45 protein-coding genes, 22 tRNA genes, 3 rRNA genes and 2 riboswitches (2 of these 72 only partly in view) are annotated in these 57,671 nt (G+C 45.0%); of the genes, 12 read left to right on the forward strand and 58 right to left on the reverse strand.

What is annotated here, in order from left to right; genetic code table 11:
* On the forward strand, positions 1 to 594 hold the 3' portion of the coding sequence (locus NSU16_RS14985; protein ID WP_168748592.1) for a cytochrome d ubiquinol oxidase subunit II. The gene continues 450 nt to the left of window position 1, outside the view; only the last 594 of its 1,044 coding nucleotides appear in the window; the start codon falls outside the window, past its left edge; the stop codon is at positions 592 to 594.
* A gap of 53 nt (positions 595 to 647) precedes the next feature.
* Positions 648 to 806 carry a DUF1540 domain-containing protein gene (locus NSU16_RS14990; RefSeq protein WP_010331596.1) on the forward strand — a complete coding sequence of 53 codons (159 nt, stop codon included), beginning with the start codon at positions 648 to 650 and terminating at the stop codon, positions 804 to 806.
* 21 nt (positions 807 to 827) lie between these two features.
* Here NSU16_RS14990 and NSU16_RS14995 read toward each other — a convergent pair whose 3' ends face one another.
* The 10 genes from NSU16_RS14995 to NSU16_RS15040 all read right to left on the reverse strand — a co-directional run bounded on the left by NSU16_RS14995 (position 828) and on the right by NSU16_RS15040 (position 12,473).
* On the reverse strand, positions 828 to 1,715 hold the full coding sequence (locus tag NSU16_RS14995; RefSeq protein WP_339191373.1) for a metal ABC transporter permease: 888 nt from the start codon (positions 1,713 to 1,715) through the stop codon (positions 828 to 830).
* A complete protein-coding gene (locus tag NSU16_RS15000; protein ID WP_339191375.1) occupies positions 1,705 to 3,012 on the reverse strand; it encodes a metal ABC transporter permease in 1,308 nt (435 codons plus the stop codon). Before NSU16_RS15000 ends, NSU16_RS14995 begins: the two co-directional genes overlap by 11 nt.
* A 5-nt stretch (positions 3,013 to 3,017) precedes the next feature.
* Positions 3,018 to 3,770: a metal ABC transporter ATP-binding protein gene (locus NSU16_RS15005; RefSeq protein ID WP_010331599.1), complete on the reverse strand. Its 753-nt coding sequence runs from the start codon at positions 3,768 to 3,770 to the stop codon at positions 3,018 to 3,020.
* A gap of 18 nt (positions 3,771 to 3,788) precedes the next feature.
* Complete coding sequence (locus NSU16_RS15010; RefSeq protein ID WP_010331600.1) at positions 3,789 to 4,712, reverse strand: zinc ABC transporter substrate-binding protein; 924 nt, start codon at positions 4,710 to 4,712, stop codon at positions 3,789 to 3,791.
* Positions 4,713 to 4,988: 276 nt separating this feature from the next.
* Positions 4,989 to 6,104 carry an o-succinylbenzoate synthase gene (menC, locus tag NSU16_RS15015; RefSeq protein WP_339191376.1) on the reverse strand — a complete coding sequence of 372 codons (1,116 nt, stop codon included), beginning with the start codon at positions 6,102 to 6,104 and terminating at the stop codon, positions 4,989 to 4,991.
* Positions 6,101 to 7,561 carry an o-succinylbenzoate--CoA ligase gene (locus tag NSU16_RS15020; protein ID WP_268450036.1) on the reverse strand — a complete coding sequence of 487 codons (1,461 nt, stop codon included), beginning with the start codon at positions 7,559 to 7,561 and terminating at the stop codon, positions 6,101 to 6,103. The genes menC and NSU16_RS15020 overlap by 4 nt, the downstream gene beginning before the upstream one ends.
* Positions 7,562 to 7,654: 93 nt before the next feature.
* Positions 7,655 to 8,473: a 1,4-dihydroxy-2-naphthoyl-CoA synthase gene (gene menB, locus NSU16_RS15025; RefSeq protein WP_010331603.1), complete on the reverse strand. Its 819-nt coding sequence runs from the start codon at positions 8,471 to 8,473 to the stop codon at positions 7,655 to 7,657.
* A gap of 33 nt (positions 8,474 to 8,506) precedes the next feature.
* Complete coding sequence (menH, locus tag NSU16_RS15030) at positions 8,507 to 9,331, reverse strand: 2-succinyl-6-hydroxy-2,4-cyclohexadiene-1-carboxylate synthase (RefSeq protein WP_339191378.1); 825 nt, start codon at positions 9,329 to 9,331, stop codon at positions 8,507 to 8,509.
* Entirely contained in the window at positions 9,319 to 11,061 is a 1,743-nt protein-coding gene (gene menD, locus NSU16_RS15035; RefSeq protein ID WP_339191380.1) for a 2-succinyl-5-enolpyruvyl-6-hydroxy-3-cyclohexene-1-carboxylic-acid synthase, read from the reverse strand. Before menD ends, menH begins: the two co-directional genes overlap by 13 nt.
* Positions 11,058 to 12,473, reverse strand: coding sequence for an isochorismate synthase MenF (locus NSU16_RS15040; protein WP_339191381.1), 1,416 nt, complete (start codon positions 12,471 to 12,473; stop codon positions 11,058 to 11,060). The genes menD and NSU16_RS15040 overlap by 4 nt, the downstream gene beginning before the upstream one ends.
* A gap of 291 nt (positions 12,474 to 12,764) precedes the next feature.
* Between NSU16_RS15040 and NSU16_RS15045 the strand changes: the two genes are divergently transcribed.
* Positions 12,765 to 13,484, forward strand: a complete 720-nt coding sequence (locus NSU16_RS15045) for a yteA family sporulation protein (protein ID WP_010331607.1) — start codon at positions 12,765 to 12,767, stop codon at positions 13,482 to 13,484.
* A gap of 147 nt (positions 13,485 to 13,631) precedes the next feature.
* Positions 13,632 to 14,099 (forward strand): tryptophan-rich sensory protein, encoded by a 468-nt coding sequence (locus NSU16_RS15050; protein WP_339191382.1) that lies wholly within the window; start codon positions 13,632 to 13,634, stop codon positions 14,097 to 14,099.
* A gap of 30 nt (positions 14,100 to 14,129) precedes the next feature.
* Here the strand turns inward: NSU16_RS15050 and glgP are convergent, their stop codons facing one another.
* The 29 genes from glgP to NSU16_RS15195 all read right to left on the reverse strand — a co-directional run bounded on the left by glgP (position 14,130) and on the right by NSU16_RS15195 (position 29,080).
* Positions 14,130 to 16,526, reverse strand: coding sequence for a glycogen phosphorylase GlgP (gene glgP / locus NSU16_RS15055; RefSeq protein WP_339191384.1), 2,397 nt, complete (start codon positions 16,524 to 16,526; stop codon positions 14,130 to 14,132).
* A complete protein-coding gene (glgA, locus tag NSU16_RS15060; RefSeq protein ID WP_339191386.1) occupies positions 16,513 to 17,967 on the reverse strand; it encodes a glycogen synthase GlgA in 1,455 nt (484 codons plus the stop codon). The genes glgP and glgA overlap by 14 nt, the downstream gene beginning before the upstream one ends.
* Entirely contained in the window at positions 17,964 to 18,995 is a 1,032-nt protein-coding gene (gene glgD, locus NSU16_RS15065; RefSeq protein ID WP_010331611.1) for a glucose-1-phosphate adenylyltransferase subunit GlgD, read from the reverse strand. The genes glgA and glgD overlap by 4 nt, the downstream gene beginning before the upstream one ends.
* Positions 18,996 to 19,019: 24 nt before the next feature.
* Complete coding sequence (locus NSU16_RS15070) at positions 19,020 to 20,162, reverse strand: glucose-1-phosphate adenylyltransferase (protein ID WP_268449624.1); 1,143 nt, start codon at positions 20,160 to 20,162, stop codon at positions 19,020 to 19,022.
* Positions 20,162 to 22,042 carry a 1,4-alpha-glucan branching enzyme gene (gene glgB, locus NSU16_RS15075; protein WP_339191388.1) on the reverse strand — a complete coding sequence of 627 codons (1,881 nt, stop codon included), beginning with the start codon at positions 22,040 to 22,042 and terminating at the stop codon, positions 20,162 to 20,164. Before glgB ends, NSU16_RS15070 begins: the two co-directional genes overlap by 1 nt.
* A 239-nt stretch (positions 22,043 to 22,281) precedes the next feature.
* Positions 22,282 to 22,353 (reverse strand) — tRNA-Glu (locus tag NSU16_RS15080).
* A 4-nt stretch (positions 22,354 to 22,357) separates the two neighbouring features.
* Positions 22,358 to 22,448, reverse strand: a tRNA-Ser gene (locus NSU16_RS15085).
* A 3-nt stretch (positions 22,449 to 22,451) separates the two neighbouring features.
* Positions 22,452 to 22,526, reverse strand: a tRNA-Asn gene (locus tag NSU16_RS15090).
* Between the two features lie 17 nt (positions 22,527 to 22,543).
* Positions 22,544 to 22,620 (reverse strand) — tRNA-Ile (locus NSU16_RS15095).
* A 15-nt stretch (positions 22,621 to 22,635) separates the two neighbouring features.
* A tRNA-Gly gene (locus NSU16_RS15100) sits at positions 22,636 to 22,709 on the reverse strand.
* 9 nt (positions 22,710 to 22,718) lie between these two features.
* Positions 22,719 to 22,794: transfer RNA gene (locus NSU16_RS15105), tRNA-His, on the reverse strand.
* Positions 22,795 to 22,813: 19 nt separating this feature from the next.
* Positions 22,814 to 22,889 (reverse strand) — tRNA-Phe (locus NSU16_RS15110).
* Between the two features lie 12 nt (positions 22,890 to 22,901).
* Positions 22,902 to 22,978, reverse strand: a tRNA-Asp gene (locus NSU16_RS15115).
* A gap of 59 nt (positions 22,979 to 23,037) precedes the next feature.
* Positions 23,038 to 23,114 (reverse strand) — tRNA-Met (locus NSU16_RS15120).
* Positions 23,115 to 23,137: 23 nt separating this feature from the next.
* Positions 23,138 to 23,230, reverse strand: a tRNA-Ser gene (locus NSU16_RS15125).
* Between the two features lie 6 nt (positions 23,231 to 23,236).
* A tRNA-Ile gene (locus NSU16_RS15130) sits at positions 23,237 to 23,313 on the reverse strand.
* A 2-nt stretch (positions 23,314 to 23,315) separates the two neighbouring features.
* A tRNA-Met gene (locus NSU16_RS15135) sits at positions 23,316 to 23,392 on the reverse strand.
* A gap of 21 nt (positions 23,393 to 23,413) precedes the next feature.
* Positions 23,414 to 23,486 (reverse strand) — tRNA-Ala (locus tag NSU16_RS15140).
* 5 nt (positions 23,487 to 23,491) lie between these two features.
* Positions 23,492 to 23,568, reverse strand: a tRNA-Pro gene (locus NSU16_RS15145).
* Between the two features lie 15 nt (positions 23,569 to 23,583).
* A tRNA-Arg gene (locus NSU16_RS15150) sits at positions 23,584 to 23,660 on the reverse strand.
* 9 nt (positions 23,661 to 23,669) lie between these two features.
* Positions 23,670 to 23,755 (reverse strand) — tRNA-Leu (locus NSU16_RS15155).
* 14 nt (positions 23,756 to 23,769) lie between these two features.
* Positions 23,770 to 23,844, reverse strand: a tRNA-Gly gene (locus NSU16_RS15160).
* A 5-nt stretch (positions 23,845 to 23,849) separates the two neighbouring features.
* Positions 23,850 to 23,936, reverse strand: a tRNA-Leu gene (locus tag NSU16_RS15165).
* Positions 23,937 to 23,946: 10 nt separating this feature from the next.
* A tRNA-Lys gene (locus NSU16_RS15170) sits at positions 23,947 to 24,022 on the reverse strand.
* A gap of 37 nt (positions 24,023 to 24,059) precedes the next feature.
* Positions 24,060 to 24,135 (reverse strand) — tRNA-Thr (locus tag NSU16_RS15175).
* Between the two features lie 31 nt (positions 24,136 to 24,166).
* Positions 24,167 to 24,242 (reverse strand) — tRNA-Val (locus NSU16_RS15180).
* 22 nt (positions 24,243 to 24,264) lie between these two features.
* Positions 24,265 to 24,380: ribosomal RNA gene (gene rrf, locus NSU16_RS15185) — 5S ribosomal RNA — on the reverse strand.
* 53 nt (positions 24,381 to 24,433) lie between these two features.
* Positions 24,434 to 27,361: ribosomal RNA gene (locus NSU16_RS15190) — 23S ribosomal RNA — on the reverse strand.
* A 169-nt stretch (positions 27,362 to 27,530) separates the two neighbouring features.
* Positions 27,531 to 29,080: ribosomal RNA gene (locus NSU16_RS15195) — 16S ribosomal RNA — on the reverse strand.
* The 16S, 23S and 5S rRNA genes sit together here with 21 tRNA genes alongside, the layout of an rRNA operon.
* A gap of 410 nt (positions 29,081 to 29,490) precedes the next feature.
* Positions 29,491 to 29,592, forward strand: a riboswitch (TPP riboswitch).
* A gap of 99 nt (positions 29,593 to 29,691) precedes the next feature.
* Here NSU16_RS15195 and thiT point away from each other — a divergent pair.
* Positions 29,692 to 30,270 (forward strand): energy-coupled thiamine transporter ThiT, encoded by a 579-nt coding sequence (gene thiT / locus NSU16_RS15200; RefSeq protein WP_339191390.1) that lies wholly within the window; start codon positions 29,692 to 29,694, stop codon positions 30,268 to 30,270.
* A gap of 40 nt (positions 30,271 to 30,310) precedes the next feature.
* Here thiT and NSU16_RS15205 read toward each other — a convergent pair whose 3' ends face one another.
* From NSU16_RS15205 to NSU16_RS15215, 3 genes are read right to left on the reverse strand one after another with little or no spacing between them, the layout of a single operon-like run.
* Positions 30,311 to 30,835 (reverse strand): GNAT family N-acetyltransferase, encoded by a 525-nt coding sequence (locus NSU16_RS15205; RefSeq protein ID WP_339191392.1) that lies wholly within the window; start codon positions 30,833 to 30,835, stop codon positions 30,311 to 30,313.
* 26 nt (positions 30,836 to 30,861) lie between these two features.
* The gene (gene floT, locus NSU16_RS15210; RefSeq protein ID WP_010331616.1) at positions 30,862 to 32,391 is read right to left on the reverse strand and encodes a flotillin lipid rafts scaffold protein FloT; all 1,530 of its coding nucleotides are present in this window, start codon (positions 32,389 to 32,391) and stop codon (positions 30,862 to 30,864) included.
* An 18-nt stretch (positions 32,392 to 32,409) separates the two neighbouring features.
* Positions 32,410 to 32,934, reverse strand: coding sequence for a hypothetical protein (locus NSU16_RS15215; RefSeq protein ID WP_339192699.1), 525 nt, complete (start codon positions 32,932 to 32,934; stop codon positions 32,410 to 32,412).
* A gap of 167 nt (positions 32,935 to 33,101) precedes the next feature.
* On the opposite strand from NSU16_RS15215, the gene NSU16_RS15220 reads away from it, so the two are divergent.
* Positions 33,102 to 33,590: a DinB family protein gene (locus tag NSU16_RS15220; RefSeq protein ID WP_326227660.1), complete on the forward strand. Its 489-nt coding sequence runs from the start codon at positions 33,102 to 33,104 to the stop codon at positions 33,588 to 33,590.
* A gap of 5 nt (positions 33,591 to 33,595) precedes the next feature.
* Here NSU16_RS15220 and NSU16_RS15225 read toward each other — a convergent pair whose 3' ends face one another.
* The 3 genes from NSU16_RS15225 to betB form a co-directional block, all read right to left on the reverse strand.
* Complete coding sequence (locus NSU16_RS15225; RefSeq protein WP_010331619.1) at positions 33,596 to 34,174, reverse strand: MOSC domain-containing protein; 579 nt, start codon at positions 34,172 to 34,174, stop codon at positions 33,596 to 33,598.
* Positions 34,175 to 34,263: 89 nt separating this feature from the next.
* On the reverse strand, positions 34,264 to 35,472 hold the full coding sequence (gbsB, locus tag NSU16_RS15230; RefSeq protein WP_010331620.1) for a choline dehydrogenase: 1,209 nt from the start codon (positions 35,470 to 35,472) through the stop codon (positions 34,264 to 34,266).
* 16 nt (positions 35,473 to 35,488) lie between these two features.
* Positions 35,489 to 36,961 carry a betaine-aldehyde dehydrogenase gene (gene betB / locus NSU16_RS15235; protein ID WP_326227661.1) on the reverse strand — a complete coding sequence of 491 codons (1,473 nt, stop codon included), beginning with the start codon at positions 36,959 to 36,961 and terminating at the stop codon, positions 35,489 to 35,491.
* A gap of 200 nt (positions 36,962 to 37,161) precedes the next feature.
* Between betB and NSU16_RS15240 the strand changes: the two genes are divergently transcribed.
* From NSU16_RS15240 to NSU16_RS15255, 4 genes are all read left to right on the forward strand, one after another.
* On the forward strand, positions 37,162 to 37,704 hold the full coding sequence (locus NSU16_RS15240) for a GbsR/MarR family transcriptional regulator (protein ID WP_010331622.1): 543 nt from the start codon (positions 37,162 to 37,164) through the stop codon (positions 37,702 to 37,704).
* 208 nt (positions 37,705 to 37,912) lie between these two features.
* A complete protein-coding gene (gene bslA, locus NSU16_RS15245; protein ID WP_268447305.1) occupies positions 37,913 to 38,458 on the forward strand; it encodes a biofilm surface layer hydrophobin BslA in 546 nt (181 codons plus the stop codon).
* A gap of 156 nt (positions 38,459 to 38,614) precedes the next feature.
* Positions 38,615 to 38,764: riboswitch (cyclic di-AMP (ydaO/yuaA leader) on the forward strand.
* 71 nt (positions 38,765 to 38,835) lie between these two features.
* Entirely contained in the window at positions 38,836 to 39,504 is a 669-nt protein-coding gene (locus NSU16_RS15250; protein WP_326227665.1) for a TrkA family potassium uptake protein, read from the forward strand.
* A gap of 6 nt (positions 39,505 to 39,510) precedes the next feature.
* Entirely contained in the window at positions 39,511 to 40,848 is a 1,338-nt protein-coding gene (locus tag NSU16_RS15255; RefSeq protein WP_168748610.1) for a TrkH family potassium uptake protein, read from the forward strand.
* A 36-nt stretch (positions 40,849 to 40,884) separates the two neighbouring features.
* Here NSU16_RS15255 and NSU16_RS15260 read toward each other — a convergent pair whose 3' ends face one another.
* From NSU16_RS15260 to NSU16_RS15270, 3 genes are all read right to left on the reverse strand, one after another.
* Positions 40,885 to 41,148: a YiaA/YiaB family inner membrane protein gene (locus NSU16_RS15260; protein ID WP_010331626.1), complete on the reverse strand. Its 264-nt coding sequence runs from the start codon at positions 41,146 to 41,148 to the stop codon at positions 40,885 to 40,887.
* Between the two features lie 107 nt (positions 41,149 to 41,255).
* Entirely contained in the window at positions 41,256 to 42,104 is an 849-nt protein-coding gene (locus tag NSU16_RS15265) for a glucosaminidase domain-containing protein (protein WP_010331627.1), read from the reverse strand.
* Between the two features lie 149 nt (positions 42,105 to 42,253).
* On the reverse strand, positions 42,254 to 43,816 hold the full coding sequence (locus NSU16_RS15270; RefSeq protein ID WP_339177859.1) for an MFS transporter: 1,563 nt from the start codon (positions 43,814 to 43,816) through the stop codon (positions 42,254 to 42,256).
* 531 nt (positions 43,817 to 44,347) lie between these two features.
* Here NSU16_RS15270 and NSU16_RS15275 point away from each other — a divergent pair.
* Positions 44,348 to 44,833, forward strand: a complete 486-nt coding sequence (locus NSU16_RS15275; protein ID WP_339191395.1) for a cysteine dioxygenase family protein — start codon at positions 44,348 to 44,350, stop codon at positions 44,831 to 44,833.
* Between the two features lie 231 nt (positions 44,834 to 45,064).
* Here the strand turns inward: NSU16_RS15275 and NSU16_RS15280 are convergent.
* The 3 genes from NSU16_RS15280 to NSU16_RS15290 all read right to left on the reverse strand — a co-directional run bounded on the left by NSU16_RS15280 (position 45,065) and on the right by NSU16_RS15290 (position 47,333).
* Positions 45,065 to 45,137, reverse strand: a tRNA-Ala gene (locus tag NSU16_RS15280).
* Between the two features lie 107 nt (positions 45,138 to 45,244).
* Positions 45,245 to 46,075: an undecaprenyl-diphosphate phosphatase gene (locus NSU16_RS15285; protein ID WP_010331630.1), complete on the reverse strand. Its 831-nt coding sequence runs from the start codon at positions 46,073 to 46,075 to the stop codon at positions 45,245 to 45,247.
* A gap of 91 nt (positions 46,076 to 46,166) precedes the next feature.
* A complete protein-coding gene (locus tag NSU16_RS15290; RefSeq protein WP_010331631.1) occupies positions 46,167 to 47,333 on the reverse strand; it encodes an AI-2E family transporter in 1,167 nt (388 codons plus the stop codon).
* Positions 47,334 to 47,514: 181 nt separating this feature from the next.
* Here NSU16_RS15290 and NSU16_RS15295 point away from each other — a divergent pair, with 181 nt between their 5' ends.
* Positions 47,515 to 48,501, forward strand: a complete 987-nt coding sequence (locus NSU16_RS15295) for a Gfo/Idh/MocA family oxidoreductase (RefSeq protein ID WP_268448483.1) — start codon at positions 47,515 to 47,517, stop codon at positions 48,499 to 48,501.
* 38 nt (positions 48,502 to 48,539) lie between these two features.
* On the opposite strand, the gene rhaA is transcribed toward NSU16_RS15295, so the two are convergent.
* The 7 genes from rhaA to mcpA form a co-directional block, all read right to left on the reverse strand.
* Complete coding sequence (rhaA, locus tag NSU16_RS15300; RefSeq protein WP_339191396.1) at positions 48,540 to 49,814, reverse strand: L-rhamnose isomerase; 1,275 nt, start codon at positions 49,812 to 49,814, stop codon at positions 48,540 to 48,542.
* A gap of 15 nt (positions 49,815 to 49,829) precedes the next feature.
* Entirely contained in the window at positions 49,830 to 50,144 is a 315-nt protein-coding gene (rhaM, locus tag NSU16_RS15305; protein WP_339191397.1) for an L-rhamnose mutarotase, read from the reverse strand.
* Positions 50,145 to 50,159: 15 nt separating this feature from the next.
* On the reverse strand, positions 50,160 to 51,617 hold the full coding sequence (gene rhaB, locus NSU16_RS15310) for a rhamnulokinase (RefSeq protein ID WP_339191399.1): 1,458 nt from the start codon (positions 51,615 to 51,617) through the stop codon (positions 50,160 to 50,162).
* Positions 51,614 to 52,399: a DeoR/GlpR family DNA-binding transcription regulator gene (locus NSU16_RS15315; RefSeq protein WP_339191401.1), complete on the reverse strand. Its 786-nt coding sequence runs from the start codon at positions 52,397 to 52,399 to the stop codon at positions 51,614 to 51,616. Before NSU16_RS15315 ends, rhaB begins: the two co-directional genes overlap by 4 nt.
* Before the next feature lie 57 nt (positions 52,400 to 52,456).
* Entirely contained in the window at positions 52,457 to 54,526 is a 2,070-nt protein-coding gene (locus NSU16_RS15320; protein ID WP_339191403.1) for a bifunctional aldolase/short-chain dehydrogenase, read from the reverse strand.
* A 142-nt stretch (positions 54,527 to 54,668) separates the two neighbouring features.
* A complete protein-coding gene (gene tlpB, locus NSU16_RS15325; RefSeq protein ID WP_268448476.1) occupies positions 54,669 to 56,657 on the reverse strand; it encodes a methyl-accepting chemotaxis protein TlpB in 1,989 nt (662 codons plus the stop codon).
* A 112-nt stretch (positions 56,658 to 56,769) separates the two neighbouring features.
* Positions 56,770 to 57,671, reverse strand: partial view of a methyl-accepting chemotaxis protein gene (mcpA, locus tag NSU16_RS15330; RefSeq protein WP_339191406.1) — the end only. Its footprint extends 1,084 nt past the window's final position; 902 of the gene's 1,986 nt are visible here — the last part of the coding sequence; its start codon lies beyond the right edge, outside the window; it ends in the stop codon at positions 56,770 to 56,772.

A 57,671-nucleotide genomic window follows, 5' to 3' on the forward strand; every position in this document is an offset into this window, starting at 1 on the left:
TACAGCTTGAATATGTCTACCATTTTGACAAGCCCAAACGCCTATTCATTTATAGGGTTTGCGATTTTAAGCACTTTATTTTTATCCTCCCTGCTGCTGGCGGATGTTTCGAATGTGGCTGAGGAACAGGACGCCTACACGGCATACAGAAAAAGCGCCTTAATCACCGGTCCGATTTCGCTCCTATTTGCCATATGCATTATGCTAACGATGCGGAATGAAGCAAACTGGCTTTATACTGGAATGATGAATGATTTTTCCTGGATTATTGCGTCGTTTATTACATTCATCATCGCAGGCATAGCTCTTTTTCTGCCTAACAAAAGCTTCGGCAAAAAGATTGGGAAACCCAGACTGGCGCTTGTCGCGATTGCGATACAGTATTTTCTGGCAAGCTACGCGTACGGCCGCGCCCACCTCCCTTATATGATTTATCCTGACGTGACGATCATGTCCGGTTTCACCGAGCCCGCCACGTTCAGAGCGCTGTTTATGACATATATCGTTGCATTCATTATCCTCTTCCCGGGCTTCTATTTCTTCTGGAAGCTGTTTATGAAGGATAAACGGTATATCCGCCAGCAGGAGGAATAGGGCCTAAGCCCACCGGCTATACTAAGCTTGAACCTTTATAAGGAGGGGATGGCATGGACCAGAAAATCCTATGCGAGGTCAACAACTGTTCTTATTGGGACAAAGGCAACAGATGCACAGCCGATGCCATTTATGTTGTCAGCCATACTGGCGAGACTGCCGAAAACAGCCGGGAAACAGACTGCAAAACGTTTAAACCACAAGATTTGTAAAAATAAAAGAAAGAGCTGGCATCAGACAGCTCTTTCTTTTTGTGTTTTGAGCGTTCTCATCTTTTTCGTCATCACTCCGTTTGATGGCGAAAATAAAAAGGCACCAGCATAAAAAACCCCTGTCATTGACGCCATCGCTCCGGAAATGGAAACATTGAGCCATGTTGCGCAGATATAGCCCAATAGAGCTGACAGCCCTCCGATGACCGCGCTGATAATCAGCATATAAAGCAGCCGGTCCGTTAATAGATGGGCAGCAGCAGGCGGTACAATCAGCATCGCCACAACCAATATGGCGCCGACTGAATCAAAGGAGGCAACGGTCGTTAGCGACAGCATACCCATCTGGAGGTAATGAATCAGCATAACCGGTATCCCGATGGCCAAAGCCATTTGCGGATCAAACGAAGCAATTTTAAACTCCTTATAACATACACTGACCATCGTTATGTTGATAAGCAGCACAGCAACCAGCATCCAAAACGCTTTTGGCCCGATGTCCACTCCGAATATCGTAACCGTATTCCATGGCACAAAAGCGATTTCTCCCATTAGCGAATGTTCAATATCGAGATGGACATTCGCTCCATATACTGATAACAAAATGACACCAACTGCAAATAAGGAGGTAAAAACAACTCCTATGGCGGCATCTGATTGAATCCCTTTGCTGTGAAGAAGCTGTACCAAAAATGCTGTTAACAGTCCTGACACGGCTGCCCCGATGAACATCGGAATCCCGTCCAGGCTTTTTGTCACAAGAAAAGCACCAACAATTCCAAGCAAAACAGTATGGCTGATGGCATCGGCCAGCATTGCCATTCTCCTTAATACAAGAAAAGTTCCGATCAACGCACAGCTGACACCGACTAGTATGCCCGTCGCTATAATCCACGCTTCAAAGCTCATTGGCAATCTTCCCCTTTTCGATTTCAGGGTATGGCTGACGGAGCTCAGGCATCCTGCCATGCAGCTTCAAAAGTGAAAGAAGTCTATCTCTTGTGGCCTCCGGCAATCGGTCCGGCACAAAATCATCCTGATCCGCATCTGCATTTTCCATATCCATTTCATGCATGAGGTACATTTCATACATCCGATATTTTAAAGCCGTAAGATAACCTTTTTCTATCCCAGCCTGTGTCACTTGCCAAATCCCGTTTCCAATCCGCACGACGCACCTCTCTTTTTCCAAATCTTCCAAAACTTTATGACATAATGAAGGTGAAAGCCGCCTCTTCTTTCGTACACTTTCCTCCGTTACATATACTTCACTATGTTCATACTGCTCAAAAATCGTCAGAAGCACCTGCTCCCGGTTTGTTTTTCTTCGCAGCCTTATTAATCTTATCCCTTTAGCAGCCAATCCCCGCTTAGGTGCGCAAATCATTGAAAAAAGAAAAATGATCGTCGCCGATAAAATCATCAAAGGCCCTGTCGCCATGCCCTCCATTGTTGTGCTCAGCAACGTTCCGGACACGCCGCTCATCCCGCCTGCCATCCCGGCAATTATGATCATGCCCGTTAAACGCTCGGTCCAATATCTTGCGGCAATCGCAGGAGTAATGAGCATAGCTGCCATTAAGATAACACCTACAGTTTGAAGCCCTATCACAACAGCGCAGACAATAAGACAGGCCAATAGTCCGTTTAAAAAACGCACCGGCAATCCCAATCCCTTTGCAAATGCGATATCAAAGGTAATGATTTTAAATTCCTTAAAAAAGACCGTACAAAGCAGCAATAAAACGGCGGATACTCCCGCAATAAGAATGATATCCTGTCTGACTAATGAAGCTGCCTGGCCGAACAGAAAGGAATCAAGTCCGCTTTGGCTTCCCGAGCCCAGTTGCTGAATATATGTCAGCAGTATAATGCCGACGCCAAAGAACACAGAGAGAACGATTCCGATTGCCGAGTCCTCTTTTGTTTTTGAAAGCCGCGGTATCAGCTGAATCATCCACGTTCCGAGAAGCCCTGCAAGCGCCGCACCGAGCAAAAAGAAAGGGAGCGATTTTTCTCCGGTGAACAGAAAAGCGAGACACACACCCGGCAGGGCAGAATGAGCCATCGCATCTCCGATTAAACTTTGTTTTCTAAGCAGCACAAAGCTCCCCAACACACCGCTTGCTGCGCCGAGCAAAAGCGTCCCAGCCAACACCCACTGTGTATTCGGATGCTGGAGTTGCAGCCACAAACTTTCTATCAATGCGCTCACCCCTTATTACCTTCTGCCAGCACTTTATCTTTTAAAAATGTCAGCCTTCCTCCATACGTTTTTTGAAGGTTTTCAATCGAAAACACGTCCTCTGCCGGTCCGAAGGCGATTTTCCTTAAATGAAGCAGCAATATCCAATCGAAATAGTCTTCGGCGGTTTGCAGGTCGTGGTGGACGACAAGTACGGTTTTGCCTTTATCCTTAAGCTCCGCCAAAAGAGTCATAATTGCCCGCTCCGTCGCTGCATCCACGCCGGCAAACGGTTCATCCATAAAGTAAATGTCGGCGTCCTGACAAAGTGCCCGGGCAAGAAATACCCGCTGCTGCTGGCCCCCTGACAGCTGGCTGATCTGCCTTTTCGCATAATCGAGCATGCCGACTTTTTCTAAAGCCGATTCAGCCATTTCCACATCTGCCTTTTTCGGTCTTTTCAGCAGGCCGATTCGTCCGTACCTTCCCATCAGCACGACATCGAGAGCGCTGGTAGGAAAATCCCAATCAACCGAACCTCGCTGCGGCACATATCCGATTCTTGTCCGCTGTTGTTTATAAGTTTCGCCGTAAATGGAGATGTCTCCTGAGGCACGGGGCACAAGACCGAGAATCGTTTTGATCAAGGTGGACTTTCCAGCGCCGTTTGGGCCGATAATACCGATTAATTTCCCCTCCGGCACCTGCAGCGAAATCTCTTGCAGAACGGGCTTTTTATCATAAGCGACTGTTACATTTTCCAGCTCAACAGGAAACATTTTTTTCACCTCTATTCCTTATTTAAGCGCTTCCGTAATCGTGTTGATATTATGGCGGAACATGCCTTCGTATGTGCCTTCTTTTGTCCCCTTTTCACCCATTGCATCTGAATAGAGCTGACCGCCGATTGACACCGAATGGCCTTTTTCTTTAGCTCCTTCCACCACAGCATTAATTGATTTTTCAGACACGCTGCTTTCTACAAAAACAGCCTTAATTTGTTTTTCTGCCAAAAGCTCAACCAGGTCCTGTACATCCCTTAAGCCATAATCTGAATCTGTGCTGAGTCCCTGCAGGCCTTCTACTTTAAATCCATACTCTTTCCCAAAATACGCAAACGCATCGTGGGCGGTTACAAGGACACGGCTTTTCTCCGGAATATTCGCAATCTCCTGACGCGCCCATTTATCTAAATTTTGCAAATTATCCTTGTACTCTTTTGCGTTCTTCTTAAAGTCATCTGCATGCTCAGGCATTGCTTTGCTGAATTGCTCTTCAATTTCATCAATTGCGTAAATCCATAATGGGATGCTGAACCAGACGTGAGGGTCATACATCTTCCCTTTCCCCGCAGAAATAAGCTTGCTTTTCGGAATCGCTTCGGCGACCGCTGCAGCTTGTTTTTGTTCACCGATTTTACGGAGAATGTCTTCCATCTTCCCTTCGAGATGCAAGCCGCTGTAAAGCACAACGTCTGCTGATGTTAATTTTCTCGTATCACCTTGTGACGCTTTGTAAAGATGGGGGTCTACTCCCGGTCCCATTAAAGAAGTGACCTTAACATGCGTTCCGCCGATTTTTTCAGCAGCGTCCGCAATCTGAGATGTCGTTGCCGTCACTTGCAGTCCCTGATCAAAGCTTTTACCGGAAGACTCTGATCCACAGCCCGATAACGCAAGGCATGCAAGGATCAATGCCGCTATCAGCCCTCGTTTTTTCATTTGTTCCCTCCTCTTTGCCATCGATGTCCTGTTGTTTTATCATATGATGTGTTTTCTTAGACATGTGACATTTAATTAGACATAAGCATGTTTTGTTTATATAGGACAAAAAGTTTCCTTAGTGCAAAATTATCGCGTTTGTCCATTTCTGTCAAGACATTTTCACATAAAAAAACCGGCTGGTTCAGCAGCCGGTCTAAACGAGAAGGGATGTATTCAACGCTTTTACTATAACAGCACACTCACATTCTCTCAAATTGATAAAATGTCTTTTTCTCATCCATGCTGTGTGAAAACATCCATTTTGGTCACATATTTTCTCATTATTTCCTGATTTACTTCAACCCCTAAACCAGGCTGTTTCGACACAGAAATAAATCCGTTATCGATACGGATATCAGGGGTCACAATATCCTCATCCCAATACCTTGAAGATGACGAAATATCGCCCGGTATTGTAAATTGAGGCAAGGAAGCCAGCGCCACGTTTTGCGCTCTTGAAATGCCAGTCTCCAGCATTCCTCCGCACCAAACCGGCATATTGTGCTCTTTGCACAGATCATGGATTTTTAGAGCTTCCGTCAATCCGCCGACGCGAGAAGGCTTGATATTAATTACTTTACAGCTTCCCAGCTCAATCGCCCGTCTCGCGTCATCAGCTGAGCAAATGCTTTCATCAAGGCAAATCGCCGTTTTCATATGCTTCTGCAAGTGGCGGTGATCAACAATATCGTCAGCTTGGAGCGGCTGTTCAATCATCATTAAATGATATTCATCAAGCTCCTTTAAGCGGCTGATATCCTTGAGTTCATAAGAGGAATTCGCATCAGCCATCAGCGGGATGCCAGGGAAGCGGCAGCGGATGGCTTTTACCAGTTCCACATCTTGTCCTGGCTGAATTTTAATTTTAATTCTTTGATAGCCTTCTTTTTGATAAGCCTCAATTTCTTTCAGCATATCCTCAAGAGGCGCTAAGCTGACAACAACCCCGGCAGGGACTTTGTCTCTTGTCCCACCTAATGCCTCCGCAAGAGGAATTCCCTTCTTTTTTGCATAAATATCCCAAACAGCTGATTCAAGCCCCGCTTTTGCCATCCTATTACCTTTGTAGCGTGCCAGGCTGTCCGGCACTTCAGATGGGTGGCTAAATTCACGTCTGACGACATTAGGAATAAAAAAATCCTTCAGCATATGCAGACAAGTACCAATCGTTTCCTCGGTGTACCACGGTGAGGAGAACGCAGATACTTCCCCCCATCCTGTAACTCCGGATATATCGATGGCTTCCACGATCAAAAATTTGCGCTCCTGAAGTGTCTCAATACTGTTTTTAAACGGTTTTTTTAGATTCATGCTCAAATGATAAAGCGTAATTTTTTCTATTTCGATCATAACAGTTCTCCTTTACGCGCATCCTTCAGCTGATTTCGCAATAGCTTATTCGACGCATTGCGCGGCAGGCGGTCTAATACAAAGAATTTTGCCGGAACTTTATATTTCGCCAATCGTTCTTTGCAAAATGCGGTCAGTTCTTCAGCTCTGACAGGCTGCTGGAGCACAAGATAAGCATGAGGCACTTTTCCCCATTTTATGTCCTCCGCGCCTGCAACGCCGGCTTCTGCAACAGCCGGATGAGAAAGCAGCACAGACTCCACTTCAGCGGGATAAATATTTTCTCCGCCTGAAATGATAAGATCTGATCGCCTGTCCAATACATATAAAAATCCTTCACCGTCCAAATAACCGAGATCGCCTGTTTTCAGCCAGCCATTTTGAAAGGATGCTTTATTTGCGCTTTCCCGGTTGAAATAGCTCTTCATGACATTCGGGCCTTTCACCATAATTTCACCGTGTTCAAACGGCTCACACGCTTTTCCGTCCCGCTCAATTTTGATTTCGCATGAAAACAGCGGTTTTCCTGCTGATCCGAGCTTTTCCATACTGAATTCCGGTGAGAGAGTAACGATTTGTGAGCATGTCTCCGTCATTCCATATGATTGAAAAACGGGGAAGTCTTTCTCTCGGCATTCTTCTAGCAAAGGAAGCGGCGCAGGACCTCCGCCGAGCAGGATGCATCTGATGGATGACGGGCAGCGGTTTGTTTCTGCCAAAAGACTTGCCAGCATTGTCTGCACCGCAGAAATAATCGTAACTTGATGCCTGTCGATAGAATCCAATACATCACTTACTGAAAAACGCTGGTGAAGCACGACCGTCATTCCGTAAATCACAGATTTAAATAACGCTGACAGTCCGCTGATATGAAAGAGCGGCAGCGCGATAAGCCAGCGGTCTTTTTCTGTTATACCCAAATTAAGAGCAGAAGACACCGCACTGAAATAATGATTTCCAAACGTTTGCTGAACTCCCTTGGGCTTGCCCGTTGTCCCGGAGGTATACATGAGCGTCGCCGTTGCGTCCATTTGCATGTACGGCTCAATTTCAATATCCTGTGCCTCTTCTTTTACCAGTTCATCGATATTAATGGTTTCAACCATTTGCTCATAATCCTGCATGTCAAAACTTTCGTCCGTCAGTAAAAAGCGGGCGCCGGAATCCTCCAGTTGGAACAGCCTTTCATGTTTAGACAGCTTTGTATTCAGCAAGACCGCTTTTACGCCGAGCAAAAAGCAAGCGTGAACAGCATATACCATCTCCGCCCGGTTTCCGAGCAGAAGAGCCGCGGTGTCCCCTTTTCGAAAAGAATGAGCTGAAAGCTGTGACGCCATTCGTTTGGATGCGGCAAATAATTCAGCAAATGTCACGGTTTGATCTCCATAAATGAGAGCGATTCTATCAGGTGTTAGCTGTGCCCGTTGCAGGAGCCAGTTGGGCTGTTCTGTCAGCATGTCATCATCTCCGAGGTGAAATTACTTGATTTAAAAGAGAAAACAGCTTGGACCGCAATGGCTCAAGCTGTTGGTTTCATACGTATCTGCTGATCACGGAAAACGCGGGAATTGGCCGAAATCCGGTTTGCGTTTCTCCTTAAAGGAATCACGGCCTTCTTTCGCTTCATCAGTAGTGTAGTAAAGAAGGGTTGCATCCCCTGCAAACTGCTGAATTCCAGCAAGTCCGTCTGTGTCCGCGTTAAACGCAGCTTTAAGAAAACGAAGTGCGGTCGGGCTTTTCTCAAGCATTTCTTCACACCATTTAATCGTTTCTTCTTCAAGCTGTTCCAAAGGAACAACTGTGTTGACAAGTCCCATATCCAGCGCTTCCTGCGCGTTGTACTGACGGCAAAGGTACCAGATTTCACGGGCTTTTTTATGTCCTACGATGCGAGCCAGGTAGCCTGAACCGTAACCTGCGTCAAAGCTTCCCACTTTAGGGCCGGTTTGTCCGAAAATCGCATTGTCGGCAGCGATTGTCAAGTCACATACGATGTGAAGCACGTGTCCTCCGCCAATCGCATATCCGGATACCATCGCAACAACAGGTTTTGGAATGACACGAATTAAACGCTGAAGATCCAGTACGTTTAAACGCGGAATTTGGTCGTCGCCTACATAACCGCCGTGTCCGCGCACTTTTTGGTCTCCGCCAGAACAAAACGCTTTGTCTCCGGCACCGGCAAGCACGATAACGCCGATGTTTTGATCATCTCTCGCGCGAGCAAATGCATCAATCATTTCAGCAACCGTTTTAGGTGTAAAGGCGTTATGTACCTCAGGGCGGTTGATTGTTATTTTTGCAATACCATTATACGTTTCATACAATATTTCATCATATGTACGTTCAGTTTTCCATTCTACAGCCATGATATGACCTCCTCTATTTTTCCATGTACCGAGTTATACATTTGTTAAAAACTCACTCACTATTTTACCAAAAAAATGCGGCTGTTCCACATGCACTGTATGGCCTGCTTCAGGAACAATCTCTATTCTACTAGATGGAAGCTTCTTATGCACCTCTTGATTAATGGCGCAAAACTTTTCGTCCCATTCTCCGCAGATGAGAAGCACAGGCGCCGCAACATCTTTTAACCGGCTCCACCAGGAAGGCTGTGAACCGGTGCCCATACCGATTAAACTGTTGGCCAGCCCAATGTTATTGTTTCTCAGACGGCCCAATCGTATCCTTTGGCGAACCTCATCAGCAAGCCGCTGTTGCGTCGAAAACAAAGGGATGCCTTCCCAATAGTCCACAAAGGCTTTGATCCCGTCACGCAAAATAAAATCCGCAAGCTTCCGATCCCGCAAGATTCGTTCTTTCCGTTCCCCGAGGGTTTTAAGGCCGGGCGTCGTGCTTTCGAGCACAAGCGCTGATATCCGTTTGGGGTATGTCACGGCAAAGGAATAAGCAAGCCTTCCCCCCATAGAATAACCAATAAGTTTCACTTTGTGAAGTTTTAAATGATCAAATATCTCGGCAAGGTCTGAAACTTGCCGGCTCGTGCTATATCTTTTTCCATTCAGCGGGGCATCACTTTCTCCGTGCCCTAAGCAATCAATTTTGATGACACGAGAATTAGGCAGCAACTGGTCGAGAAAGGCCCAGGATTCTTTGCTGCCGGTAAACCCGTGCAGACAGACGACGGCATCAGGAGCACTGGGCCGATCGTCTGTCACAGCATATCGGACGCCGTCTGCAACAGTTATGTTTACAGTTCCCATTGTTTTTTCACTTCCCGCACAGCCTCATTCAGCATATTACGATGAAGCTGAACTCTTGATTGGCGATCCGTTTTGATTTCTATAATGTGAAGGCCGGGCTTGTCAGCCTGCGGTGCGTATGATGCTCTAAATTCATCCCACGAAGCCGGGCATGAATACGTGCCTCCGTAAAGCTCAGCAGCATGCTTGAAATCGAGCCCGGTCGGCGTGCCGAACAAATCTTCAAAGTGTGTCTTTTCAGATGCTTGCGGTAAAAATGAAAAAATCCCTCCGCCGTCATTGTTCACGAGGATCACAGTAAGCGGAATGTCCAATTTTTTAGCCGCCAGCAGCCCGTTTAAATCATGATAAAAAGACAAATCCCCGATCACGAGTGTCACAGGCGCTTTTGTTCCTTCACAAACACCCATGGCAGAAGAGACGACACCATCAATCCCATTTGCGCCACGGTTTGAATAGATACGGAAATTGCGGTCCTGATTTTCGAAAAACGTATCAACATCCCTGATTGGCATGCTGTTTCCGACAAAGAGCGAGCTATTTTCGGGCACAAGATGCTGGAGGATTCGGTAGAGGTTGCCCTCAAATGAAACCTCTTCATTGCTGACCGTTTGCAAATGCTCACGGAAACGCTGGTTCACAATCTGCCATTTTTCCAGCCATTCCAAAGTTCGGTCCACTCCAGTCTGTTCAGCCATGATCGCCTCGGCAAAACTAGACGGGCTGCAGTGAATCATATGTGCGCTTGCCTGTGTTGGGTCTCTCCAGCCGCCATCCTCATCAATCACAATCTGCTGAATGGCTGGGTCATCCTTCAGCCACAAGAAAACCGGCTTTGAAACAGGCATCGGTCCGAAACGGATCACGACATCAGGCCGCAGTGCTGACTTCAGCTCATCATCTTTTAAAAATGAGTCATACGCATCAATAACGGTGCTTTTATCATGGACGCCGTTCCGCAGGTTAGACAGCGGGTCAGCTAAAATTGGATAATGCAGCGCTTTTGACAGCTCCACAATGTTTTGTTTATCAGCATCACTGTGCAGTTCTCCGCAGACGATCATGCCTTTTTCGGCCTCTTTCAGCATTGCAGCCACGTCAGACAGAGAGTTCCGGTCCACCGATTGCGTACCCGTTTTCACTGACACGTGACGCCCAGTTCTCATTCTTTCAAACGGCTGATCAGAAAGATCAGGCATCAGCGGCTCACGAAGCGGTACATTCACGTGCACAGGACCCATTGGACGCTTTTGTGCTTCCCCGGCGGCACGTCCTGCCAGCGTTCGGATATATCTCAGCATATGCGGCGACTCTTCGGGAAGAGCAGAGTCTGTGAAAAACTTAACAAAGTTACCGAATAAGAAGTGCTGATTAATGGCCTGCGGTGCGCCTACTTCACGCAGCTCGTGCGGCCGATCAGCAGTTAACACTATAATCGGTACTCTTGAATAATGGGCTTCAATCACAGCCGCATAAAAGTTGGCCGCGGCCGTTCCTGATGTGCAAATCAGAAGCACGGGACGCTGCTGTGCTTTTGCCAGCCCCAATGCAAAAAATCCGGCAGATCTTTCATCAATTTGGATATGGACGTTGATATCCGGATGCGCGGCTGCAAGAATTGCCAGCGGTGTGGATCTTGAGCCTGGACAAACGACAGCGTCTGTAATTCCGGAAAGAGCGAATTCATCAATAAAACTTCCGATGTAATGAGTAATCGGGTTCACTGTCAACGTCTCTCACCTCCCAGTGCAGAGATCATCGGCTTTAATTTCATCTGTGTTTCTTCGTATTCCGATTGCGGTTCAGAGTCTTCCACAATGCCGCACCCGGCAAACAGGCGTGCTGTGCTGCCTTCAATCAGCCCTGAACGGATGGCAACAGCAAATTCTCCGTTATCCTGACTGTCAATCCAGCCGACAGGAGCCGCATACCAGCCGCGGGACATCGGTTCGACCTCTCTAATCACTTCTACCGCTTTTTTCTGAGGTGCTCCCCCAAGCGCCGGAGTAGGATGCAATTTCTCTATTAAGTCAAATAGCGAAGCCGAATCACGAAGCTGCCCGACAATCGGCGTAAATAAGTGCTGGACGCTTTTCGTTTTGTACAATACAGGTTTGTCAGGCTTTTCAACGTCCGAACAGCTTGATACAAAAGCGTTATGAATCATGTCTACAACAATATCATGCTCCTGCAGATTTTTCTCATCGTTTAATAATTCAAGGCCGATGCGGCGGTCTTCTTCTTCATCGGAGCCGCGCTTTATAGAACCTGCCAGACAAGTAGACATGACAGTGTTCCCGTCTCTTTTGATCAGTCTTTCCGGAGAAGCGCCGACAAAGGTTTTGCCTTCTTGTTCGATTGCAAAAACATAGCTTGTCTGCTGATCGGTCAAAAGCGTTTTAAGCACCGGTTCAATTTTGACCGGACCATCAAACGTGAGCAGCAGCTCTCTGGCAAGAACCACTTTATCATATTGTTTCTCTTTAATTTGGCTTGTTGCCGTTTCGATTGCTTTCAGCCAATCAGACTTATCCAGCTCCTGAGATGCTGTCATGACAGCCTGATCTTCTTGATTGAAGTCAGGGATCATAAATTCCGCTGCAAAAGATTTTAAGCCTTCCAAAACAGCTTCTGCATCATCTTCTCCGCTTACCCATCTGTTAACTGTCAGGAATGGGCCTTCAGCAGTTATCGTCAGCATAAGCGAAGGCACAAAGAAATCCCCTTCCGAGAAATGGTCCCATTCAGTACCTCTTTCTTCGTAAGGGTCGAAGGAAAAGCCTCCGAATAAAACAGGTCCCACTGCAGAGTGCTGCAGCTTTTCTTCTTCATAAATATGAAAAGCCGTCTTTTTAAAGCGCTCCCATTGTTCAAAAATCTCACGATACCGCTCGTCGTTTTTTTGACTCGTATGGAAAACAGCTTCTTTGCCAAGACCGACTATTGTCAATTCACTTTCAGGTTCTGACCAAAAAAATCGATTGCCTGTATATTTTTTTGCTCCGTAATTGAAAAATGATAGAGGGTCAAGAGACTCAATTTGTCTCGAATAGCTTATTAAGACAGCATGGTTGACTTCTTTGGCTTTATATAATGCATGTAGAACTTCCTTTCGGAACGTACGCTGCACCGTTGTCACCATGAGACATTCCTCCATAATTCTTAAAATGCTTTTAATACCATACACCTGTGTCTACATTGTGTCAAATACACAGATCATGCAGTCCAAATGGCCTGCCTTACCTATTATAAACCTAATTCCAGAAATGAAAAAGAAACAAACCTTAAATTTCTTTCTCCACTGATAGCAAAGGTTGTATCCGCTTACCATATAAGGAAAATCTCCTATATTCCTCCACAAGGGATTTATGAAAGTTCTCAGGCGATCTGTCCATACTAAAGGTATGCATTACAGAGAAACGAGGCGATTATATTGCTTACAAACGAACAGCTTCAGCATTTAAAAAAAGAACTTGAAGAAACGAAGGAAGATATATTGAACCGCTTCAAAGACAATGACCACTTTCAGCTCAATTCCGCCTTTCCGTATGATTCATGGGGTGAGCTTTCTGCTTATGACAACCACCCAGGGGATCAGGCGACAGAGCTTTATGAGCGTGAAAAAGACATTGCTCTTGATTTGCATGAACGGGAGCATCTCCGGGACATTGAGCATTCATTGAAGGCCATAGAAAACGGCACGTACGGGATTTGTGAGGTCAGCGGAAAAGAAATCCCTTATGAACGTCTTGAAGCGCTTCCAACTGCCACGACGCTCGCAGAGTATTCATCACAGGATGTCGTTTCCAAAGACCGTCCGATTGAGGAAGAAACACCCTTCGGTCAATTTGAATTTGACGATGATGAAGAAATCAGAGCGCCTTATGACAGTGAAGACTCCTACCAGGACGTTGAAAAATACGGAAACTCAGAAACACCGCAGGACATGGAAAATCCGCCGCTCAGCTATGATGATATGACAATGAATGCCGAAGAAAATATCGGCAATACAGAATCATATGAGAATTTCATTGCCACAGATATTACAGGCAAAGAAATTACAGTGTATCCAAGCAGGGCACATGAACGTTATGAGGAAGAGCTGGATGAAGAAGGCATCATGACGACGTTTGGCGACCTCCATGCAGATTGACACCCCCGGGAAAAAGGTAATGTCTGCATTTGTATACAAACCGTATAACTGCAGCTCATCTACATCATCACCCCCGCATACCGCGGGGGTGTCTATCCAAGATAAAGAGAAAGTACATGTAAAATAAATACATACCGGAGGAAACACATGAAAAAGATGATCGGCGCAATTGTGGTTTTTATCCTTACATACGCGCTGTTTTCAGCCGCAGACTATCTATTTCCGATCGACAAAAATTGGTATCATTCACTGAAAAAGCCAGACTGGACGCCAAGCGGGCCAACGATCGGCATCATCTGGGCCATTCTGTTTGCACTGATTTCTCTTTCAGCTGCCATTGTTTATGCCAAAAGGTCATTTAGACAAGCGAAAAGCTTTTGGCTGGCGTTCTTGATCAATTATGTGCTGAATCAGGCATTCAGTTATTTTCAGTTTACACAAAAGAATCTCCTTGCCGCATCCATTGACTGCCTGCTTGTCACCATAACAGCGCTGGTTGTGATCATCATTGCAAAAGTATACAGCAGGGCCGCAAGCTGGCTTCTTGTGCCTTATTTTTTATGGAGTGCCTTTGCAACAGTCTTATCCTTTACGATCTATTCAATGAATCTTTGAACAAAAAAAGCCGCTAAAACAGCGGCTTTTTTACACCATTGGGTTAATTCCCCAAATGTGTTTCGCATATTCATGAATCGTCCGGTCGCTTGAAAAATAGCCTGAATGGGCAATGTTTAAGATTGAACGCTCTGACCATTTTCGCCGATCTTGATAATCAGCTTGAACACGCTCCTGAGCATCCGCATATGAGCTGAAATCCTTTAACACAAAATACTCGTCATTATGCGGCAGCAGCGAATCATAAATGGATTCAAATTCATCAGGTTCACCTTCAAAAAAGCCGTTGATCAGCTGATCGGCAACCTGCCTGATTCTGCGGTCATGCTGATAATATTCCCTTGATCTGTAGCCTCCGTTTTCCTGATAGGAAAGGACGTCATCCGCCTTCAAACCAAATGTGTAAACACAATCAGCTCCGACGCGTTGCAGAATTTCAATATTCGCCCCGTCATGTGTGCCGATTGTCAGCGCGCCATTCATCATAAACTTCATATTTCCTGTACCGGACGCTTCCTTGCTTGCAGTCGAGATTTGTTCACTTACATCTGATGCCGGAAAAATCTGCTCCGCCATAGAAACCCTGTAATTTTCTAAAAAAACGACCTTGAGCAGCTGCCTCACCGCCGGATCATAATTTACCTTCTCCGCAACGGAATGAATCAGTTTAATGATTTTCTTCGCGTAATGATAGCTTGGTGAAGCCTTTGCTCCGAAAATAAAGGTTTGCGGATAAATTGAAAATCCCGAATCCTCCTTCAGGCGGTTATACAAATACATAATATGAAGAACATTCAGCAGCTGCCGTTTATACGCATGCAGCCGTTTCACCTGCACGTCAAATATGCTGTCCGGATTCACTGCCACTCCGGCCGTGCAAAAAATCAGATCAGCAAGCTCTTGCTTTTTTCTGCTTTTGTTATTTTGGAACTGCTCAATAAAAGCGGGATCAGTAGCGTACGGTGCGAGCTGAATCAGGGATTCCGGATGTTTTATCCATTCATTGCCTATCGCATCTGTTATCATGGCGGACAAGCCGGGGTTGGCTTTTAACAGCCAGCGTCTATGGGCAATTCCATTTGTTTTATTGTTAAACCGATTCGGAAACATCAAATGAAAATGACGCATTTCCCGTTCCTTTAATATGTCGGAATGAATTTTGGCAACTCCGTTGACACTGTAGCTTCCCACTATTGCGAGGTGAGCCATTTTGACAACTCCGTGCGCCGTAATCGCCATATCCTCTATCCTTTTCCAGTCACCGGGATACTTCTCCCAAACCGCTCTGCAAAACCTCTCATTAATCTCTTCAATAATCATATACATTCGCGGGAGCAACGGCTTAAATAAATGAATCGGCCATTTTTCAAGCGCTTCTGACAGTGTCGTATGATTCGTATAGGAAATTGTATGTACCGTGATATGCCAGGCATCTTCCCAGCTCATGTTCTCTTCATCAAGCAAAATCCGCATCAGCTCTGGCACAGCAAGTGCAGGATGGGTGTCATTAATATGAATGCTTACTTTTTTATGCAGGCTATATAATGATTGATTCGTTTTGCGGTAATTGTTCACTATGCTTTTTAAACTGGCACACACTAAAAAGTACTGCTGCTTCAGCCGTAATATCTTACCCTCGTCATGCGTGTCATCAGGATACAAAAATTCAGATACAGCTTCTGTTTCCCGTTTATAAGACAAAATATTGCCGCCGTGATAATGCGCATAAGGCTCGGCGTTCCAAAGTCTTAACGTGTTGACTGTGCCCGTATCATATCCGATGATCGGGATATCGTAAGGGACGGCGGTAATGATTGTTGCTTGTTCATGACGAAAATGCAGACGGCCGTTTTTTTCAGTCATATGCACCTCGCCCCAAAACGGCACGTCAACCGCCTGATCAGCATTTCTTACTTCCCATACATTTCCGTTTTTCAGCCATTGCTCAGGCAGCTCAACTTGATGCCCGTCAACAATCTTTTGTTCAAATAAGCCATGCTTATACCGAATACCCATCCCATGCCCAGGCAAATTTAACGAAGCCAGAGAATCTAAGAAGCAAGCAGCCAATCGCCCGAGACCGCCATTCCCCAACCCCGCATCGCTCTCCATATAAAGGATCTCGTCTAGACTGATGCCGATCTCTTTCAGACCCGCTTCCACTACATCCCGTATACCGAGATTCATTAAATTCTGTTCAAGGAGCTGCCCGAGAAGAAATTCAATCGACAAATAATATGTCTGCTTTCCGGAATTGGACCTGCTTCTTTCATTGGTCTGAATCCAATCAGCGCTGATGTACTCTCTAATCATATTGCCTAAGGTTTTATATTGATCAAGCTTGGAAGATTCTTGAAAGCTTTTCCCGCACGTCATTTCCAGACGCTTTAAAAATAAGGCTGCAAAGCGTTCTTTACTCGAGAACATCCCGTCCACTCCTTGTCACATGCTCGAAAATGCGCTGATATTGTTTTGCTGATTGTTTCCAGCTGTAATCTGTATTCATTGCAGTTTTCATGATGCTCTTCCATACATCCTTTTGGCGATAAAACGACAGCGCCCTCTCGATCGTAAATTTCAGATCATGAGCATTAAAGGCTGAGAACGTAAAACCGTTGCCTGTTCCCTCTTCCTCCCGGTAGGAACGGACTGTATCATAAAGCCCGCCCGTTTCTCTGACAATCGGAATAGTGCCATATTGAAGCGCAATCATCTGCCCCAGACCGCACGGCTCAAATTTCGAGGGCATCAAAAACAAATCTGAGCCCGCATAAATCTGATGGGCGAGCGGCTCATCAAACCCAATATACGCCCTGCATTTATCGTGAAATGCAAATTCAATGTACCGGAAGTAGTCCTCAAATTCCCGTTCCCCCGTACCGAGCACAATCAGCTGTATGTCTCTCTCCTCCAGCAGCTCGTGCATCATTCTCTTAACAAGATCAAGCCCCTTCTGTTTGGTCAGCCTTGTTACCATACTGATCAGCGGAATATCTTTTCGTACCGGAAGGCCCATCCGCTGCTGGAGCTTCGTTTTATTTTCTTCCTTTAAATCAAGATGTTCAGGATCGTAATGCACTTCAATATACGGATTGCTCTCTGTCTGATAGAAAGAGTCGTCAATACCGTTTAAGATCCCTGTTAAATCCTTTTCCCTATACTGCAAAACTGGCTCAAGCTGCTCGCCGTAATAAGGCGTTAAGATTTCATTTCTATAAGTCGGGCTCACCGTTGTTACATGATCAGCAGCAATAATCCCCGCTTTCATAAAATTAACAAATCCATTGCATTCTAATCTTTCATAATGAAAATGACTCATGTCCAGCCCGAGCAAGTCATGTGTCACCTCTGGCGGGAAAACACCTTGAAACTGCAAGTTATGGATCGTGAGCACACTTTTCATCTGCTCATAAAAGGGGTGCTTGCTGTATTCCTCTTTCAACAAGTAATTGACCATAGCTGTATGCCAGTCATGAGTATGAACGATATGAGCTTGAAAATTCACTGCTTCTGCCGCTTCCAGCACAGCTCTTGAAAAATAAGCAAACCGCTCTCCGTCGTCAAAATGCCCGTACAGGGAATCCCTTGAAAAATAATATTTATTGTCGATAAAATAATAATTCACACCATCTTCAGCCAAATGTTCAATTCCGCAATATTGCTGACGCCAGCCAACAGCAACTGTACATTCAGCTGTTTTCTTCATACGTTTTTGCCAGGCTTCAGGGATTTGACTGTATTTCGGCATGATCACCGCTACGTCGTTCCCAAGACGAGAAAGCACTTTGGGCAGCGCGCCGGCCACATCGGCCAAGCCTCCTGATTTTACAAACGGGGTACATTCTGAGACAGCAAATAACACCTTCAAGAATTCATCAACTCTCCTTGCACCAATCCTTTTTTTAATACGAGCGGCTGCTCCTCCGTTCCCGAGACTTCAGTCGCATTGCCGATTTTGACATCCTTATCAGCAATCACCTGCTCCAGCAAACAATTCTCACCAATCTGCGTTTTTTGCATAATAATGCAATTTTTCAGCTTCGTGCCTTTCCCGACATGCACCGCCCTGAACAAGATGCAGTTTTCGACCTCTCCCTCAAGCACACAGCCGTTTGCCACTAAAGAATTTCTAACGGTATTGTACTTCCCGTATTTTGTTGGGGGCTCATCCTTCACTTTTGTATAAATCGGCTGCTGTGGCAAAAACACCTGCTGCCAAAAACGCGGCTGAATAAGCTCCATGCTATGGGTATAATACTTTTCTACAGAATCAATAACGGCCGCATACCCCGAATATTCGTATGGGCAAATGGTCAATGCGGAAGCTTCTTTTTCAACAACTTCTTGAATGGTTCTATATCCTTTTTCAACATGTCCGTAGATCAATTCTTTCAAGAGTTTAGAAGACATGATATAGATTTGGAGCGACTGACCGTCCTGAAAGACCTCGGTAATGTCACAGCCCACCTCCTGATGTCTTTTTAACACATATTGAAATTGAATGTTGCATACAGTATGGCTGTTGGTGATGATGGCATATTGCTGTGTACTTCTATGAAAGTAATCGAGATGATCAGAAAACTGGCGGAATGAACCGAATTCATCATACTCATCATGCAAATGCGGTGACGGGAAAAAAAAGAGGCCGTCCTTTTTTCGGTGCAAATCCCATTCCTTCCCGGCTCCAAGATGATCCATAAGAGACCGGTAGCGATACTTCGGAAAAATCGCTACACTCCTAATATTTGCATTCACCATATTGGACAGCATAAAATCTATCAAACGGTACCTGCCAGCAAAAGGAATCGCACCAAGTGACCGCTGTGCGGTTAAATCCTGAAGAGAATGCTTATATGTGGTTTCATCTATAACACCTAACATTTGATTATTGATCAACTGATTCTGCCTCCTCTTCAGTCATTAAATCAATTCTTTCTCTACAAATTCCTCCGATACAAGCAGCACCTCCTGAATGTCTGTTTCAGATTTAATCACAGCGCCATCTGGAAGCACCAATCCCTTAGGCACGATGGCATTCTCAATCACGACATGCTCACCGATTGTCACATCCGGCATAATCACTGAACGCTTGACCGTTGCGTGCTTACCGACGGTGACCCCTTGAAAAAGAACGGAGTGAGACACATTCCCATAAACAACACACCCCTCATTCACAAGTGAGTCATGAACCTGCGCCTCAGGCGAAATAAATTGCGGAGGCTGATTCGGATTGACAGAGTAAATCTTCCAATTGCGTTCAAACAGCCCCAGTTCAGACTGGTCTTTCAGCAAATCCATATTGGCCTCCCATAAGCTCTGCACCGTTCCGACATCCTTCCAATATCCTTTAAACGGATAAGCGGAAAGCTTCTTTTTCTCCTCCAAAAGAAGAGGAATGATATCTTTGCCGAAGTCATGGCTTGAATACGGATTCCGGTCATCCATCTCAAGATATTGCTTCAAGAGGGGCCAATTGAAAATATAAATACCCATGGATGCCAAATTGCTCTTTGGGAATTTAGGCTTTTCATCAAAATGTGTGATGACCCCGTCTTCATTTGCTTTCATGATGCCGAATCGGCTTGCTTCTTCCCATCCCACTTCAATCACGGAGATGGTCACATCCGCTTTCTTTTCAATATGAAAATCAAGCATTTTGCCGTAGTCCATTTTATAAATGTGATCGCCTGATAAGATCAGCACATACTCGGGATCATATTGGTTCAGGTAATTAAGATTTTCATAAATTGCGCTTGCCGTCCCTTTATACCATTTCACTTCGGATGACTCAGCATAAGGAGGCAATACTGTAACGCCCCCATTGTGCCTGTCAAGGTCCCATGCACTGCCAATGCCAATATAGGAATTCAGCTCCAATGGCTGATATTGCGTTAAGATGCCTACTGTGTCTATGCCTGAATTCGAGCAGTTGCTGAGCGTAAAATCAATAATCCGGTATTTCCCCCCAAAAGATACGGCCGGTTTTGCCATATTTTTTGTTAATCCGCTGAGACGGCTGCCCTTCCCGCCGGCAAGGAGCATAGCCACACATTGTTTTTTCATTATTTTATCTCTCCTCTTTTTTTCACCGCCCGCATTATCGAAATGCCATAAGGGGGGATTGTCATCGTGATATAGTACGGTTTTTGATGAACAGCTCCAGATTTGGCTGCTAACGGCTTTTTATTCAATTGACCTGAGCCCCCATATTTTTCATTGTCACTGTTCAACACTTCGATATATTGGGTAAGAAAGGGAACGCCTACATCGTATTGATGATAGACCGAGGGTGTAAAATTACATAAGATGATAAGCGCCTCACCGTGCCGTCTGCCGTACCGAATAAAAGAGAAAATTGATTGCTCCTCATTGTGGACATCAATCCATTCAAATGATTGAGCACGATGGTCATTTTCATAAAGGATTTTGCTTTTTTGATAAAAGCGGAGAAGATCTTGAGTAAAAACACTTGCTTTCTGATGCATGGGGAAGGTGTTCAAGAACCAATCAAGCTGTTCTGTATCTTTCCATTCATCGAATTGAGCAAATTCCGAACCCATAAAAATGAGTTTTTTACCGGGATGAGCGGTCATATAACCGAGTAAAAGCCGATATTGGGCAAATTTCTGCCAATAGTCGCCAGGCATTTTATGAAGAAGTGATTTTTTCCCATACACGACTTCATCATGAGAAAATGGCAAGACAAAATGTTCACTAAAAGCATAAAGCAAGGAAAAAGACACGAGCTGATGGCAGTGCCGCCTTTGTTCAAAAGGCGTCTCCATGTATCTCAGCACATCATTCATCCAGCCCATGTTCCATTTAAAATGAAAGCCGAGTCCCCCTTCCTCAACAGAACCTGTTACTTGAGGCCATTCGGTGGAATCTTCCGCTATCATCATGACATGCGGATATGCCTCCCGCATTGTTTGATTCAGCTTCTTTAAAAATGCAACTGCATATGGATTCATATGGCGTTCAGCCTGATTTGGCCAATACAGCATATTGGCCACGGCATCGACCCTAAAACCATCTATATGATAGAATTCCGCCCAGTACAACGCATTAGAAATTAAAAAACTTTGAACTTCCGGTTTTCCTAAATCAAAGTTAGCGGTGCCCCACAGCCAGTTCTCCCGGTCACGCTCTTCTTGATATTCGTAAAGAGGCGCTCCATCAAACATATAAAGCCCATGAGAATCTTTACAAAAATGTCCGGGGACCCAATCAAGTATGACGCCGATGTTTGCCTGATGGCATTCATCCACAAACCTCATCAAATCATGAGGCGTGCCAAATCGGCTTGTCGGGCTGTAATACCCCGTTGCTTGATAACCCCAAGAGCGATCATAAGGATGTTCATAAACGGGCAGCAGCTCGATATGGGTAAACCCCTGCTCTTTGATATAAGGAATAAGAGACTGGCCTAATTCTTCATAGGAGTAAAGCGTGCCATCGGAATGCTTCTTCCATGAACCAAGGTGAAGCTCATAAATAAAAACCGGCTTTTCATATATCGTTTTATCTTTCTGCTTCTTTTGCCACTTTTGATCATGCCAGCTGTACCCTGCAAGATCGTAAGTAAGAGACGCCGTATTCGGTCTCACCTCTGAATAAAAAGCATACGGGTCTGCCTTCAGCATAGTCTTTCCGCTATTTGTCACGATTTCATACTTATATCGTTCCTTTTCTTTCAAACCTGGAACAAATAATGTCCAAATGCCGTTATCATTAACTTTTTGCATCACATGAAGCTCACCTGACCAACTGTTAAAATCCCCAGCCACTCGAACTTCTGACGCATGAGGCGCCCACACACAAAACTCATACCCGGTTTGGCCATTCAGCTCGCGATAATGCGAGCCAAACAGCTGATAGCTTTTAAACAGACTGCCTTCGTGAAAAAGATAAACATCATGTGCTGTTGGGCTGGCAGCGGCCATGTAATCATCCTTTCTGACATCATAGTTTTCATTTATATTATTTATTCGGAGAAATAAAAAAAAGCCCTTTCTAGAAAGCGCTTATATTTATTGACATAAAACTTCATTTTCTGAAGAAAAACAAGAGATATGGAGTTTTTTGTTGTAAATCTGATATAAAAATAAAAAACAAAATCAGATGTATATTATATCGTTTTAGGAAAATAAAAAAACCTTGCAGGATATGCAAGGTTTCAGGATGACCCGTACGGGATTCGAACCCGTGTTACCGCCGTGAAAGGGCGGTGTCTTAACCGCTTGACCAACGGGCCGTCATGGCGGAGAAGGAGGGATTTGAACCCTCGCGCCGCTTACACGACCTACACCCTTAGCAGGGGCGCCTCTTCAGCCACTTGAGTACTTCTCCATATGGCTCCACAGGCAGGATTCGAACCTGCGACCGATCGGTTAACAGCCGATAGCTCTACCACTGAGCTACTGTGGAATGTAATTGTCATGGTATGGTGGGCCTGAATGGACTCGAACCATCGACCTCACGCTTATCAGGCGTGCGCTCTAACCAGCTGAGCTACAGGCCCATGACGATATAGAAATGGAGCGGGTGATGGGAATCGAACCCACGACATCAGCTTGGAAGGCTGAGGTTTTACCACTAAACTACACCCGCGATTTTATTTGGGGCGATTGATGGGAATCGAACCCACGAATGCCAGAGCCACAATCTGGTGCGTTAACCACTTCGCCACAACCGCCAAAATATATATTTGTAAATGGTGGCTCGGGACGGAATCGAACCGCCGACACACGGATTTTCAGTCCGTTGCTCTACCAACTGAGCTACCGAGCCTTATGATTTAAATGGCGGTCCGGACGGGACTCGAACCCGCGACCTCCTGCGTGACAGGCAGGCATTCTAACCAACTGAACTACCGGACCATTTTGATTTTAATTGGTTGCACCCTTCGGGCGCTCCTTATTTAAAAGGATATATTTTTTGGTTGCGGGGGCAGGATTTGAACCTGCGACCTTCGGGTTATGAGCCCGACGAGCTACCGAACTGCTCCACCCCGCGATGATAAAATGTAAGGATATATATGGCGGAGGAAGAGGGATTCGAACCCCCGCGGGCTTTGACACCCCTGTCGGTTTTCAAGACCGATCCCTTCAGCCAGACTTGGGTATTCCTCCGTATTGTGGTGGACCTTGTAGGACTCGAACCTACGACCGGACGGTTATGAGCCGTCTGCTCTAACCAACTGAGCTAAAGGTCCTTTGGTAGCGGCGGAGGGGATCGAACCCCCGACCTCACGGGTATGAACCGTACGCTCTAGCCAGCTGAGCTACACCGCCAAATCATATATTGAAACCAAGTGGAGCCTAGCGGGATCGAACCGCTGACCTCCTGCGTGCAAAGCAGGCGCTCTCCCAGCTGAGCTAAGGCCCCAAGAATGGTCGGGAAGACAGGATTCGAACCTGCGACCCCATGGTCCCAAACCATGTGCTCTACCAAGCTGAGCTACTTCCCGATTTCATGTAAATCATGGCGCGCCCGAGAGGAGTCGAACCCCTAACCTTTTGATCCGTAGTCAAACGCTCTATCCAATTGAGCTACGGGCGCAAATGATAATGCCGAGGGCCGGACTTGAACCGGCACGGTAGTCACCTACCGCAGGATTTTAAGTCCTGTGTGTCTGCCAATTCCACCACCCCGGCGTGGATGGTATAGTTGGAGCGGAAGACGGGATTCGAACCCGCGACCCCCACCTTGGCAAGGTGGTGTTCTACCACTGAACTACTTCCGCAGAAATGGTGCGGATGAAGGGACTTGAACCCCCACGTCTGTAAAGACACTAGAGCCTGATTCTAGCGCGTCTGCCAATTCCGCCACATCCGCAACATATAAATGGTGAGCCATGAAGGACTCGAACCTTCGACCCTCTGATTAAAAGTCAGATGCTCTACCAACTGAGCTAATGGCTCTTCTTACAAGAGACTTGAATATTATATCATATAAAAGTGGTGCCGGCAAGAGGACTTGAACCCCCAACCTACTGATTACAAGTCAGTTGCTCTACCAATTGAGCTACACCGGCTCATATGTAAACATATTATGTATAGTAAATATGGTGGAGGATGACGGGCTCGAACCGCCGACCCTCTGCTTGTAAGGCAGATGCTCTCCCAGCTGAGCTAATCCTCCATAATTGCACTAACGTGCAATTGCTTGGCGGCGTCCTACTCTCACAGGGGGAAACCCCCGACTACCATCGGCGCTGAAGAGCTTAACTTCCGTGTTCGGCATGGGAACGGGTGTGACCTCTTCGCTATCGCCACCAAACAATTGAGAGTGTTCTCTCAAAACTAGATAACAGGTGTGACATCATTAGAAATTAGGTTAAGTCCTCGATCGATTAGTATCTGTCAGCTCCATGTGTCGCCACACTTCCACCTCAGACCTATCAACCTGATCATCTTTCAGGGATCTTACTTCCTTGCGGAATGGGAAATCTCATCTTGAGGGGGGCTTCATGCTTAGATGCTTTCAGCACTTATCCCGTCCGCACATAGCTACCCAGCGATGCCCTTGGCAGAACAACTGGTACACCAGCGGTGCGTCCATCCCGGTCCTCTCGTACTAAGGACAGCTCCTCTCAAATTTCCTGCGCCCGCGACGGATAGGGACCGAACTGTCTCACGACGTTCTGAACCCAGCTCGCGTACCGCTTTAATGGGCGAACAGCCCAACCCTTGGGACCGACTACAGCCCCAGGATGCGATGAGCCGACATCGAGGTGCCAAACCTCCCCGTCGATGTGGACTCTTGGGGGAGATAAGCCTGTTATCCCCGGGGTAGCTTTTATCCGTTGAGCGATGGCCCTTCCATGCGGAACCACCGGATCACTAAGCCCGACTTTCGTCCCTGCTCGACTTGTAGGTCTCGCAGTCAAGCTCCCTTGTGCCTTTACACTCTGCGAATGATTTCCAACCATTCTGAGGGAACCTTTGGGCGCCTCCGTTACCTTTTAGGAGGCGACCGCCCCAGTCAAACTGCCCACCTGACACTGTCTCCCCGCCCGATAAGGGCGGCGGGTTAGAAGGTCAATACAGCCAGGGTAGTATCCCACCGATGCCTCCACCGAAGCTGGCGCTCCGGTTTCCAAGGCTCCTACCTATCCTGTACAAGCTGTACCAACATTCAATATCAGGCTGCAGTAAAGCTCCACGGGGTCTTTCCGTCCTGTCGCGGGTAACCTGCATCTTCACAGGTACTATAATTTCACCGAGTCTCTCGTTGAGACAGTGCCCAGATCGTTGCGCCTTTCGTGCGGGTCGGAACTTACCCGACAAGGAATTTCGCTACCTTAGGACCGTTATAGTTACGGCCGCCGTTTACTGGGGCTTCAATTCGCACCTTCGCTTACGCTAAGCGCTCCTCTTAACCTTCCAGCACCGGGCAGGCGTCAGCCCCTATACTTCGCCTTACGGCTTCGCAGAGACCTGTGTTTTTGCTAAACAGTCGCCTGGGCCTATTCACTGCGGCTCTCTCGGGCTTGCACCCTAACAGAGCACCCCTTCTCCCGAAGTTACGGGGTCATTTTGCCGAGTTCCTTAACGAGAGTTCTCTCGATCACCTTAGGATTCTCTCCTCGCCTACCTGTGTCGGTTTGCGGTACGGGCACCTCTCACCTCGCTAGAGGCTTTTCTTGGCAGTGTGGAATCAGGAACTTCGCTACTAAATTTCGCTCGCCATCACAGCTCAGCCTTATGGGAAACGGATTTGCCTATTTCCCAGCCTAACTGCTTGGACGCGGATATCCAATACCGCGCTTACCCTATCCTCCTGCGTCCCCCCATTGCTCAAATGGTGAGGAGGTGGTACAGGAATATCAACCTGTTGTCCATCGCCTACGCCTTTCGGCCTCGGCTTAGGTCCCGACTAACCCTGAGCGGACGAGCCTTCCTCAGGAAACCTTAGGCATTCGGTGGAGGGGATTCTCACCCCTCTTTCGCTACTCATACCGGCATTCTCACTTCTAAGCGCTCCACCAGTCCTTCCGGTCTGGCTTCACAGCCCTTAGAACGCTCTCCTACCACTGTTCGAAGAACAGTCCGCAGCTTCGGTGATACGTTTAGCCCCGGTACATTTTCGGCGCAGAGTCACTCGACCAGTGAGCTATTACGCACTCTTTAAATGGTGGCTGCTTCTAAGCCAACATCCTGGTTGTCTAAGCAACTCCACATCCTTTTCCACTTAACGTATACTTTGGGACCTTAGCTGGCGGTCTGGGCTGTTTCCCTTTCGACTACGGATCTTATCACTCGCAGTCTGACTCCCAAGGATAAGTCATTGGCATTCGGAGTTTGACTGAATTCGGTAACCCGGTAGGGGCCCCTAGTCCAATCAGTGCTCTACCTCCAAGACTCTTACCTTGAGGCTAGCCCTAAAGCTATTTCGGAGAGAACCAGCTATCTCCAGGTTCGATTGGCATTTCACCCCTACCCACACCTCATCCCCGCACTTTTCAACGTGCGTGGGTTCGGGCCTCCATTCAGTGTTACCTGAACTTCACCCTGGACATGGGTAGATCACCTGGTTTCGGGTCTACGACCACGTACTCATGCGCCCTATTCAGACTCGCTTTCGCTGCGGCTCCGCATCTTCTGCTTAACCTTGCACGGGATCGTAACTCGCCGGTTCATTCTACAAAAGGCACGCCATCACCCGTTAACGGGCTCTGACTACTTGTAGGCACACGGTTTCAGGATCTCTTTCACTCCCCTTCCGGGGTGCTTTTCACCTTTCCCTCACGGTACTGGTTCACTATCGGTCACTAGGGAGTATTTAGCCTTGGGAGATGGTCCTCCCGGATTCCGACGGAATTTCACGTGTTCCGCCGTACTCAGGATCCACTCTGGAGAGAACGAAGTTTTGACTACAGGGCTGTTACCTTCTATGGCGGGCCTTTCCAGACCTCTTCATCTACCTCGTTCCTTTGTAACTCCGTATAGAGTGTCCTACAACCCCAAGAGGCAAGCCTCTTGGTTTGGGCTAATCCCGTTTCGCTCGCCGCTACTCAGGGAATCGCATTTGCTTTCTCTTCCTCCGGGTACTTAGATGTTTCAGTTCCCCGGGTCTGCCTTCTCATATCCTATGAATTCAGATATGGATACCACTCCATTACGAGTGGTGGGTTTCCCCATTCGGAAATCTCCGGATCAAAGCTTGCTTACAGCTCCCCGAAGCATATCGGTGTTCGTCCCGTCCTTCATCGGCTCCTAGTGCCAAGGCATCCACCGTGCGCCCTTTCTAACTTAACCGTTAAAAAGAATCACTATGTGATATCTTGTGTTACTAATTGAATGTGATGTCTACTGTTATCTAGTTTTCAAAGAACACGTTTCGAAGGAATGATCCTTCAAAACTAAACAAGACAGGGAACGTTCTGTTTATAAGACCCAAGGTCTTATATTCCGTAAATATCCTTAGAAAGGAGGTGATCCAGCCGCACCTTCCGATACGGCTACCTTGTTACGACTTCACCCCAATCATCTGTCCCACCTTCGGCGGCTGGCTCCATAAAGGTTACCTCACCGACTTCGGGTGTTACAAACTCTCGTGGTGTGACGGGCGGTGTGTACAAGGCCCGGGAACGTATTCACCGCGGCATGCTGATCCGCGATTACTAGCGATTCCAGCTTCACGCAGTCGAGTTGCAGACTGCGATCCGAACTGAGAACAGATTTGTGGGATTGGCTTAACCTCGCGGTTTTGCTGCCCTTTGTTCTGTCCATTGTAGCACGTGTGTAGCCCAGGTCATAAGGGGCATGATGATTTGACGTCATCCCCACCTTCCTCCGGTTTGTCACCGGCAGTCACCTTAGAGTGCCCAACTGAATGCTGGCAACTAAGATCAAGGGTTGCGCTCGTTGCGGGACTTAACCCAACATCTCACGACACGAGCTGACGACAACCATGCACCACCTGTCACTCTGCCCCCGAAGGGGACGTCCTATCTCTAGGATTGTCAGAGGATGTCAAGACCTGGTAAGGTTCTTCGCGTTGCTTCGAATTAAACCACATGCTCCACCGCTTGTGCGGGCCCCCGTCAATTCCTTTGAGTTTCAGTCTTGCGACCGTACTCCCCAGGCGGAGTGCTTAATGCGTTAGCTGCAGCACTAAGGGGCGGAAACCCCCTAACACTTAGCACTCATCGTTTACGGCGTGGACTACCAGGGTATCTAATCCTGTTCGCTCCCCACGCTTTCGCTCCTCAGCGTCAGTTACAGACCAGAGAGTCGCCTTCGCCACTGGTGTTCCTCCACATCTCTACGCATTTCACCGCTACACGTGGAATTCCACTCTCCTCTTCTGCACTCAAGTTCCCCAGTTTCCAATGACCCTCCCCGGTTGAGCCGGGGGCTTTCACATCAGACTTAAGGAACCGCCTGCGAGCCCTTTACGCCCAATAATTCCGGACAACGCTTGCCACCTACGTATTACCGCGGCTGCTGGCACGTAGTTAGCCGTGGCTTTCTGGTTAGGTACCGTCAAGGTACCGCCCTATTCGAACGGTACTTGTTCTTCCCTAACAACAGAGCTTTACGATCCGAAAACCTTCATCACTCACGCGGCGTTGCTCCGTCAGACTTTCGTCCATTGCGGAAGATTCCCTACTGCTGCCTCCCGTAGGAGTCTGGGCCGTGTCTCAGTCCCAGTGTGGCCGATCACCCTCTCAGGTCGGCTACGCATCGTTGCCTTGGTGAGCCGTTACCTCACCAACTAGCTAATGCGCCGCGGGTCCATCTGTAAGTGGTAGCCGAAGCCACCTTTTATGTTTGAACCATGCGGTTCAAACAAGCATCCGGTATTAGCCCCGGTTTCCCGGAGTTATCCCAGTCTTACAGGCAGGTTACCCACGTGTTACTCACCCGTCCGCCGCTAACATCAGGGAGCAAGCTCCCATCTGTCCGCTCGACTTGCATGTATTAGGCACGCCGCCAGCGTTCGTCCTGAGCCAGGATCAAACTCTCCGATAAAGTGTTTGACTGACTACGCACATCACTGTGCGATTTTATAATAAAACTTGAATTAACAGGTACGTTTTGTCTTGTTTAGTTTTCAAAGATCATCACCGCTCTCAATGAAGCAGCTTTACTAATATAACATTCAGCTCTCTGATTGTCAACAACTTTTTTTCAAAGTGTTTTGAGGCTTCTTGTTTTGTCTGCTGTTCATCAGCGACGTTTAATAATATAACACCTATAATTATTTATTGCAATAGTTTTTTTAAAAAAATCTATAAAACAATAAAACTGTAATCTTTTTTAATTCTATCTAACTTGTAATGCTTTTTAAAACATATATCTATTAATGAACATTTACCACAGGCAATATCATCTTGTTGTTTTAACCTTTTTCTTGTATAGTAGAAACGAACTAAATATCCGATAACCACAAGGGGAGCATAAAAGCTGAGAGTGAGCGGTTCCGTTCTGACCCTTTGAACCTGTTAGTTAACGCTGGCGTAGGGATGTGGCAAAGTCAAATGAATTGCAGATTGTAAAGCAGTGCGTGGAACTTTCCTATCCTTCCGCGTGCTGCTTTTTTGTTGTCCTTTTGGATTGTCTATCGATGGAAGGGGATTTTAATGGCTCAATCAAGACAACTGGTTCGACTTATTGAAATTGCAATCATGACTGCTGCTGCTGTCATTTTAGACATCGTTTCCGGAATGTTCCTCCGTATGCCTCAAGGAGGATCGGTATCCATCATGATGATTCCGATTTTTTTGATTTCATTTCGCTGGGGAGTTAAAGCAGGTCTTACCACCGGTCTATTGACAGGTCTTGTTCAAATTGCGATTGGAAATCTATTTCTTCAGCACCCTGTTCAGCTATTGCTTGATTACATTGCAGCGTTCGCCGCTGTTGGAATAAGCGGCTTTTTCGCTTCCGCTGTCCGCAAATCAGCTTTATCAAAAGCAAAAGGAAAATTGATTGTATCAGTGATTTGCGCAGTTTTTATCGGCAGTTTTCTGCGTTATGCTGCACATGTGATTTCAGGGGCGGTATTTTTCGGCAGCTTTGCACCAAAAGGAACGCCGGTATGGATTTACTCATTAACTTATAATGCTACTTATATGATTCCATCATTCATCATCTGTGCGATTGTCCTTTGTTTATTGTTCATGACAGCTCCGCGCTTGCTGAAAACTGAAAAAGCTTAATCTAACAACCCCCAGCGGCCATTCCGCTGGGGGTTGTTTTCTATCTTCTGTTAAGCAGATTTTTTAATGAAGCAAGATCCGGCCAACCGAATCCTATTTCTTTCAAGCTTTCTCCTGCGATTTCAAAACTATCCTCGGCTGCTCTTTCAGGTGAAAACGACTGATAAAATGTAAACGAAGGATTCTCTTCTACGACCCAAACAAACATGCTCGTAAAGCCATGATCAAGCAAAAAATCTGCTCCCTTTGTCAAAAGTGCTCTGCCTGCACCTTGCCGCTGTTTTTCTTCTAAAAGGTAAATGGCATATAACTCACCGTCATAGCCTTTCTGCTCTGTACGAATAGGACCAAAAGATGCAAAGCCGAATACTGAACCTTTATCATCTTCTGCCACAAAAACCCCCTTTAAGGAACGGGTTTTCCATTTGGCTTCAAAATCCTTGTAGTTTAAACCATTTAAATATTCAGCCGAGACAATGCCGCTGTATGTTGTCACCCAGCTGTCAACGTGCACTTTTGCGATGGCCTTTATATCATCTATTCGTGCTTCTCTTATAGTCACCATTCATTCTCTATTCCTTTCCGCAATGGTTATTCAGATTTTTGAACAGGTTTTGTTTCTTTTAATTCATTTGTCAGTTCGTTGATGCTCTGTTTGATGTTGCCTTTTCCTGAAAAGTTCTCAATCATTTCCTTTACGTCGATTCCCGAAGACGCTTTTAAGCTTTCTTGTAAGCTGGACATTAAGTTTGTCGCATAGCTTGTGACTTTGTTGGCACCGCTTGAATCACCGCTGCCTCCTGTATCAACGACGGTGATCTTATCAATATTTGAAAGCGGTGCTGATACCTGTTTCGCGTATTCCGGAAGCATTTTGACAATCATATCGAAAATTGCAGCCTGACCGTACTGCTCAAAGGCAGCGGCAATTTTTTCTTTCGCTTCCGCTTCAGCAAGACCTTTTAAGCGAATAACCTCGGCCTCTGTCTCACCTTTTGCTTTTTCCGCTTCTGCTTTTGCAAGACCGTCAATTCTGACCCTTTCAGCTTCAGCCTTCGCCATCGCTTCTATGCTGTATTTCTTGGCATCGGCTTGGGCGAGCTGTTTGGCTTTTTCAGCAGCGGCAGATTGCTCAACTGAATAGCGGTCTGCATCGGCTTTTTTCTTCACTTCAGAATCATACTGGCGTTCACGGCGAAGTATTTCTTTTTCTTCTAATTCAATTTGTTTTTGCCGTTCTATAATCTTGACCTGCATTTCCTGCTCTGTGACCTGCTGGCGTGCTTTAGCTGTTTCCAAATCGTATGCCTGGTCAGCGTTGGCTTTTGCTGTATCTTGATCTCGCCGGTATTCAGCCATTTTAAGCTGATTGATTTTTTCAGCTTCCGCAATTTCCGTCGCTCGTTCAAGCTCTGATTTTTTGGCTTCTTTATCGGCTTCCGCCCGCTTAATTCTTGTTTCTTTATCAGCCTCTGCGGTTGCAATGTCAGCATCACGTTTTACCTGCGCAATTCTAGGTTTACCTAGTGATTCAAGATAGCCGTTTTTATCACGGACATCTTTAATGGTAAAGGAGACAATCACAAGACCCATCTTAGCGAGATCCTGTGAAGCGACACGCTGCACTTCTTGGGAGAATTTTTCGCGGTTTTTATAAATTTCTTCTACTGTCATAGACCCGAGAATGGAGCGAAGGTGGCCCTCCAGTACTTCACGCGCCTCCTGCTCTCGGTCTTCTTTTGACTTTCCTAAAAATTGTTCGGCTGCTGTGGCGATTTCTCCGATCGATCCGCCGATTTTAATAATTGCAGTTCCGTCCGCCATTACAGGCACACCTTGCTCTGTATAAACTTCAGGAGTCGATACATCGAGTTTGCTTGATAACAGACTTAACGGCTCAGCCTGCTGAAAAACCGGAAGAACAAAGGTTCCTCCTCCGCGAACAATCTTCAGGCGGTTGCCTCCCTCATCAACATGAACATTTTTATTTCCAAGATAGCTTCCTGTAACAATTAACGCTTCATCAGGCCCTGCCGTACGATATTTTGTAATAAATACCGCTATAAGTGCAATGAGTAAAAAGAATACAACTCCGATGACGATGATAATCGGCATTGTCATATGACATTCCTCCTTGTTTTATAAAGGTTCATGCGGAGTGACTGAAAGAACTCCGTTTTTGACATCCACAACTAAGACGACTGTTCCGTAACTGATCTGTTCATTTTCAAAGCTGATCGCCGATTTTGAGATCGTACCGCCTATCCCTTCAATCAGCACTTCTCCAAATCCATCAACCGGTACAGCGGTTATGACTTTTCCGAGTCTTCCTCTAAGATCATCTTCCCGATAAGTCAATGATTCTTCTGCCGATGATAAAGGGACAAGCACAAATAAATGGAGCATTATCACCAGCAGCACTGAAAGAAGACAGGATAATAGAGCAATAATCAGGCTGGAGAGGGGGAAAACTGTTTCGCCTATATATCCAGATGCGGAGAAAAATGTGAAAAATGAGAGCACCAATGTCGGGTTTAAAAATGGAATACCTTCTAACAGCCCTTCAAACACATCTCCGAAAAATAAAAATAGCAGCGTAAGGCTTCCGGCTATGATAAGGGTGTAAAGGTAAATCGTTTGGACAGGAACACCGTATAACTCCAATTTTCTCATCCTTTCTAAGCTGCTACTTTAACCGACGGCCGTCGTTACCTTTTATACGAGACACACAAGGAAAGGTTTCAAAATGTTTCGATAAATGCTCCCGACACAGTGCTTTATACATGATAAATGCCCTTATATATGGTAATGTTTTTTCAGGAGGAGATATGATGAGTATCTTTAATGAAGCCAGATTAGAAACATGGAATGAAGTCAAAGGACTTTCCGATGAAAAGCTGAATCAAAAGCCTTCTTCTGATGAATGGAGTATACGGGAAGTTCTTGATCATTTGAAGAAAATTGATATGACCGCCCAAAACATGCTGAAAGAACGAGTAAAGGAAGCGCCTATTAAGGAAATTGGGGAAAAACCGCTTACGGCTGCACAGGATAGAAGCAATAAACGGAATGCGCCCGCCCATCTTGAACCAGATCATAATTTTATTTCAGGCAGCCAAATGAAACGGGAGCTTGATGTTGTAAGGGAGCAGTTAACAGCTGTTATTGCATCTCTTAAAGAAGAAGATTTCGAAAGAGTATTGCCGCATCCCTTGTTTCAAGAGCTGACCGTCAGACAATGGATCGATTTTATCGGCCATCATGAAAAACGCCACCTTAGCCAGATCAAAGAAATTAAAGAGAAAATAGAAAGAGTCTGATTTAATCAGACTCTTTCTGCTTTTTGTTTAATGTTCCGCTGATAGGAATGAACGATTATTTCGTCACCTGCATACACGGCACCAGGTCTCTCGACAATACATACAATACCTCTTATCCCCAACGCATGGCGGACAAAAGCCGGTGCAAGCTTTGGCTTGTCCGGATAATAAGACTGGATGACTTCACCCGGCTGGATACACGGGTCATTTTCTCCCTCACACAGTAAAGCGGCGCCGCTCGGAAATATAAGCCGGCTTCCTTCTTTTAATGTTGTGAAATCAGGTATACCGCTGATTGCAACATTTGCACCGAGCCATTCTGGAAAAATACTCGGGACGCCCATTTTTAAAGCAATTTCGTCACATTCTTCTGTTGAAACAATTGAGATTTGCCTGCGATTAAAAATCTCTGTTCCTCTTGAAAACATCGGCTCTCGGGCCCCAGCTTTTTTTGTCAGGCCGAAATGCAAGTCACCGGGAATGCCGCCATAATCAAAATCGAGCTTGTCCATTTGTTTTGTTACAAAGCTTTCTGTATCTGCAACATATAAGCCTTCCGTTTTTGCAGTCATGCGTTTCCACATAAGCTTGCACCGTCCTTTGTCTTTAGGATTGTCACTTATGTTCAATTATCCAAAAAAATCCCGCTCTGTAAAGGAGCGGGATTATCGCATTATACAGTTTTTGGCGTAAGATTAAAGCAGCGTTTGTAGATCCAGTTATATGCTTTCTCATTTAAATCTCTAGGATTTCCGAAGGTTTGCGGATCTTTCATTGCTTCTTTTGACAAGCGCTCGATCATGTCAGGTGATACCCCTTGTTCTTCTAAAGTCGGTACTTCTAACTCTTTCACAAGATCGTACATCCAGTTGACAGATGCTTTTGCAGCTTCTTCTGTTGTCATCTGGCTTGTATCAATACCGAACGCTTTTGCGATGCGGGCGAATTTCTCTGGATAGCCCTTCCAGTTGTATTCCATAACAGGGCCCATCATTGCCGCTACACATTGGCCGTGAGCGACCGGGATAATACCGCCAAGTGTTTGGCTCATGGCGTGAGCAGCACCCGCTGATTCACTGCCGTAAGAAAGACCTGCAAGCATAGCAGCCTGTGCCATTCCGTATCTAGCTTCGAGATCTTCTCCGTCAGCAAAGGCTCTCTTAATGTAGTGAGCGGCATATTCAATCGCCATCAAAGCCACTGCGTCTGTAATCGGCTGTGCAAATTTCATTGTGTAGCACTCAATGGCGTGAGCAAGAGCATCAATCCCCGTCATTGCTGTTACGTGCGGCGGCATTGAGACGTGAAGCTCTGGGTCAATCACAGTCAAATGAGCGGCAATCAGCGGACCGCCTGTGTTAAATTTGAATTCTCTTTCTTCATCTGTAATAACCGCCCATTGCGTTACCTCTGAGCCTGTTCCAGCGGTTGTCGGAATTGTCGTTAGCGGAGGAATGCGGTTTTCCAGCGGTTTTTTTCCTTCAGCTGCTTCATAATCAAGTACGCTTCCCTCGTGAGTCGCTTCTACTCCAATGGCCTTCGCTGTGTCCATGGAGCTTCCGCCTCCGACTGCCACCAAGCCGTTGCAGTTCTCTTTTTTGTACAGCTCGGAACCTTCATTTACAAGCCGTACAGGAGGGTTTGGCTCAACTTTATTAAAGAGCACCACTTCAATGCCTGCCTCTTTTAATGACTCAATCACAGGATCTACAACGCCCGCTTTATAAATTCCCGGGTCTGTAACAAGCAATGCTTTTGAAACACCCAGTCCAGCTACTTCTTTTCCTGCGTGATTGATGGCGCCAATTCCGTGCTTAATCACAGTCGGAATTTCAAAAGTGTGAAATTTATGCATGCTTTCTACTTTCATATTTAATGTCATAATCAATCTCCCCCTTTTATGAATTGAACCAATTAACCGCTGCCGGTTTTGTGTTGCGATATACATGTTTGACTTCTGTATACTCTTCAAGCCCTATTTTTCCAAGTTCCCGTCCGAATCCGGATTGCTTATAGCCGCCCCATGGCGCCTGTGCAAAGTACGGATGGAAATCGTTAATCCAGACCGTCCCCATTCTCAAACGGGCTGCTACACGTTCGCACTTTTCAATATCTTTCGACCATACAGCTCCGGCCAATCCGTAAATCGTATCATTCGCCAGTGAGATTACTTCTTCTTCAGAACTGAATGTCTCGACTGTTAATACCGGCCCGAATACTTCTTCCTGAACAATTCTCATGTCAGATGTACAGTTTGAGAAAATGGTAGGTTCATAGAAAAAACCATTTTGAAGTGCAGGATCTTCCGGACGTTTGCCGCCAGTCTCCAGTTTTGCACCTTCTTGCAGTCCGATCTCTACATATTTTTCAACCTTTGCTCTGTGCTCCGCGGAAATGAGCGGACCGCTTTCTGTCTCTTCGTGAAAACCGTTTCCGAGTTTAATGCGTTTCGCCCGTTTGACAAGCTCTGCTAAAAATTGATCATGAATGTCTTCTTCTACAAGCAATCGGGACCCGGCGGAGCATACTTGGCCGGCGTGGAAAAATACAGCGTTTAGCGCCTGATCAACCGCGACTTCCAGGTCTGCGTCTTTGAAAACGATATTTGGATTTTTCCCTCCAAGCTCAAGCGCGATTTTTTTGACGTTGCCGCTTGCCGCCCGCATGATTTTTTTGCCTGTTTCAATTCCGCCTGTAAAGGAAATTAAGTCAACGTCTTTGTTTACAGCAAGCTCATCACCCACTGTGGCGCCCGGTCCCAACACAAGGTTTGCGACACCTATCGGAACTCCGGCTTCCTCCATCAGCTTAAAGACTTTCATTGTCGTCAGCGGTGTGATCTCACTCGGCTTCATGACAATTGTATTGCCTGCCGCTAAAGCCGGGGCGATTTTCCAGCTTGCTTGCAGAAGCGGATAATTCCACGGCGTGATTTGTCCGCATACGCCAATTGGCTCCCTGATGATTTTGCTTTCTGAATCAGGGATTGGAGATGAGATGATCTCTCCTCCATCTTTATCTGCCAGACCAGCATAATACTGAAAAACATTGGCGATATCGTCCATATCGGCTTTGCTTTCCTCAAGAGTTTTTCCCGTATCAAGGGATTCGAGCTCGGCCAGCTCGTCTAGATCGCGTCTGATTAATTCCGCAATTTTCAGAACTATTTTTCCGCGTTCAAGCCCTGAAAGAGAAGGCCATTCTCCTGCGTCAAAAGCTTTTCGTGCGGCAGCAATTGCTTTAACGGCATCCTCACGTCCGCCCTCGCTAACTGTTGCAATTTCTTCTTGATTAAATGGATTAATAATACTGCGGACCTGCCCTTTTTCGGCACTGATCCATTCACCGTCAATGTATAATGTTTGACTCATCTAAGTCCTCCTTGACGAAAATAAAGTTTGTTAAATAAAAATTTAATGTTTTTAACAACCTTAATCTAACATATGGTTTTTAAACTGTCAAAGCCCTCATTGTGATTTTTCGTTTTGACTTTTCTCTAGGTTTCGATAAGATAAAGAACATAAAGAAATGACTTAACGAATTTAATTTTCTAAAGGAAAAGAGGGTCAGTATGGATGAAAATCCAGAATTTGCAGCTATAGAACAGGCACGGGATCTCGTTATTGACTCCATTGCTGAAACAATGGATCTTTACGGAATTACCCGAAGTGTCGGGATATTATATGGAACGATGTACATGCGGGACGAGATGACGCTTGACGAAATGCGGGAGGAGCTGCAAATGAGCAAACCCAGCATGAGCACAGGTGTCAAAAAGCTGCAGGATTTAAATGTCGTGAAAAAGACATTTCACCGAGGCATCCGCAAGCACACATTTGTAGCCGAAAAAGATTTCTTTAAATTTTTCACAAATTTCTTTCCGCCAAAATGGGAACGGGAAGTTCAGGTGAATGTATCAGCAATTGAAGAAGCTCAGGCTGATTTACAAGAGGTATTGCAAAAGGAAACGCTCAGTGAGGAAATGAAGAATGAAGCGCAGCGTTTATACGAGCAGCTGGAAAGTTCTAAAGCCTACTACGATTGGCTGAAACGTCTTGCTGAATCAGTGCAGAGCGGAGAGATTTTTAAATTTATACCAATTGAAACAAAATAATCAAGAAACGTCTGGAAAACCGGACGTTTTTTTGTTTTTTCACTTTAATTACTACGAATTTTAAAAATACGGGAAAAACACCCCATTTACTTCCATTTTATTTGATGGTAATTTTATGTAGGTAAAATTTGTATTTGGCCTTTTAAGAGGAGGTGGAAAGCAGAGACAGGCCTTTAATCTTTATCAATTATTAGGGGGAATTTTTGTTATGAAACGCAAGTTATTATCTTCTTTAGCTATCAGTGTATTAAGTCTCGGTTTACTCGTTTCTGCACCTTCAGCTTCATTTGCAGCTGAATCTAAGTCATCTTCTGCTCATACTGAGTCTACGATGAGAACTCAATCAACAGCTTCATTGTTTGCCACAATTACAGGAACGAGCAAAACAGAATGGTCTTTCTCTGATATTGAATTGACATACCGTCCAAACACGCTTCTCAGCCTTGGCGTAATGGAATTTACATTGCCAAGCGGATTTACAGCAAATACAAAAGATACGATGAACGGAAATGCATTGCGCGAAACACAAATCCTCAATAACGGTAAAACAGTAAGAGTACCTCTGGCTCTTGATTTATTAGGCGCTGGTGAATTTAAGTTAAAACTGAATAACAAAACACTTCCTGCCGCTGGTACATATACTTTCCGTGCAGAAAACAAATCACTGAGCATCGGAAATAAATTTTACGCGGAAGCCAGCATCGATGTGGCTAAGCGCAGCACACCTCCGACTCAGCCATGCGGCTGTAAGTAATCCCAGAGGGCCGGCTTTATGCCGGTCTTTTTTACGTTTATTGACTTCTTTCTCCCGCTTTTCCCTCTATTTCCAGCTATCTTTTCACTTGTTTTAAATTTAAATTGACAAACACTAGAAACAGGAGTAAATTCTTGAGTGTTCAATTTCATAAAGTCTCTTTTACCGCTTAATCAAAAACGAACGGGGAAACCAATGATTGGCTGTTTCACAAAACGGCCTTGGGGTGAATCTTACGTAGTAAGAAGGGGTACTCTGAATCCCTAATCCGACAGCTAACCTCGTAGGCGTATACAGAGAGGAGGTCTATTGTGACCATTCTTTGTAATGGTCTTTTTTACTTCAAAACGCTAATTTTATTAAGGGAGTCTTGAACATTGGGAAGAATAAAAAACAAGCAATTTGCCGTAATCGGGCTTGGACGGTTCGGGGGAAGCATTTGCAAAGAGCTTCACAGAATGGGCCATGAGGTCCTTGCCATTGATATTAATGAAGAAAAGGTCAATGCCTTCGTTTCCTACGCAACCCATGCGGTCATTGCCAATGCCACTGAAGAAAACGAATTGCTTTCACTGGGAATTCGTAATTTCGAATATGTCGTTGTTGCTATTGGGGCGAATATTCAAGCGAGCACACTGACCACTTTGCTATTGAAAGAGCTTCACATTCCAAATATTTGGGTGAAGGCTCAAAATTATTATCACCATAAGGTGCTGGAAAAAATCGGCGCCGACCGCATTATTCATCCAGAAAAGGATATGGGCGTTAAAATCGCACAAAGTCTCTCTGATGAAAATGTCTTGAATTATATCGACTTATCCGATGATTACAGTATTGTTGAGCTGCTGGCAACACGAAAACTGAATTCCAAATCCATTCATGATCTGAATGTTAGAGCGAAATACGGATGTACCATCCTGGCAATTAAACATAATGGAGATGTTCGCCTTTCTCCTGCACCGGAAGAGATGATTTACGAACAAGACTGCCTGGTGATGATGGGTCATAAAAAGGATATTAAACGCTTCGAAAACGAAGGGATGTAGACAAAGGTGAGACTTCATAAGGAAACTGTAATCAAGTGGGTTCGTTTTTCTCCCCCGCAAGTGCTTGCGATTGGTTTTTTTCTTACTATTATTATCGGCTCTCTTTTGTTAAAGCTCCCGATTTCTACTGCGAAGCCGTTGTCATGGATAGATGCTCTTTTTACAGCGGCTTCTGCCACTACTGTTACCGGGCTTGCAGTTGTTGACACTGGGACAGAATTTACGGTGTTCGGGCAAACTGTCATCATGGGTCTGATTCAAGTCGGCGGGCTTGGCTTTATGACATTTGCTGTTCTGATCGTCATGATTTTAGGAAAAAAAATCGGATTGAAAGAACGAATGCTGGTCCGGGAGGCCTTAAACCAGCCGACAATCGGCGGCGTGATAGGCCTTGTCAAAGTCCTGTTTCTGTTTTCAATCAGTATCGAATTGATCGCCGCACTGATCTTATCCATCCGGCTTGTGCCCCAGTATGGCTGGGCGTCGGGATTGTTTGCCAGTCTGTTTCACGCGATATCCGCTTTTAACAATGCCGGTTTTTCTTTGTGGCCAGATAATTTAATGAGCTACGTTGGTGATCCTACAGTCAACCTTGTCATTACTTTCTTATTTATCACAGGGGGAATCGGGTTTACGGTGCTTTTTGACATCCTGAAAAATCGGCGTTTCAAAGCCTTTTCATTACATACGAAACTGATGCTTGCGGGAACGTTCATTTTAAATATTGCTGCTACGCTGATCATCTTTATTTTAGAGTACAGCAACCCCGGCACGCTTGGTTCCTTGCATTTACCAGATAAACTGTGGGCTTCGTATTTTCAGGCAGTGACGCCGAGAACCGCGGGCTTCAACTCTGTGGACTTTGGCAGCATGAGAGAAGGCACCATTGTATTTGTCCTGTTGTTGATGTTTATTGGAGCAGGAAGCGCCTCAACGGCGAGCGGTATTAAGCTGACTACTTTCATTGTGATTTTAATGTCTGTCATCGCTTATTTAAGAGGGCAGAAAGAAACAGTTATTTTCCGCCGTACCATAAAATATCCGATCATCGTTAAGGCCTTAGCAGTCAGTGTTATCAGCTTGTTCATCGTCTTTATAGGTATTTTTGTCCTGACCATTACAGAACAAGCGCCGTTTATCCAGATTGTTTTTGAAACCTTTTCCGCCTTCGGAACGGTCGGACTGACAATGGGGCTGACTCCCGAACTGACAACAGCGGGGAAATGCATCATTATTGCGATTATGTTCATCGGAAGAATCGGTCCGTTGACGTTTGTTTTTTCATTTGCGAAAACAGAAAAATCAAATATTCGTTACCCTGACGGCGAGGTGTTTACTGGGTGATGTTAAAAAAATCCGGCATATTACATGCCGGATTTTTTATGATTCAATATGAGATTGATTTTGTCTTTTTTCCTGCTCCGCGATGATATCATTATCTTCCGCGTTATCACGCGTCACTTTTTGTGTAAGGATCGCGCCGACCGCAACAAGGATCATCACTGCAATGTAGTAGCCTTTTTCATTGAGTTCGAGATTATCAGCGTTATAGAGTCCAATACAAAACAAAAATACTCCCGCAAAAAAAGTGAAATAAGCTAATACAGTAAAGGCAACCGTGTTTCTCCGTCTATATTTCTGCACCTTTGTTCCCTCCTGAAGCATAGTTATTAAGTGATAACTTCCGTGGAATATTATACCTCAAATTCCCCTGAATGGAACAAAAAAATAAAAATACCAGGAAAAACGGCTCAGGTTGCTTCCTTTATTTCAACAGCTGAGTCATCAATCCAGCCGACCAGTTTATTATTGACTTGGAATTGGTACCATACGGACTGGCCTTTCTGTTTTTTAGATACAACTTTTATATCTTTACCAACGTAAGATTGCGCAGAGGTCAGCTTAATGGATTGTTCATCAGTAGAAGGCTTAGACCATACATCTTGAACGGCGCTGTCTTTGATGGCCCCTTTTAAATCCACAGCTTTCAGAGATGGATTCACCTCATCGTATTTATCTAAATCATACTTTTCCACAATGGCACTGATTTTGCCAGCATAGTCCGGGTCTGTGGCATAACCTGATGTTTGAAGAGCGCCTGCCGCTTCTTTATAATCCTCAGCTTCAAGCACCGGCTTATACTTCTTTTTATTCCACGATGTGCCTTGGACAAATAATTTGGCGTGATCATCCATTGATTCAAAAAACGTGCTGTATTTGCGGAATTTCGCGCGGATTGTTTTTCTTTCCCCTTTTTCAAATTCATCTGTTTCCATGGTGACGTGATGTCCTTTATAATTTCCTTTTACACCAAACAGGTTGTTGGCTTTAGAGGCAAGCTCGCTGTTTCCCCAGTCAGATTCGAGTATGGCCTGAGCAATCGTAATGCTGGGAAGAACATGATATTTTTCATATAAAATTTGAGCATGTCCGGAAAGGCTGTCAATAAATACTTGCTGTTCATCAATTTCTTCCGGTTCTTTGGCTGTTTCAATTGGCTTTGAGAGAGTTGTCGCTAAAACAAACAAGGCTAGCGGAATCGATACAACGAAAAATAGAGAGATCAAGAGTCTACGTTTTTTCAGTTTTTTTCGGGCCATGAAAACCTTCCTTCGATTTAAAAGATTACGAGTGTAAAGTATCTACCTTTAAGAATTTTACTTGTACTTCTAATATTTTTCAATTCTTTAGGGATAAAGTTTGAGAGAGAATACACAAAAAGCCTTCCCCATCAAGGGAAAGGCAGTGATCAAGTATCTATTTTTGTAAGACCGTGCTGTTTAAAATGTCTGAGCGCATCACGATATTCTTGATCATGTATGACTTTATGAGATTTTACCGCAGCCTTTGTCAATCCATGTGAGGAAACAGCCGGTTTTTCCGGAGCTGGTTTTCCTTTATCATGAGGCTTATGAGCCAGCTTGTGTCCCATCCCTGTGGCATTCATACAAAACGATAAACAAACGAGCAGCACGCTCAGGATAAAAGAAATCAAAAAGAGATCATGATAGGCAGTCATCATCGCATCCTGCATTGATCCATTTTGTCTGGCAGCATCCTTTTTCGTGAAATAGCCGATCAGGATAGGCACACCCATATAGATAAACAATCTTAAAAACTGAACAGCTGTCATTCTTTTGACCAGATCAGGAAGCGGGCCGCCCATTGCGGCTCCCATTAGTCCTGCTGCGACCGTCAGACCGGTTCCTGCTGCCAGCATAATGAACAGCGCCGCAAACACATAGAGAGATGATTGATACTGCATATGAAGCCATTGAACATTCACAAAAACGAGAATGAGAGAACCTATAATCCCCAGTATCCCTGGTCCGACTTTATCATATAACAGAGCACTCGCAATAGCCGCGATGGCCACTCCGATCAATAGAGTCATGTTTAAAAGAATGAGATGATCTCGGGAAATATCATACATTTGACGAAGCAAGCCTTGAAAAGCTGCCAGGCTGACAGCTACCGTAATCGTTCCTGCCGCTATGATAAATAAACCGAGCACAGGTTTAGGCAGCAGCATCTGTTTAATAGAGATGAAAGGGTTTTTCACCTTATATTCTACAATGAACAGAATGATGAGCAAACATAAAGCAACCCCAAAACCAGCCCGTACATAACCTGATGAAAAGCCCCATTTTTGCAGAATAATAAATGTAAACGCTGAGGTTGCGGCCACACATACAGATAAAATGATTCCTGCTCTGTCGAGTGATGACTGTTCCTTTTCTACTACCCCATGATGCTCATCATAGAGAAAGAAATAACTCACTGCGATGCCGATCAAAGACAGTGTGCCAAAGGTAAAAAACAGCCATCTCCAGTGGCCGTAGCTCAACGCGATCGTTCCTAGAATCGAACCGATAATAACAGAGCCATAGAACCCGCCGATAAGTACCAGTAATGCGTAATTCCGGCGTTCAATCGGAAATGACAGAACAAGCATCGGAATCATAATCATCAGCATGACACCTGTAGCCGCTCCCTGTAAAAAGCGTCCTGCCGCCATCCATGCAATATCGCTTGAAAATGCGAAGAGCAGAGAGCCAAGTATAAAAACGGGTAATGAAGCCAGATAGATCGGACGGGCGCCGAATTTTTTCCTTAGCAGCGGCCCTGCCGGAACTAATAAAGCGAAGGCCATATTGCCGATCAATATTGGATTTACTGATGTGAAGTCACTTGTTCCAACCGTCTTCTGAACAAGGCCTTGAACTGACGACAATGCCGTGTTAGACATCAATCCCGGCCCGACCGCTAAAACAGCGAGCAAAGAAATCACCCAATAGTGTTTTGTCTTCATGTTGTCATTCCTTCCTGTATGAATACATAAGAACACTTCTTTTTTTGAATACAAAAGAAGCTAATAGATTTTGGAATGCCATTAGCTTTTATTCTGGTTCTCTCCCCATCACGGGAAATGATATGATTTTATGATGATATGTGAAAAAATGAGCATATACTCAAACATTATTCCAAATCGATTGTGTTTTGTCAATGGCGCATATTTCAAGCACAAAACAAAAGCCTGAACACCTTTTGCACGGTATCGTGACTTATGAGTCCCTGCTTGCTCCCTCAAGCGATTCAAAGTAGGCCGTTTTAAAAGTTCACCAGAAAATCCTTCCAGTCTTCGTCTTAGGTCATGACGCACCTTTCAATTCACTGTTTTTATCAAAATTCCAACTAATAAACTCGAATAAGATGGACCGCACAATTTTTTTGTGTTCACTAGGCGTTTACCGCCTCTAAATTGCATATGGGTAAATACCATGAACTAATCTGCGAAATACCAATGCTAGTCAATTCTAAATGATCCGCGAGGTAAAAACGAATGGAACTGTATGAGTATATCGAAGAAATGTTTAGCGGCTTGAAAAATCCATCGGTTAAAGATTTGGCAGCTTCTTTAAAACAAATTCCAAACGCGGCAGAATTAAGTCAACGATATATAAAGGAGCCAGACCAGTACGCTTACGGCCAAAATGCCATTTATAGAAACAATCAATTAGAAATGATCTTGATTCACATTCCCCCAAACAAGGAGACAGCAGTCCACGATCATGGCCAATCCATTGGTTGTGCAATGGTGTTAGAAGGAAAACTTCTCAATTCTATTTATCGCTCAACCGGCGATCATGCAGAACTCTCCAATTCATATTTTGTCCACAAAGGAGAATGTCTTATTTCAACGAAAGGGTTAATTCACAAAATGTCCAATCCTACTTCCGAACGGATGGTGTCTCTTCATGTGTACTCACCCCCTTTGGAAGACATGACGGTCTTTAAAGAACAAAGTGGTGTATTGGAAAATTCATGATTTACAGGGGAACTGCTTTACTTGATTAGTTGTTATCAGTCATTTTTCAAAACAAACCCAGGAGCCTAACGAAGGAAATATCTGACTTTATCGTTAGAGATGTATACGCCCCTTATATACTAAAAATGAAATGCTTCTGGGGATATTTGAATTTGGATCAACAGAAGAGTTCAGAATGAAACCTTTCCATTAAAAACAAAAAAACCCTTATAGAATAAGGGTTTACAGGTATGGAGCCAAGGGGGCTCGAACCCCTGACCTCTACGCTGCCAGCGTAGCGCTCTCCCAGCTGAGCTATGGCCCCGTATGTAACGTCATGTTTATTATAGACGATTTTTTTTTGAAAAACAAGCTGTTCCTTTCTAATTAACAGAAAAAAATAAGGCCCTTTCCAGAGCCTTATTTTTCGATTCACATCATAAACAAAAGCAAAATGACGCCGAGAATGATTCGGTAGATTGCAAACGGAACAAGTTTGATTTTGTTAATCAGTCTTAGGAAGAACCGGACCACAAACAGCGCGACAACAAAGGCACAGATAAAGCCGACGATAAAAAATGGCATCAAATCTGAGCTTAAGCTGTCCCAATGCTTCACTAGGCTTAAGGTGCTGGCTCCCATCATAATCGGCATTGCCATAATAAATGTGAAATCGGCTGCCGCACGGTGATTCAATCCGAGAATAACGCCGCCGGAAATGGTTGAACCGGAGCGTGAGAAACCCGGCCAAAGGGCAAGACATTGGAATAAACCGACACCGATTGCCTGCTTATATGAAATACGGTCTAGGGTGTCTGTCGTTTCTTTCCGTTTATTAATCCAATCGGCCGCAAGCATTAAAACTGCCCCGGCAATGAGGCCGATGGCCACGGTGCGGACTGAAAATAAATATTCATCAATATAATCCTCAAACAAAAAGCCGAGAACCGCGGCCGGCACAAGCCCTACTGCGATTTGGGCAATGCTTAATTTGTGACCATGCTCTTGGTCACTCGTGATATTTTTTTTCAAGCCAAGCAAATTTAAAATCCTGTCTTTAAACACGATAGCAACCGCTAAAATAGAGCCAAGCTGAATGACAACTTTAAATGAGTTGGCAGCTTCCTCAGACATGAGACTGCCTGATTTAAGCCAGATATCGTCCACTATAATCATATGTCCTGTCGAAGAAACCGGCGCGTACTCTGTTAATCCTTCTACGATTCCTAAAATGGCAGCTACAAACAATTCCCATAGAGTCATGATTTTAATTCTCCCCATTAGACATTTATTTTTTACATAACGGGAGCCTTCCATAAATGGAAAGCCCGTCTTATATAACTATAAATGAAATTTATGCTTTATGACTCTTTGCATTTTCATTTTTTTCTTCATCGTATAGATGCGACTGCATTTTAAACCAGTCAAATAAATGTGTCGTAATGACTTTGGTAACCGCATAACCCGGAATGGCAAGAATAATTCCAATAACACCAAACAGCTTGCCGGCAGTTAACAGCAGAAAAATAATGGTGATTGGATGGATATGAAGGTTTTTCCCCATAATTTGCGGGGAGATCAGTTTCCCTTCAATAAGCTGAACAATCGTCCAAACGATCACGAGCTTGAGCAGCATCAGAGGCGATGTCACAATAGCGATAATAATCGCAGGCGTAATGGCGATTGTCGGTCCTAAATACGGCACGATGCTTGTACAAGCCGCAATAACGGCAAGTAATGAAGCGTAATCCAGTCCGATGATCAAATAGCCGATAAACAGCAAAAATCCAATGCAGAAGCTGACAATGACCTGTCCTCTGATATAAGAACTCAGCCGATGATTCATTTCGCTTAATACCGTGTATGTTTGTTCTTTTAATTGTGTCGGTACAAACTTCAGTATGTAGATCGGCAATTTCTTTCCGTCCTTTAACAGATAGAAAAGAATAAATGGAACTGTCACGATCGAAATGATAATCTCAGTTAGGGCGCCGATAAAATTCCCAACGCCGGTAAAGGTGCTGTTTACAATCGTCGCTGCCTGATCTGACACCTTTGTCGCGAGATCAGATATATTAATGTTCATCGTTTGCTGCGCCTGATTCACAAAGTTACTTCCGATCAGCTCTTTTGTCTGATTCTCAACAACATCCACATATCTCGGGATGTTGTCAATCAAGCTCATAATTTGTTCTTTTAAAAAGGGGATGATGGATACAATCGTAATCGTGATCAGCCCGATAATCAACAGATATAACAGCACAATGGAATAGACTCTTCTGATTCTTCTTCTCTCAAGGAAATCAACGACAGGGTTTAACAGATAGAAAACAATGCCTGTTAAAATAATCGGAAGCGATATCGTTTTGAGCAGAACAATGATCGGGGTGAAAATAAATGATGTTTTTGTAAATACGAGAATATTTAAACCAATCAGCAGCAGCACAAGCAGAAATAGAACAAACTTGTTGTCCAAGAAAAAACGCTTGAATCTGCCGCTCCATGTTTGCAACGTCTCCACTATCGTTCCTCCGTCATACATAGTTTAAGTAAATTGTACACTATCGTACCTATAATGAAAAATAAAAACCGCTAATTGCTGGAAAAACTTCCTTATCTAAAAAAATATGATGTAATCTATCATGTGGGTTACTCCTTTTTAAGCTATAATTTAGCTATATCATACAAAAGGAGCGATATGCGTGATACGATTTGCAATAGTAGGAACCAACTGGATTACAGACCGCTTTCTAGAAGCAGCTTCAGAAATTGAAGATTTTCATCTTACAGCCGTTTATTCAAGAACGCCTGAGCGCGCTGCTGAGTTTGCTGCTCGGCATGGGGCTGCACATGCCTTCTCAGATCTTCAGAAAATGGCGGCAAGCGATGACTTTGATGCTGTATATCTCGCCAGCCCGAATGCTCTTCACAAGGAGCAGGCGATCCTCTTTATGAATCATGGCAAACATGTGCTATGCGAGAAACCGCTTGCTTCAAATGCCAGAGAAACAGAAGAGATGATTTCAGCCGCTAAAGCGAATGGAGTTGTCCTCATGGAAGCAATGAAGACCACATTCCTGCCTAATTTTAAAGAGCTGAAAAAACACTTCCATAAAATCGGCTCAATCCGCAGATTTACCGCAAGCTACTGTCAGTACTCTTCAAGATATGATGCGTATAGAAACGGAACTGTTTTGAACGCGTTTCAGCCTGAGCTGTCTAACGGCTCATTGATGGATATCGGCATCTATTGTATTTACCCTGCCGTTGTGCTGTTTGGAGAGCCGAAAGCCGTGAAAGCGAACGGCTACACTTTATCTTCCGGCGTTGATGGAGAAGGCACCGTCATTCTCTCATATGACGGGTTTGAGGCCGTACTGATGCATTCTAAAATCTCAACTTCCTACGCGCCTGCTGAAATCCAAGGAGAGGACGGGACAATTGTGTTGGATACGATCCATCGTCCTGAACGAGTGGAAATTCGCTATCGCGACGGCCGTCTGGAAAACATTTCGCTCTCTGATCCTAAACCGGCAATGTTTTACGAAGCGGCTGAATTTGTTTCACTCGTGAAAGAGAAGAAGCAGGAATCTGAAGAAAATACATATGAACGCTCCTTGATCACTGCGAAAATCATGGAAGAAGCAAGAAAACAAATGGGGATTGTCTACCCTGCTGATCAAGCCTAAAAAAACGCCCGCGGCATGTTGCACGCGGGCGTTTTTTTTTAAATAATCGGTGAGGATGCCTGCCTTTTGAAAAGCACGTTTTGTTCATATTCTTTGATATCATTGAGCCAAGCCTCTTTTACCGGCACTCCCATTTGCTCACAGTAATAATCCCAGATGGCACCGAAAGGATAGGTTTTAAATTCCTCCATCAGCGCCAGCCTTTCTGTAAAGCGCCCCTCTTCTTGCAATTGTTTTAAATGGTTATTCGGGAGAAGCAAAGCGTACATTAAAGCTTTTATCATATTTCTCGTTCCAATAGTCCAGGCGGCGACACGGTTAATGCTGGCATCGAAAAAGTCCAGACCGATGGCGACTTTCTCTAATGCCTGGTTACGGACGATTTCAAGGGCGATTTCTCTCAATTCATCGTCTAACATCACGACATGGTCACTGTCCCAGCGAACGGGGCGGGATACGTGCAAGGCGAGTTTGTCTGTGTAAAGCAGCATCGCCGAGATCTTGTTTGATACCGTTTCTGTCGGGTGAAAATGTCCTGTATCGAGCAAGCATAACTTATGGTTCGTTAAAGCATAGGCCAAATAAAACTCATGAGACCCGACGACATATGACTCTGATCCAAGTCCGAACAGCTTGCTCTCGACCGAATCGACATTGTAGTCTTCACTGATTTCCTCTTGGAATATCCGATCCAATGATTCCTTTAATCTTTTGCGCGGCGTCAGCCTGTCACTCGGAATATCCTTATAGCCGTCCGGAATCCAAATATTCGTCAAGCAAGGCGTGCCTAATTCTTTGCCGAAATACGCTCCGATGCGGCGGCACGCGATGCAGTGATGAATCCAAAACTCCCGGATGGAGGGATCAGGGTGTGCGAGTGTAAGCCCGTCATCCGCTTTCTCATGTGAAAACAGTGTCGGATTGAAATCTAATCCGATACCAAGACCCTTCGCCCACTTCACCCAATTTTCAAAGTGATGCGGCTTTAGCTGATCACGTTCTACAACTTCTCCGTTTGTTTCTGCGTATATTGCGTGCAGATTGACCCGATGATTTCCAGGAATGAGAGATAGAGCTTTCTCCAGATCTCTTCTTAGTTCTTCCGGGGTTTGCGCTTTTCCGGGATAATTGCCTGTCACGTCAATTCCGCCGGAAAGCTTACCCTTATTAACTTCAAACCCTTCAATGTCGTCACCTTGCCAGCAGTGGATTGAGATCGGAACTTGCTGCAATTGCCTGAACACAGCTTCAACATCAATTCCCCATTTTTCATATTCTTGTTTTGCGCTGTCATAATTCGCTTTTATCGTCATACGGCTCTCTCCCTTTTATTCGAAATAAAAGACTTCCTTCAGATCGATTGAAACGGGACTGTCATCGGCGTTTGTTTTCATTAATGGCGCCATTGATTTCCACCATCTGCGGCACACCTCTGTTTCCGCCATGTTCCTCCACTTTTCCTCATCCTCTATCTCTAAATAAGCAAATAACCGGCCTGTCTCTTCGTCTAAAAAAATAGAATAGTGATGCGCCCCATGGGCTTTAAGCGCGTCTGCCATTTCTGGCCAAATGTCATCATGCCGCTGTTTGTATTCCTTGAATTTATCTTTATGGACGAACATGATACTCGCTTTTCTTTTCAAGCTGATCACCTCTTTTTATTTAGATAACGCTTTCAAAACAGTTTGATGATAGGACTGAAGGATGGCGCTTCTGTCAGCATCTTTAGGCAGAAACACTTTAAGTGGAAAGGAGTTTCTGACGGTCTTGCGGGCCTGGTTTACGTCCTTTATTTCTTTGGCGGCAATCATTTGCATCAGCAGATTTCCGATGGCTGTCGCCTCAGCAGGTCCGGCGTATACCGTTTTTCCGCTCATATCAGCGGTTAATTGATTTAAGAAGTCGTTTTGGGCGCCTCCTCCGATAATATGAAGCTGTTGAATGTTTTTCCCTGTAATGGTTTCTAGTTCTGAGATGGCTATCGCATAGATGATGGCTAAATTGCTGTAGATACAGCAGGCAAGCTCGCCTGCTGTGTGAGGAATCTGTTGGAAGGTTTCTCTGCAATAATGTTGTATTTCCTTTATCATGTCATCCGGATTCAGAAAACGATCATCATTTAAGTTGATAAACTGCTGAAACGGTTTTGTTTTTCCGGCTTCTTCTGCCAGTTGCTGAAAATTGTAATCTTCTCGTAATTGTCTTCGAATTTCTTGTATCACCCACATGCCAATGATGTTTTTCAAGAAACGAATGGTGTTGTTTGCGCCGCGTTCATTTGTATAATTGTTTTTCAATGCGAGTTCATTTATAATCGGTGTTTCGTTCTCCATTCCGATTAGCGACCATGTTCCGCTGCTGATATACGCCCAATCATTGTTTATACCTGGTGCGGCGAGGACAGCTGAAGCAGTATCATGCGTTGCGACGGTAATCACCCTGCAAGCCGGCAGATCATAGGCTGGAAACCATTCATTTCTTAGCATGCCGAGCTCCTGTCCCGGTTCAGTCAGCGGCGGAAATTGCTGTGCCTTAACAGACACGGCTTTGAGCAATTCGGGATCAAACTTTCCTGTTGAGGGGTTTAAGAGCTGTGTCGTGGACACATTTGTGATTTCTGCTGCTGCTTTGCCGGTTAAGCAATAGCCTAAATAATCCGGCACCATTAAAATCTGCGCTGTTTTTCTCAGCAGCTCTTGGTCTTCTTCATATAATTGATAGATCGTGTTAAAAGGCAGAAATTGAATGCCTGTTTTTTGATAGATTGTTTCTTTTGATACCGTTTGCGTAAGCTTTTCCATTGTGTTCTCTGTTCTTTTATCCCGGTATGATATGACTTCTCGTAAGCGGCTGCCTTTCTCATCCAGCAAGACGTAATCAACGGCCCATGTATCAATGCCGACGGTGCAGCAGTCATAGCCAAGGGCTTTCACCTTTTGCAGCCCTTGCAGGATTTGCTCTAACAAGTGATCAATATCCCAATAGCAATGTCCGTTTCTTTGCATGAAGCCGTTTGCGAATCGGTGAATCTCTTGTACCGCAAGCTTTCCTTCCTGGAGTTCGCCTATGATGAATCTCCCGCTTGATGCCCCTATATCAACAGCAGCATATATCATCCTTTCACCCTTTCTTTAGGAAGGGGGACGGCTGTCACTTTCACATTCTTTTCTTCAAGTGCTTTTACCGATACCGGATCAAGTCCAGAATCAGTAATGATGCAGCTGACATCTCGCAAAGAGGCGATATGTGAAAACTCGCGGTTCCCCCATTTGCTTGAATCGGCCATCAGAATGGTCTGGTCAGACCTTTCAATCATCCGTATTTTGAGCAGTGCCTGCCACTCATTTGAGTCGCTCATTCCATGTTCCATATCAAACCCTTGGCAGGACAGAAAGGTTTTATTTACATGATAGGTTTCAAGTGAACGCTCAGCTAACGGTCCCGCAAATGATAATGACTTTGTCAGCAAGATACCGCCGGTTGAAATAACTGATATCTTTTGTTTTTTGCTCAGTTCAAAGGCTGCCTTCATTGAGTTTGTAATGACGGTGAGCTCAATATCAGGGAGTATTTTCGCCATGTACCATGCAGTGGTGCTTGCATCGAGAATGATTCGGTCACCGCTTTTTACATATTTGGCCGCTTCATGAGCAATGGCTTTTTTCTCTTTTACATTTGTAATTTCACGTTCAGAAAAATGAATTTCTGACTCCTGCTGCTGAATGCTGACCGCACCTCCGTGGCTGCGGCTCAGCTTATGCTCTTTCTCAAGCTTCTCAAGATCACGCCGAATCGTTTCTTCTGTGACAGAAAATAGGTCACTCAGTTCGGATACGCGGATGCTTAAACGCTTATTCACTAGTTCGACTATTTTTTTCTGCCGTTCTGCTACTAACATCGATAACGTCCTTCCTCAATAATATCCGTCTTGTGGTTCCCATATCATAGCATACTTCTAACGCGTAAAAGCTGCCGGGACGCCGCCGTCTACTGTAACCATACATCCTGTCGTCTTTTCGGCTTTAGAAGAAGCCAGGAACGCGATTGATTCGGCAATATCCTGCGGGTAAATATTAACCAAAAGCGTCGTGCGTTTCCGATAATGTTCCTCTAGTTGATCCTGCTCTATTCCATATGCCGCAGCCCGTTCCTCCCGCCAGCTTGATCCCCAAATGGCTGAGCCTTGGAGAACCGCGTCAGGCAAAACTGAGTTTACTCGAATGCCGTATTCTCCTCCTTCTGCCGCAATACATCGTGCCAGATGGGTTTCAAGCGCTTTTACCGAACTGTAGGCTGAAGCGTTTTTTCCCGCATAGACAGCGTTTTTTGATCCTACAAACACCATGCTTCCGCCTATGTTTTGCTGTTTCATTTGCTTAAACGCTTCGCGGGCCACGAGGAAATAGCCGGTTCCCAATACATTGATGTTGAGATTCCATTCTTTTAGACTAGTTTCGTCAAAAGGGCTTGATGTTGCCAGCCCGGCATTATTAACGACAATGTCAATTCCGCCGTAGGTAAGCGCTGCTTGTTCAAAGGCAGACTGTACCTCTTGTTCGTTTGTCACATCCATTTTGACAGCCATTGCGCGTCCTTCTCCGTACGTTTCGTTTATTTCCTCGGCAATTTTTTGTGCGCCTTCTATATTCAAGTCAGCCGCAATTACGTGTCCGCCTTCGGCCGCAAAGCGTCGGCAGGCTGCACTTCCGATTCCGCCGGCTCCACCTGTTACCAATGCTACTTTTCGAGAAAATTCTGCTTCCGGCGGGGCCAGCGTGAGTTTATATAATTCCAGCGGCCAGTATTCAACATGATAGGATTCATTTTCGTTTAGTGAAACAAATTGTCCGAGTGAGGTAGAGCCTTTCATTACAGCAATAGCTCTCTGATATAAAGCACCGCTTACTTTTGACATGGCAAGGCTTTTTCCCGTATTGACCATTCCAATGCCAGGAATCAAGATGACACGCGGCGCTGATTCAAAGATTTGATCGCCTTCCTGTTGATTGCGTGCAAAGTAAGCTTGATACTCTGCTTTGAAGCGCTCGATCCCTGACTTCAGCAGATCCTCCAGCTCCTGTGCATCTTGCGTTTCCGGATTCCATTCAATGTACAGCGGGACACGCTTTGTATGAACGAGGTGATCCGGACACGCAGCGCCGATTTGAGAAAGCTCCGGCGCTTGCACGCTGTTTACAAATTCTAATACCTCTTCATGATCGTCATAGGAGAGGATCATTTGCTTTTCATCGCTTACAGCTCCTCGGATAACTGGCATGATACCCGCCAGAATTTGTTTCCGCTTATCTGCTGGCAGTGACTCGTATCGCCTTCCGCCGAATCGCTGTTTTTGGTTGATGCGTTCATGAATGTACTGCTCGGCTTCTTGAATAATGGAGATCGTTTTCTCATAACACTTCTCTGACGTATCTCCCCAAGTGACTAAGCCGTGTTTTTCCATTAAGACAAGCTCAGCATTTGGATTGTTTGCCACGCCGTCTGCGATCATTTTAGACAGAGTAAATCCCGGGCGAACGTATGGCACCCACACAAACCGGCTGCCGTAAATATCTTCGGCAATTTGTTTTCCATTATCAGCGCAGCAAATGCTGATAATCGCATCCGGATGGGTATGGTCAACATGATTGTATGGCAAAAATGCGTGTAAGAGTGTTTCAATGGAAGGGCGGGGATGTTTGCTGTCTATCATACAATGAGACAAGTAATCTACCATTTCTTCATCAGACATCTGATCTCTTTCGATCAGGGGACAGATGTCATCTAATCTCAGACCGGTAAAGTTATGCGCTTTCATTGTTGCCAAGTCTGAGCCGCTTCCTTTTACCCACATCACTTCTATTTCGCGGCCTCTGAAATCCTTCTCCGTTGTTTTCATCGACGTATTGCCGCCGCCCCAGTTGCATACAGTGCGGTCTGCTCCGATTAAATTGGACCGATACACCAATTCTTCAACACCCTTTAATAGCTGGGCGGCATGTTCTGAATCCCATACATATTTCACCATTTTCATCTTCCTCCGTCCCTTTTACTTGTATCCGCTTTCATTATATATCATGTTTGTTTGTTTTTGAATACCTTTTGTTTATTTTTGTTTTTACTAAGAAACAAAAAAGAAAGCAGCAAAGATATGCCGCTTTCTTTTTCTATTAAGATTCAATTTTAAATTTTTTCGTAATGTCTTGAAGTTCTTCCGCCATGTTCGCCAATGTTTCAGCTGAAGAGCTGATTTCCTCCATAGACGCAAGCTGTTCTTCCGCCGAAGCCGCGATATCTTGAATGCCCGCTGAGCTTTCTTTTGCTACTTCGGAAATTTCCTCAACCGCACTTGATACTTCCTGTGATCCGACTGACAGCTGTTCAACCGTTGCATTCAGATTTTGCAATTCACCGGATATTTGCGATGTCATCTCGTAGATTTGCTTAAAGCTTTCAGCTGTTTGGTCTGTAATTTGCAAGCCTTCTTTAACTTCATGATTCACGGATTGGAACATAGAGAGTGATGTGCTGATTTCTCTGACAATCTCTTGAATTAATCCTTCAATTTCCTTCGCAGAATGTGCTGATTGCACAGCAAGTTTTCTGACCTCTTCTGCTACAACAGAGAAACCTCTGCCGTATTCTCCGGCTCTGGCTGCCTCAATTGCTGCATTTAGAGCCAACAAGTTCGTTTGATCTGCAATGCCGTTAATGACATTTAAGATGCTGGTAATGTCCTGAGATTTTGTTTCAAGCCCTTTGACAACCGCTTCCGCTTTTTGAACGGATTCATCGATTGTCTTCATTTGGCCGACTGTGTGCTCTACCAGTTTTTCTCCGCTTCCGGCTGCCTCAGAGGACTGGATCGAAGACTTCGTAATGGTTGATGAAGCCTGAGCCACTTTTGATATGCCATGGTTCATTTGAGAAAGATGATCTGAGCTCGTTTCCAATTTCTCACTTTGCGCCTCGTTGCCATTTGAAAACTGTTCGATTGCCAGCGTAATGTGTTCAGTCGCCTTGCTCGTTTGGGCTGCACTTGCCGTCAGTTCTTCGGAAGAGGATGCCACATTTTCTACAGATGTTTGAATAACACCGATGACAGAACGCAATGATTCAGACATTTCGTTAAAGCTTTCTCCTAGCTGGCCAAACTCATTTTTCGACTGAATATCAATCACTTCCGTTAAATCTCCGCTGCTGATTTTCGCAGAGGTTGAAACCAGCTTTCTTAACGGTTTTGTGATGGCGCGTATAATAAAGAGAATGAGTATGCCGCCGATAACAATGGACACACATAGAATGATAACGGCAGTGTTCAGTACCGGACTTGAAGCATCTTGCAATTCACTGACAAAGTACGTACCCGCAATTTTCCATCCCGTCAGTTTATTTGTCGTAAATGCCATTTTCTTTTCTTTGCCTTCGAAGGTATATTGAAATGAACCGTCTGCTTTTGAATATACCTCTTTTGTCCAGTCGCCGGATCCAGTTGTTCCAGGCTTAATCGTCGGATGGGCGATATATTTTTTGTTGCCTGTTGTAATAAATGCAAAGCCGTTTTTACCGATTTTTATTCTCTGAGAAGCTGCCAGCACTTCATCCAGATTTAAATCAAGCGCTATGACCCCTGAGCCATCTTTTAATTGTTTGGAAATTGTAATAACGATATCCCCTGTCGCTTCGTCAGTATATGGCTCTGAGAATACAGCCTGTCCTTTTTTCGCAACAGCCTGTTTGTACCAGTCACGTCCTGTCGGATCGAAACCTTTAGGAACGCCGCTTTCCGGATATTTGTAGAGCTTTTTATTTTCTGAAGCCGCATAGATTGCTCCTACATCGGCATTTAGTGTCGTGTACTGTTTAAATTTTTCATTCAGTAAGGTTTTGTTTTTGCCTTGCAATATGTCTTTATCAATCGTCTCACTGTAATAATCAATTGCTTTTACTTTATGATTCAATTTGTTTTCAAGTGTGCTGTTGAGTTCTTCAACGTTTCCTATTGCACTATTTGTGAGTTCCCTGTCCAGTGCGTTCCAAGCTGATTGATAACTGAAATATGCTAATACCCCAATCGGCAAAATGAGCACTGTCAGAAACGCAGCGATAAGCGGTTTGCTGATTGATGGCTGTTTGATCCAATGTATGAATTTTCCCATTCTCGATAATTCCTCCTTTAAGCTAAAAATAATATCGTCAAGCTAGGACAAAAGCTTTAATAAAAAAACTAAAAAAAACACCCAGGTGCAGAAGCCTGGGTGTTTCGACTAATTATTCGATTTTGAATCGTTTTGTCATATCGCGAAGCTCTTCAGCCATGCTTGAAAGTGTTTCTGCTGATGAGCTGATTTCTTCCATAGAAGCAAGCTGCTCTTCGGCTGATGCCGCGATATCTTGAATGTGGGCTGAGCTCTCTTTTGAAATCGATGCAATATGCTCAGACGCTCCCGATACCTCTTCAGAGCTGGCAGAAAGCTGCTGCACCGTGGCACTCATGTTTTGCAGTTCTCCGGCTATCTGGTTTGTCATTTCAGAGATTCGTTTAAAGCTTGTCTCTGTTTGATCTGTGATGTCAAGGCCTGTTTGCACCTCTTGGTTTACAGACTGGAACATGCCGAGAGATGTGTTGATTTCTTTCACAATTTCAATGATGAGTGCTTCAATTTCTTTAGCTGAATCAGCGGACTGTACAGCCAGTTTTCTGACTTCTTCCGCTACGACGGAGAAGCCGCGCCCGTATTCGCCTGCGCGCGCCGCTTCAATGGCAGCGTTTAATGCAAGCAGGTTCGTCTGGTCAGCAATACCGTTAATCACGCGCAGAATGTTTGTGATGTCTTTTGATTTGGTTTCCAATCCGCGAACAACTTGTTCCGCCTCTTTTACGGACTTGTCTATCACGTTCATTTGGCCGACAGTCTGATGAACAAGCTGTCCGCCCGCACTCGCGATTTCTGTCGATTGAACAGATGAATCTGTAATGACTTCAGAGGCTTGAGCCATATTCGTCAATCCGTCATTCATCTGATAAATATGCTCTGCCGCTGTTTCGATGTTTTCATTTTGTTTTTCATTGCCATTTGAAAATTGTTCAATCGCCAATGTGATATGCTCGGTCGCCTTGCTTGTTTGCGCGGCTGATGCCGTCAATTCCTCAGAGGAAGCGGCAACATTGT

Origin of the sequence: Bacillus sp. FSL K6-1003 (assembly GCF_037964945.1) — a bacterium.
Lineage (GTDB): Bacteria > Bacillota > Bacilli > Bacillales > Bacillaceae > Bacillus > Bacillus mojavensis.

Coding starts and splice junctions, on each gene's coding strand:
- NSU16_RS14990 (WP_010331596.1), top strand. CDS start 648: ATGGACCAGAAAATCCTATGCGAGGTCAACAACTGTTCTTATTGGGAC.
- NSU16_RS14995 (WP_339191373.1), bottom strand. CDS start 1,715: ATGAGCTTTGAAGCGTGGATTATAGCGACGGGCATACTAGTCGGTGTC.
- NSU16_RS15005 (WP_010331599.1), bottom strand. CDS start 3,770: ATGTTTCCTGTTGAGCTGGAAAATGTAACAGTCGCTTATGATAAAAAG.
- NSU16_RS15010 (WP_010331600.1), bottom strand. CDS start 4,712: ATGAAAAAACGAGGGCTGATAGCGGCATTGATCCTTGCATGCCTTGCG.
- menC (WP_339191376.1), bottom strand. CDS start 6,104: ATGATCGAAATAGAAAAAATTACGCTTTATCATTTGAGCATGAATCTA.
- NSU16_RS15020 (WP_268450036.1), bottom strand. CDS start 7,561: ATGCTGACAGAACAGCCCAACTGGCTCCTGCAACGGGCACAGCTAACA.
- menB (WP_010331603.1), bottom strand. CDS start 8,473: ATGGCTGTAGAATGGAAAACTGAACGTACATATGATGAAATATTGTAT.
- menH (WP_339191378.1), bottom strand. CDS start 9,331: ATGGGAACTGTAAACATAACTGTTGCAGACGGCGTCCGATATGCTGTG.
- NSU16_RS15040 (WP_339191381.1), bottom strand. CDS start 12,473: ATGGTGACAACGGTGCAGCGTACGTTCCGAAAGGAAGTTCTACATGCA.
- NSU16_RS15050 (WP_339191382.1), top strand. CDS start 13,632: ATGAAAAAGATGATCGGCGCAATTGTGGTTTTTATCCTTACATACGCG.
- glgP (WP_339191384.1), bottom strand. CDS start 16,526: ATGTTCTCGAGTAAAGAACGCTTTGCAGCCTTATTTTTAAAGCGTCTG.
- NSU16_RS15070 (WP_268449624.1), bottom strand. CDS start 20,162: ATGAAAAAACAATGTGTGGCTATGCTCCTTGCCGGCGGGAAGGGCAGC.
- glgB (WP_339191388.1), bottom strand. CDS start 22,042: ATGGCCGCTGCCAGCCCAACAGCACATGATGTTTATCTTTTTCACGAA.
- thiT (WP_339191390.1), top strand. CDS start 29,692: ATGGCTCAATCAAGACAACTGGTTCGACTTATTGAAATTGCAATCATG.
- NSU16_RS15205 (WP_339191392.1), bottom strand. CDS start 30,835: ATGGTGACTATAAGAGAAGCACGAATAGATGATATAAAGGCCATCGCA.
- floT (WP_010331616.1), bottom strand. CDS start 32,391: ATGACAATGCCGATTATCATCGTCATCGGAGTTGTATTCTTTTTACTC.
- NSU16_RS15220 (WP_326227660.1), top strand. CDS start 33,102: ATGAGTATCTTTAATGAAGCCAGATTAGAAACATGGAATGAAGTCAAA.
- NSU16_RS15225 (WP_010331619.1), bottom strand. CDS start 34,174: ATGTGGAAACGCATGACTGCAAAAACGGAAGGCTTATATGTTGCAGAT.
- gbsB (WP_010331620.1), bottom strand. CDS start 35,472: ATGACATTAAATATGAAAGTAGAAAGCATGCATAAATTTCACACTTTT.
- betB (WP_326227661.1), bottom strand. CDS start 36,961: ATGAGTCAAACATTATACATTGACGGTGAATGGATCAGTGCCGAAAAA.
- NSU16_RS15240 (WP_010331622.1), top strand. CDS start 37,162: ATGGATGAAAATCCAGAATTTGCAGCTATAGAACAGGCACGGGATCTC.
- bslA (WP_268447305.1), top strand. CDS start 37,913: ATGAAACGCAAGTTATTATCTTCTTTAGCTATCAGTGTATTAAGTCTC.
- NSU16_RS15265 (WP_010331627.1), bottom strand. CDS start 42,104: ATGGCCCGAAAAAAACTGAAAAAACGTAGACTCTTGATCTCTCTATTT.
- NSU16_RS15270 (WP_339177859.1), bottom strand. CDS start 43,816: ATGAAGACAAAACACTATTGGGTGATTTCTTTGCTCGCTGTTTTAGCG.
- NSU16_RS15275 (WP_339191395.1), top strand. CDS start 44,348: ATGGAACTGTATGAGTATATCGAAGAAATGTTTAGCGGCTTGAAAAAT.
- NSU16_RS15285 (WP_010331630.1), bottom strand. CDS start 46,075: ATGACTCTATGGGAATTGTTTGTAGCTGCCATTTTAGGAATCGTAGAA.
- rhaA (WP_339191396.1), bottom strand. CDS start 49,814: ATGACGATAAAAGCGAATTATGACAGCGCAAAACAAGAATATGAAAAA.
- rhaB (WP_339191399.1), bottom strand. CDS start 51,617: ATGATATATGCTGCTGTTGATATAGGGGCATCAAGCGGGAGATTCATC.
- NSU16_RS15315 (WP_339191401.1), bottom strand. CDS start 52,399: ATGTTAGTAGCAGAACGGCAGAAAAAAATAGTCGAACTAGTGAATAAG.
- NSU16_RS15320 (WP_339191403.1), bottom strand. CDS start 54,526: ATGGTGAAATATGTATGGGATTCAGAACATGCCGCCCAGCTATTAAAG.
- tlpB (WP_268448476.1), bottom strand. CDS start 56,657: ATGGGAAAATTCATACATTGGATCAAACAGCCATCAATCAGCAAACCG.